Genomic DNA, 57,671 nt, shown 5'->3' with positions numbered 1-57,671 from the left:
ATCAAGAAGAAGGGAGCTCGTACGTTGACCGCGAACATTCGCTCGTAGTCCTCGAACTTGGTCTCTTCCAAGGTGGCGCGGACCGAGGTGGCCGCATTGTTGACCAGAATGTCGACCTGTGTGCCATCGGCAAAATCGGTGATGCTTTCGTCGACGGCGGACCAGAGCCGCTCCGGTCCGTCAGGCGCGGAGAAGTCGGCTTGCACGGCAAAGGCCGCGCCGCCCGCTGCCCTGATGTGGTCAACAACGTCGCTCGCCGCGCCGGCATCGGCTGTGTAGTGGACGGCGACCACGGCCCCTTGCTCCGCCAGCCGTTGGGCTGTCGCCCGGCCGATGCCCCGGCTGGCGCCCGTCACCACCGCGGTCTTCCCCTTGAGAGAAGTCATCGCGCATCTCCCTCGGCGGAGGTACGACCGCGTCCCAGGAACAGCCATACGAGAAGGGCCGAGACCAGTAGGAACGCGGACAGGACCAGGACTCCGGCGTGCAGGCCGCCGAGCATGGCGTCGGTCGGGGATTTTGTGGTCAGCGAGGCGGTCCGTGCCGAGATGACGGCACTGATGATGGGGATGCCCAGAGTGATGGCGATCTGCATGCTCATGGTGGTGAGACCGGTGGCCAGGCCCTGTTCGTCGTCCGGCAGCCCGGACGTAGCACTGACCATGTAGGAAACGAGGCTGTAGGCGTGTCCGAAGAAGCCCACAGCCAGTGCGATGAGAACGAGGATCACGCCCGTCGAAGAACTGTCGTTGAGCAGGAGCAGCACCCCGTACCCGATGCACTGGACCACCAGGGAGAGCGCCAGGACGGCCGGTGCTCCGATCTTGGCCAGCATGCGCGGGGCGATGGTGCCGCCCAGCACGGTCAACAGGCCGGGGAGTCCGATGACAACACCTGTCGTGAAGGCGGGGAAATCGAGCACCTTCTGCATGTACAGCGTCGTGGAGAAGGAGGTCGCCGTTGTCATGGCGATGGATGCGAACCCGCCGAAGTTGCCCCAGCGGACCGTACGCCGCTTCAACACCCTCACGGGCACCAGCGGGTTGGCACTTTTGAGCTCGATGAACCAGAACGTCACCAGGAGTGCTGCTGCCGCGGCCAACCAGACGTACACCTCCGAATGCCCCCAGCCCTGCTCACCGGCTGTCGTGATGCCGAAGACCAGAGCGAGCAGGCCGGCGGTGACCGTGGCGGCGCCGGGGACGTCCAGCCGGCTGCGGACGGCTGCCCGGCCTTCGGGGATGACGGCAAGCGTCCCGACCAACACGAGGACGGCCACCGGCACATTGATCAAGAAGGACCAGCGCCAGTTGAGGAGTTCGGTCAGCGCACCGCCCAGCAGTGCTCCCGCGCTGAATCCGCCGCCGAGCAGCGCACCGTTGAGGCCGAGCGCGCGTTGACGCAGCGGGCCTTCGGGAAAGGCGGTGGTCAACAGCGCAAGCGCGGACGGCACGGAGATGGCCGTGGCCACGCCCTGCGCCACCCGGGCGGCCAACAGGACGGCCGGGGACTGTGCCAGTCCGCCCACGAGCGACGCGGCGGCGAGCAGGGCGATGCCGATGAGGAACACCTTGCGGCGGCCCGATAGATCCGCGATGCGGCCGAACAGCAGAGTGAACCCCGCAGCCGGTAAGGCAAATCCCGTAGTGATCCACTGCAGCGTGTCCAGCGAGAAGCCGAGCGAGTCGCCGATGACCGGCAGGGAAACGGTCAAGATGGAGAAATCGGCGGCGAGCATGAACTGAGCGCCCAGCAGGACCGCCAGGGCCAGTTTCTGCTGGCCTGTCATGCGATCCGGTACGGCTGGAGCGCCGGCCCTGTCGCCGGTCATCTCCTCCAAGTCGGACATTTCGTCCCCTTCGTTTCGGTTGCCAGTCGCAGGTGGAACACCGTGCCCGCTCAGCCGGTTGCAGTGTGGGCAGCGAATTCGGTGGCAACATCCCGAGCGCTGCGAGGAGTTCTGGTGGCTAACGTCCCCGCCAGCCGTCATCGGCACGGCAGGCGATGGACCAGCGCGGCACCGAACGCGAAGGACAGCAGATGCGCATTCCGAAGAACACCGAGGGCCTGCGTCGGCGCAGTTTCCTGACGGCATCAGCCGGAGCGGGCACTGCTGCCTTGGCCTCAAGCCCTGCTTCCGCCATGTCACGCGAGGAGGGTGAAGCGGCGGCCGGCACGCCGCCGCTCGAGGTTGTCACGGCCTCGGACCACCGCTACGCCGATCTCGTGCGTGGCTGGAATCAGCGCTGGGTCGCCTCACCTGATGCCGTTCACCTCGTGCACACCCCTGCCCAGGCCCTCGAAGCCGTCCAGCAGGCGGTGCGCGCCAACCGGCGTCTGTCCGTGCGCAGCGGCGGCCACTGTTACGAGGATTTCGTCTTCCACCCGGCCACGGAGCTCGTGGTGGACTTGTCCGGCATGAGCCGTGTGTACTACGACTCCGGGCACCGGGCCTTTGCCGTCGAGTCAGGCGCGCGGCTGCTGGACGTGTACGAGACGCTCTACCTGAACTGGGGGGTCACTGTGCCTGCCGGGATCTGCTTCTCCGTAGGGGCCGGCGGACATGTCAGCGGCGGCGGCTGGGGCATGCTCTGCCGTCGGGACGGACTGGTAGTGGACCATTTGTACGGTGTGGAGATCGTGGTCGTCGACGCGTCCGGCACGGCGCGACTGGTCACCGCGACCCGGGAAGATGAGGGCGCCCTGCGCGACCTGTGGTGGGCCCACACCGGTGGGGGAGGCGGAAACTTCGGCGTGGTCACGCGTTACCTCTTCCGCAGTCCCGGAGCCTCCGGTGAGCCGGAACGTCTGCTGCCTGTGCCGCCGCGCAACGTTCTGCTCAGTGCGGTGTCCTGGTCCTGGGACGATCTCGACCGCCGTGACTTCGGCGCTCTGGTTGACAACTTCGGCCGCTGGCACGCGCAGCACCGCGCCCCCGCCGGCCCCTATGACGGGTTGTGCAGCTATCTCGTGCTGAGCCACCGCTCGGGGGGAACGGTCTCTTTGACAACTCAGATAGACGCCACGATCCCTGGTGCCGAGGCCCGCCTCGATGACTTCCTGGAGGCGATGGGGCGCGGAGTGCGGGCCCGTGCGACCGCTGCCGACAAACCTGCCGGCAAGCACCCGGCTTTGCCCGGCTTCGCCGCGCCCCGCCGCATCTCCTGGCTGCGCGCGACCCGCCTACTCGGCACGACCAACGCGTTGGTCAACGACCCCACCATGCACAGCGACTTCAAGTCTGCCTATCTGCGGGAGCCCTTCACCGAATCTCAGATCGAGGCGCTGTATCACCACTTGACGCAGGACAGCCGCGGCAATGCGACGGCGGGGCTCACCCTGAGTTCGTTCGGCGGGCAGGTCAACGCCGTGGCGCCCGATGCCACGGCGTCCGTACACCGCGACTCGGCGTTCAAAGCGCTGTGGGGGATCTTCTGGCCGGCTCCTGAGCAGGAGGCGGAGTGCCTTGCATGGATCCGTGCGTCCTACCGGGATGTCTTCGCCGAGACCGGTGGTGTGCCGGTCTCGGGCGGGTCCGCGGACGGCTGCTACGTCAACTATCCAGACGCCGATCTGAGCGACCCGCGCTGGAACACCTCGTCCGTGCCGTGGCACGAGCTCTACTACGGGGAAAACTATCCGCGGCTTCAGCGCATCAAGCAGACCTGGGACCCGGGCAACGTGTTCCGCCACAGCCAGTCGATTTCGCTGCCCGGCCGGTGAACGGCGCGCCCCCGCCGTCGGCCCGTGCAACCTTCTTCGAGACCATGGTGTTCTGAACTGTGATGGACGAGATGGCCGAGCAGCTGACCGAGCGCCTGGCAGTGGATTTGGACGACGGCTTCACGGAGCTGGTTCGCCTCCACGCCTCGGCGGTTCGCGCGTTCCTGTTCCGGGTCTGCGGATCCGCCGCAGAGGCGGACGACCTGGGACAGGACACATTCCTGCGCGCGTATACGGCGTTGCGGAGCTATCCACCGGATCGACGCCGGGCCCTGCGACCGCGGGCGTGGCTGATGACCATCGCCGCCAACGTGTGGCGTAACCACGTCCGCACCAGCGTGCGCCGTCCCGTGGGCGTCGCAGTCGTCGAAGACGCATGCCTGTCATGGCCAGACGAACGGCCGGGGCCGGAGGAACGTGCGTCGAACGCCGAGGACCGCGGACGCTTGGTCTCAGCGCTGACCCAGTTACCGGAGAACCCGAGAGTCGCTGTAGTCCTACGTCACGTGGTCGGTATGAGTTACGGAGAAATAGCCGAAGCCCAAGGGTGCCCGGTGGGAACCGTGAAGGCGCAGGTTTCGCGAGGCATCGGTAGCCTGCGCTTGCTACTGGAGACCAAGGATCCGCCCTCGAGGGAGGTGCTGAAGTGAGTGCGAACAACGAAGGCCTCCCGCCTTCGGAAGCCGAGGTGGAGAGCGCGCTGGCCGATCTCACGTCTCCCGCGCCGCTGGACTTCGGGCTGCGGGTACTACGGCACGTGGGCATCCCGGAGGACCGCTACGACAGTTACGTGCGGCTGAAGACAGACGCCGGCGGACTGTATGTCGCCTTCAGTCCGCATGCCGTCACCGGCGCCATGCTGGAGACGACGGTCGTGAGTACCGACATGTTCGAGGAGCTTCACTGGAGCCGGACCGGGCGAACGGCGATTCGCTGCACCGTGCCGTTCCCAGGACTGCGTACCGCCCTACGGACCGGACGAGCCAAGAATCTGGCGATCGATCTGGGTGCTCTGCCCGCCGAGCAGCGCGCAGTCCTGGAAGCGGTACGAAGCGTCCCCAGGGGACAGTTGCGCCCGACGAGCTGGATCATCAGGGAGGCCGACGTCGGCGATGACGTCGACGTGGTCGAGGCTCTGCGGCGCAACCCGGTGATGTTTCTCGTGCCCTGCCACCGGGTCACCCTTGAGGACGGTGCACCATGCGACGCCGCATACCTGCCCGGCACCGGTCGCGCACTGCGTTCCGCCGAGGGCATCGACATGGAACGACTCGCGGAATTCGGACGACGTGGAGCCGTACTGCTGGGCAGCGACACGACCCGTATCTATTGCCATCCCACCTGTGCTCACGCCCGCCGCATCACGCCGCCACATCAGCGCCCGTTCCACAGCGCGACCGAGGCCCATGAAGCGGGCTACCGGGCCTGCCGTGTCTGCCGCCCCGTCAGCGTGTGACGGCTGATGCGATGTCATACCGAGGAGTCCACGATGTCCACCACCGAGCAGGTCTCGCTCATCCGTCACCTCACGCCTGTGGGCGCGCTGACGCTCGCCGCGTCGGACGATGCCCTGCTCTACTGCGCGTTCGGCGAGCCTGATGAGGTGCGCCGACGCCTTGGCAGCGCCGCGGCCGGACCGGGAGACGAGGCCACCAGCACTCCGGGGTCTCAATCGCTCCTGGAAGAGGCCCGTGCCCAGCTCGACGCCTACCTCAGCGGCAGGCTGCGGACGTTTTCGCTGCCTGTCGACTGGCGGCTGGCCTCGCCTTTCGTCCGCCAGACCGTCACTGCCCTGGACAGCTTCGCGCCCTACGGCCGGACGGGCACCTACGGCGACCTCGCGTCACGGTTGAACCGGCCGGGAGCGGCCCGGGCAGTAGGACGTGCTCTGGGCGCGAACCCCGTTTGCGTGATCGCGCCCTGCCATCGGGTCATCGCTGCCTCCGGCAACCTCAGCGGGTATGCAGGCGGCGCCTCGGCCAAGCAGTTCCTCCTCGACCTGGAGACGCGCGGCCGCTCCTGAGAGCGGCTGCCCTCTGACGGACCGTGGGTTCAATTCCCCCGCGCCCTCGGTCCCCCTGCGGGCCGTCTGCTCCCGCCTCCCATGGCGGGAGCAGACGGCCCGCTCATCGGCTCTGCAACCGTTCGCCCCGCTCCGGTGTTCTGCTGAGTGCAGCATGATCCGGACAACGGACAAGGGAGCGAATAACGCCGTGCGCGACACTTCCGCTGACACCCCCGACTGGTGGGGATCCCCCCTCCTGGCCCGGCACCCCGCTTCTGCCCCTTGGGCACAGAGTGGCCGCACAGTGACATACGGGCAACTCCGCACGCAGACCGACGACTTAAGGCGGCTGTTCGTCTCCTACGGCATCCGTCCCGGATCCACCGTCGCTCTGCGCGGCGTGCCCAGTTTTTCTCAGTTGTGGTCCGTGTTCGCCTTGTGGTCGCTCGGAGCCCAGGTCCTGCTCATGAGTCCGGAGACACGCGGCCGTGAGCTCGCGGGGCTCCTCGACGGATGCCGCCCCCAGTTCTTCGTGTCCTTCGGCACCGTCGGTCCGGGCCTAAGTGTCTTCCACGACGAGTGCGAAATCTACGTCAGGCGCCTGCTCGGAGGGCGCCCCGCGACCACCGATCACTGCCTGATCCAATTCACATCCGGCAGCACGGGTTTCGCCAAGCCGGTGGGGCGTACTGCACAGTCGCTGCAGGCCGAGCTCGACGCCTTCCGCCGGATCGGCGGCATGCCTCAGCGCACTTCCCGCGTACTAGTCGTAGGACCGCTCACGCACTCCTTCAATCTCATCGGTGGCCTTCTCCACAACATGGATGTCGGGGCCACGACCGTCTTCCCGCGCAGCACCTCCCTGCCCGCCCTCTTGCGCGCCGCGATCCGCTCGAGGGCCGACACCATCTGGGGAGCGACTGGTCACTTCACCCGGCTGGCAAGGGGCGGCCGTCCCTTGCGGATCCCTGGCCTACGGCATGCCGTCGCAGGCGGTGCCCGGCTGGATGACCGTGTGTACACGGCGTTCGCGGAACGCTACGGGGTGCGAATAGGGCAGGCTTACGGCACCACAGAGACCGGGATCATCGCCGCAGATCCGACAGGCTGGTTCGGGCCGGGCACGGTGGGGATGATCGCGCCGGGCGTACAGGTCCGCCTGATGGGCGGGGAACTGCAGGTCCGTGTAGAAGGCAGCCCGTATGTGGATGCCGCAGCCACTACCGCGGGCTTCTTCCGCGAGAACCCCGGAGACGGGTCGGGCTGGCTGCGGACACGCGACCGTGCTTCGTTCGAGCCGGCCAACGGGGCGCTGCGCATTACCGGACGGATCGATCCACTGACCGATCGCGAGCCGCTGACCCAGGGCCTCGACCATGCCCTGCTGGCCGCTCGGACCGCGGGACGGACGCTCACCCGCAGCGGGAAGCCTTCGTCCTGACCAGGTGATGGCCGTGGCCCGCTGGGCAGGGGGCACTACCGCACCGTCAGCGTCGCGCCACCTGATTGACGCGGGTGCACCGAGGCCATGCCGAGCTCGGCGGAGTTGAGAAGGCGACGCTGCAGTTGTTGCACAGCAGCACTGGGTTCTATACCCAGCTCGGATACCAGATTCAGCCGCAGTCGGTTGAAAACCTCAAGGGCCCGCGCCCGGCCTCCTGATATCCCGAGGGCGCGCATGTATTGAAAATGCAGCCCTTCATGCAGCGGGTTCTCGACTACGGAAACCGACAGGTCCGAGATCGCTTCATGATATTGGCCGGCAGATATTCTTGCATCCGAAAGCGCTTCTATTACTCCAATGCGCGAATCATGCAGCTGACGTCTCTGGGCTTCCAATGCGGGCCCTGTCACAACGTCCACAAAAGCAGGTCCGCGCCAGACAGACAAGGCGCTCGAGAGCACATCGATACCGTGCGCCAATTCACCACTACGCAGGAATTTGCGCCCCTCTTCCGACAGGCTGGCATACCGCCGGTAGTCAAAACCGATCATGGTGTCGCTGATGGCATATCCGCCGGGGCGCGTAACCAGCAGCTCCTTTGCGACGGTTCGCCGGGGTAGGCCCGAAGCCTGGGCCAAAAACTGCCTGACCTGCAGAACGTAGGTATGGAGGTTCCGCAGAGCGCTGGTCGGCGGCGTCTCACCCCATACCTCTCGCACTAAGGAGGCGGCGGATATCAGCGCACCGGCATTTCCGCCGAGAACAGCAAGAACTGTCCTGGGTTTAGGAGCCAGATCGACATAGCCGAAGCGCCCATCTCCGGAAACAATCAAGGAACCCAGTACACAGATATCCATCAAATTCTCCCCGTGAGGTACAACAACCTTGAGCGGCATCCCGAGGTTCAAGACTCTCCAAAAAAACTTTACATCAACAGGAAACTAAAACGAACACCGATCAACAATTGGCTGAAAATCGACCACCCATCAAAAAACCGGTCAGCTGAATTTTTTTCGCCGTGCAACCGGGAGGCCATATCCGGTGTTTCCGGAGCGATGAGAAGAAATCCTCACTCCGAACGGAGTCGACTTCCCGAGGCGAACGCTGCGTGAACAGGGGCGTCTCAGGGTTCCGGTGGGCCGCTGCCCTCGGCAACGCTGACTGGTACATCACGGGGCCACTCATTGCCGCGCTGGTGACTGCCTGGCGGACGGATGTGGCCGCCGTCACCGCCGGCATCGCCTCCTACTCCCTCGGCTATGGCTGTGCACTACCAGCCTGGGGGATCGCAGCCGATCGCTACGGCCCCCACCGATGCCTCCGTCTGGGGCTGCTGCTCGCCACGGCCGCCTCCGCCAGTTCCGCCCTCTGCCCGGGGCCCGCATGGTGGGTCGGCCTACGCATGGCCACGGGCGCTGCCTTCGCCGCGGTCACCCCGTGTGTGTCTCTCTCCTGCGAGTCAGCCAGCTCGTCGCGGGAGCGGCACAGTGTCTTCGCCAGCGTGACGGCCGTTACCGCGGCAACCGCGGTGGCCACTCCCCTGGTAGCCGCACTCGTCATCCGTGCCGGGTCGTGGCGGTCGGCTTTCGTACTCGTCGCCTTGTTTGCGGGAGTCACGGCATGCCGACTGCGTACCATTCCCCGGGCTCGTCCCTCGGCCCCGCACCGAAGCCCGGGCCCCACGTACGGCGGAGAACCGGCTCGGGCCTACGCCACGGCGTACTGGATCGTGGTCGGCATCGGCGCCGCCGAGGGCACAGCACTGCTCACCCTTCCTGCTCTGCTGGCGCCGTCGCTCACCCTGTCCGGCGCGCGGACAGAGACCTTTCTCGCGCCGGCCCTTTACGCCGTCGGAGTGCTGGGGAGCATGGCCCTGCTCGACCGCCACTGCCGCATCTGGGCACCAAGGAGGCTCCTCGGCATCGGCGGTGCAACTGGGGCCACTGGCGCCGGTTTGGCCGCTACCTTGCCCGGCTCGCCCGCCCTGCTGTCCTGCGCCCTTCTGCTCGGCGCTGCGTGGGGCTATCTGCACACGACGTTGCAGACCTGGTTGCCTCGACTCCTGCCGCCGGCGGCGCGGGCGCGTGCCGCCTCGCTGTTCGCCGCCTCGGCGATGCTCACCAGCTCTCTGACGATCATGCTTGGCACGCACTTGCTCCAAGAAGGGCTCCGTACAGCAGTATTCAGCGGGGGTGCCCTCGCATGCGCCGGCCTGACCTGCCTGACGAGGACTGTGGGTCGCCAGTGGACATGACGCCCTCACTCACTCGTCGTACCTGCGGACCAGAAAATTGGAGAAGACCGTGACACTTCGTCATTACATGCTCTCTGAGCAGGAACAGCGCACCTGGCAGGCATACCTGTCAGCCACCACTCTCCTCCAGGGGCATCTGGACCGGCGGCTTCAGCAGGGCGCGAAGATACGGCCTGTCCACTATCGGCTGCTTGCACAGCTCGCTGAGGCGCCACGTCAGCGACTGCGGATGACCGAGCTGGCGGAGAGGATCCGGGTCAGCCCTTCACGGCTCTCACATGCGATCGCCCGTCTGGAAAGCTGCGGCTGGGTACACCGCAAGGTGTGTGCTTCAGACCGCCGCGGTCAGCTGGCGGTACTGACCGACGAAGGCCACGAAGTTCTCACCCGTGCAACGCCCGTCCACTCTGCCGCAGTACGACAGGCCCTCTTCGGCTGGCTCTCGCCCGAGCAGCAACATGCTCTGGAGGAAATTATGACGGCCGTCGCTGACGGCCTGCAGAGCGTGGAGACCGATGCGGTCCCGCGGGAGCACGCTTCAGGGGTCCTTGCAGAATGATCTTCTTGTGGCATCGTGGAGAGGTATGTGATCCCGTGCTGCCTGGGGGTGACCATGGCGCGGCGGAAGCCGTGGGGAGGTCAGTGAAGAGCTGTGGGCGGTGATCGAGCCGCTGCCGCCGAAGCATGAACGACGGTTCCGGCACCCGGGGCGCAAGCGGATCGATGACCGCAAGACGCTGCAGGGTGTGCTGTTCGTTTTCTACACCGGAATCCAATGGGAGTACCTGCCGCAGGAGTTGGGGTTCGGTTCCCTGGTGCCCGTCGGCTACGCGGACGGCATTCCGCGGCGCGAAGTCTCGATGCCCTTGCGGGCGATGCGATGCCGGATACCTCGGCTCGATAACCATCGCCGCAGGTGGGAGTAGTCGTAGCCGTTGTCGGTATGGAGCTTGCCCGGCCTGCGTCGTCGGCGTCCGCGGCGGGAGCGGATGGGCGCTGATCACTTCCAAACGCCAAGCCCTCTCACTCCTCAATCCCCTGTTCCAGCGCCGCCACCCAGACGGCCAGATTCGAGGCGGTGGTCAAAGTGTCGGGGTGGTCCTCACCCAGCACCCGCCGCCGCCGCGCCAACGTGTCCTCGGCCAGGACACGCGCCTCCTCCCGTTGCCCCAGCGCCGCCACCCAGACGGCCAGATTCGAGGCGGTGGTCAAAGTGTCGGGGTGATCTTCACCCAGCACCCGCCGCTGCCGCGCCAGCAAGTCCTCACCCAAAGCCCGGGCCTCCTCCACCCGACCCAATGCGTCAAGATCGAAGGCCAGGTTCGTGGCGGTATACAGGGTGTCGGGGTGGTCCCCACCCAGTACCCTGCGCTGCCGCGCCAACGTGTCCTCGCCCAGAGCCCGGGCCTCCTCCACCTGCCCCAGATCCGCCCGTTTTGCGGCCAAGCTGACGGCCACACGGAGGGTGTCGGGATGATCCTCACCCATCACTCGGCGCATCTTGGCTAGCGTGTTTTCACTTAGCGTGAGGGCCTCCGCATGCAGCCCGAGCGCTGACAGCGGGCGGCTCAAGTTGTGCGCGACGGTCAAGGTGTCGGGGTGGTCGTCGCCCAGGAGACGGCGCCGGCGGCGGAGAGTGTCCTCACCCAGAGTGCGAGACCGTTCGTAGTCCTTGGTGTCGTGGTAAGCGTTGATCAGAGCATTGGCCGTTTCCAGGATGTCGTCGTGGTCGGGGTCCAAGTGCCGGACCCAGGTGTCGTACAGCTGTATGAGGCGGTCTCGGGCGGGGAAAGGCTGGTCCCGCTCCAGCAGGTAGCGGCAGGCGCCGCGGACCACCTTTCGTCCTGCGCTGGTGGTGATGTGGGCAGGGTTGACCGTAAGGGCGTGCGGCAGGAGCGCGCGCCAGGCTGGCCAAAGCGAGGGATCGCGGGTGCTTCCGGGGTCGGCGGCGGTCACGAGGGCTTCCACATCGTGCCTGGCCTGCTGAAGTTGGTCGTTGGTGAGCTGGTTGGCCAGGACGCTCTGGGTGAGACGGTGCAGTTGAAGCGTGCCGGTCTGGGCGCGGGCCAGGCTGTGCCGGGCGATGGCCTGCAGAGTTGTTGTGGCGGTCAGGCGGCTGGCCAAGGCCTCCGCGAGGAGTTCGGAGGCCTGCTCGGGCAGGCGGCCGACGCAGGTGGCAACGGGGAAGGGTTCGGGAGCCAGCAGGGCCAGCGCGGCCAGCAAGGCGGCGGCGCCTGGGTGATCGACTTCCAGACGGGTGGCGGTCAGACGGACCTGCGCGGCCAGCGAGATCGGGTAGTCGGCGGGGTGGCCCTCGGCCATTACAGCAGCCGTGCTTCGGGCCAGCTCCGCAGTCAGGTCGGCTGCGGGCAGACCGCCAGTGAGGAGGGCCGCAGCTTGGGCGAGTGCAAGCGGCAGGTTGTCCAAGGCCCCAGCAAGGCGGTGGCCGTCGGTATGGTCCAGGGCCGCGCCGTGCGCTTGGAGCAGTGCGAGCGACTCACCGTGGGTGAGGATACTGACGTCGACCGGGGTGGCATGGGTGTGCCAGTTCGGGTTGCGAGAGGTGATCAGCACATGGCCGCCACCGCCCGGCAGGTAGGGGGCGAGGGCGGCGGGGTCTTCGGCGTTGTCGAACACCAGAAGCCAGCGGGAGCGAGTGCGCAGTTCGGCGAGCAGCTCGTCGGTGGAGGGTGTGCCGGGGGGTGCGGCGCCGATCCGGGCGGCGAGCTGGGCGAGCTGGTCGGGTATGAGGGCGGGGTCCTCGGCAGCGATCCACCAGACGAGTTCGTACTCGCCGGCGAAGCGGTGCGCGTACTCGATCGCGAGCTGCGTCTTACCGACGCCGCCCCTGCCGTGCAGCGCCTGCACCGCCACCCGACTGTTGGCGGCCAGCGTCTGACGCAGCCGGACAAGGAGACTGTCGCGGCCGGTGAAAGACGGGTTGCGGGCGGGCAGGTTCCACACCCGCGGCAGCGATCCCGGCAGGCGTGGTCCGCTTCCACCCAACTGCCTGAGCGCCCCGGCCCCGGGGAATGCCGGCGGCGTGGTGGGGCGGGAGGGGCCGTTGACGGCCTGAAGTAGAACTTGGCGGGCGGCCTCCTCGCCCCGGTCGAACAGGTCGCGGGTGATGAGGGGCTGCAGGATCGCTGGCTGCACGGTGTCGGCGACACGGACGGGAGTGATCTGCTCCTGCATGGCCATGATCGCGGTCCACTCCGGGGTGGTGAACCGCTCGGGTTCGAAATAGGCCGGAGAGAACAACGCCAGAAACCGGCCCCGTTGCAGAGCGGCGTTCATCTTCAGGATGAAGTTGTCACCCGCACCCCAGTCCCAGAAGTCCAACTCGACCTGGAAACCGGCGTCGAGGAGCTGCCAGGCCACCCACTCCGCCCACGCCCGATCCGCCCCCGCATGACTGATGAACCACGCATCGCCAGACGTCCCCGCACCGTCCATGCCGTCCCCCGCAACCAGCCATACCCCCAATTCACACAGCGTAGAACCCCACACCCCGGCCGGCTCCTGGTTCGCGGAGACTCGCGGTCAGGCCATCACGACGGTGGAACCGGGTGGAGCTTCGCCGTCAGCGGGGATGGCACCCGCGTGGCCGTCGGGAACCAGACCATGGTCCAGGTCTTCTCCATGCGTGAGGGCGTGGCACCGATGGCCGGACGTCTCACGGGTGTGCCGGGGGCGCGGCTGCTCGCGCTGGACAACGGGGGCCGACGTCTCGTCACCGCCACAGGACAACGCCTCGCCGTATGGGACCTCGGGCGCCGGGGGCGCATCGTCCGCTCTCTCGCGCGGCTGCCGGGACCGGACGATCCGTCGTTCGCGAGCAGCGGTGTGGCAGGCGCATCCACCTCGCGTCCCTTCCTCTGGACCGACCGGGGCACCAGTACGACCGTTGCGCCAAACGCCGGAAGGCAGGAACTGACCGGCAGCCAACCGGTTTTCACCGATCACGCACGGCGCGTCGTCACCCACGTCTACACGGACGACACAGCGGCGCTGCTCGTGTGGGCCTGGAACGACGACCATTACCAGCAGAGTGCGCGGATCGCCCTGCCCTCGCGTGAGACCACGGTCCTGTCCTTCGCGAGCGGCGACAGGGAGGTGCTGGCGTTGGCACAAGCCAATCCTGGCTCACCCGCATCCGGTTGCGGGACGGCGAGGTGCTCAGGAGGATACGGGTGCCCGGGCTGACGCCGGACTCCATGTTGGCGGTCAGCGGCAATGGGAAGTACGGCCTGCGGGCACGACAACGGTTCCGTCACCCTGGCGAGGGTCGAAGATGGCGACTCGCTCACGCTCTTGCGCAGGGACCGTCGCGCGGTGGGGGCAGGGATCGCCGACATCGATATGGACCACCGAGGGCTGACCGTCAGCCTGGTGCTGATGGATGGCCAGGTCGTGGTGTGGGACGTGGCCTCGCGGCGCCCGGTCCGGGAGCTGCAGGCTGGGCGGTTCGTCAAGGTGGTCACCCTGCCCGCCGCGAACGTCATCACCGGGGTGCGCATAGACGGGACCGTCGAGTTGTGGGAGTTCGACTCGGGCCGCAGGCTCGGCTCTTTGAACGTGCCGGTGGCCGACCAGTTGGGGTGGCGTGAACCCGGCGTGTACCTGTCCGTGACCGAGGTCCCCGGCGCCCGCCGGATGCTGCTTTTCGCGGCGGCACGCATCGAGCTGCTTGCCGTCGGCCTGCGGGAGGGTGCTTGGCGGGACGCGGCGTGCCGGCTGGCGGGACGTCGGCTGGGGGACTCGGAACTCGAGGATCTCATTGGCGTACGGCCGGCGGAACGTGTCAGGTCGAGGACGTTGCCCTGCGTCATCTAGCCCGCCCTCCGCTAACCGTGGGCGCCGTGGCTCGGCTTGCGCTGCGGACCCGGCTCAGCTGCGCAATGCCGACGCCACTGTCAGGACCAGGGTGGCGCTAGGTGCGCAGCGTATGCGGCCATCCTTGGTCGCTCGTACGGCCTCGGCCAGCGGTACGTGGTGGACCCGCAGATCCGCCTCGCCCGGTTCGAGAGCCGCCGGCCCGGGGGCGAGGTGCTCGGCGCGCCACAGGTGGACCCGTGCCGGAGTCGTGCCGGGAAGAGGAAAGAGGTGGCCCTGGCTGGTCCAGAAGCCGTTCCGGTACCCTGTCTCTTCCGCCAGCTCACGTCGCGCCGCCGCCTGCCCGTTCCGGTCATCCGGATCGACGGCCCCGCCCGGGAGTTGCCACAGTCGGCCCACGAGGTAGTGGTACTGCTCGACGACCAATAGGCAGCCGTCGACCACGGCCGCGATGCGCACCTGGTCCGGCATCTCCACCCAGTCATAGCGGCCTCGTGCGCCGTCGGGACGCGTCACTTCGTCGCGGCGCACCCCGAAGTGCACGGTGGAGAGGAGCCACTCCTCACAGTGACGTGTCCATGGTCCGCGCTGTTCCATGGCGGAACCGTACGGCATCGCCGTCTCGGCGCTACTCCCGCGCCCGGGGCACCATGGGTGAGTTGTGGGTGGCGGGCCCGGGTGCCGCTGCGCCGAGCATGGTGGCCGCGTCCCGGACACCCGCCAGACGGGCGAACGCCAGTACGTATTCCCGTGAGTGGGTTTGTACCTCGCGCAGGTCCGTACGGCATTCCGCGGCCTGGGGCCACTCCGACTCCGGCTGGTCGGGGTAGGTGTCCTCGAAGGCACGCAGGCGAGGGTGCCACTTGGAAAGGAACGGACGGAGCTCGGCGTTGAGGAAGTTGACTGCCAGGGCCTCCACCGTCAGGCCCACGCTCACCTGCGTCGAGGGACGGCTCACCTTCAGCGTCTCCCGGGTGGTCGCGAACAATCCGTACAGCGACGTCATGGCCTCCCTGAGCAGCCCCTCGTCGTCGTCGAGCCGCTGCACCGACACGCGCGTCACCGACTCGATGAAGAGCTGCCAGGCGACCTGCCGCGCATCGTTGTTCACGACGAAGGTCAGCTCACTCAGCTGCGGCACGGTGACACGTACCTCGGTCAGCCGTGCCGAGCGCCGGTAGACGTCGAGACCGACGGCTACGAGCGTGCCGGCCAGCCCTCCGGTGATGGCGAACAGGTAGGTGCCTCCGGTACGGCTGATTGCGTAGACGCAGACACCGACCACAGCACCGGTGACCATCGCGAGGCCGACGCGGAACGCCTGCCCGGCAGCAATTCCCCGCACCGGTTCCTCCCGAACGGCCTTCCCGGCACTCATCCGACCGGCGCGGGACCGCAACAACGGCACACGGTGATCTGACGGCCAATCAGCCCATGTGACTGCCAACACGACTGTAGTAACTGTAACTTGCTGAGTGCCCAGTGTGGATGCCCCCGCATGGCATCGCTGATCACTCCCCTGAGCCGGAGTCTTCCCGCTCCTCATCGAACTGCTTGAGGAACCGGGCGGTGAACAGGGTGTCGGGGTGGTCCTCTCCCAGCACCCGCCGCAGCGTTCCAGCGTGTCCACGCCCAGGACACAGGCTTCCTCTACCTGCCCCAGCGCCCCCAGATCGACAGCCAGATTGGACGCGGTGATCAGGGTGTGGGAGTGATCCTCGCCCAGCACCCGTCGCTGGCGTGCCAAGGTGTCCTCGCCCAGAGCGCGGGCCTCCTCATGCTGTCCCAGCTCCGTCCGCTGGCTGGCCAGGTTCGTAGCGGTGATCAGGGTGTTGGGGTGATCTTCGCCGAACGCGTCGATGGCCGGCACATTGGCGCCGAGCTCGGGGTTGGCGCTGATCGCGACGATCGTGCGGTCCAGACCGTGTGAGTGGGACGCGGCGGGGGCTGCCAGCGCAGGCCGAGCTTTGACACGACCAGCGTGAAAGGGACGAACCGCTGTCGCGTAATGACACGATCGTGGGTGGTACCGGCTTTCGCGTGGTCTGTTGTATGGGGCTTTCGCCCGCGTCGCTGCGTTACGCCTGTCACGATGGCCGCATGGTCTCTCTGGTACCCCGAGCGGTTGCCCCCGGGAAGATGGCGGGTATGCATCAACCCGTGCTCTATGCCGGTGATTTGGCGATCAGGCCTTGGGACGAATCCGACGCAGCCGATGTGGTGAAGGCGTTCGGAGACCCCGCAATCCGGCACTGGCACATTTTCTCGGTGGAAACCGAGCATGAGGCTAGGGAGTGGATCGCGGCACGGCAACGCAACTGGCGTTCGGAGGCGGGGGCGAACTGGGCCGTCACGGATCGGCGTGACGCGGCGGTGATCGGCCGGGTAGGTCTGCGGACCGCGAACCTGCGTACGGGAGAAGCCGAAGTGACCTACTGGGTGCTGCCAGAGGCCCGGGGTAAGGGCGTTGCCAGCATGGCACTGCGAGAGTTGGCCCGATGGGCGTTCGAGGACATTGGTCTGCACCGCTTGGCTCTCGCGCATTCCACGGCCAACGAAGCGTCCTGCCGGGTAGCGCAGAAGTCCGGCTTCCACTTCGAGGGCACAATGCGCAGCAAGGTCCTACATAGCGACGGCTGGCACGACATGCATGCGCACGCACGCATCAGCGGTGATACCGACTAACGAAGCCAGCGGAGGGGGCGCGGGTGCGACTCAGAGTGTTCCTCAGTTTCGAGCACGCCGAGAAAGGCCGGGCTGCGTGGTTCGCGGAAGAAGTCAGTCGCACAGGCATGACCGTGATCATGGAAGACGACTTCGGGGCAGCGTCCCCACGTGTGGAGATGACCAAGGCCGTCCAAGCCTGCGACGTCGTGGTGGCCCTGATCACCGATGCCTATGCCAGAAGCCGGGCGACCCAGCGGGAACTGGATCTGGCTGAGGCGTTCGGCAAGAAGGTAGTCGCTGTCTTCACCAGTCTGCCGTCGCGCAGCGCGCGTGCCGAGCCGTACTCGGCTTACCGACGCGTCGAGGTGGACAACTGGCAGGGTGGAGAGGACCAGTGGAAAGAGGCTCTGCGCCTAACCCTGAGGCTGCTGCTGCGTGAGGATCAGGAATTACAAGCCGCGCACACCGCAGCACTGGCCGGCGCGGTCCCGCCTGACGGACATGCGGTGCTCCTGTACGACATCGAAGACCGGTCGCTTGCCGAGCGGCTCCTCCTGGTCATGCCCCACTGGCGGCGGAAGACAGAACTCGACGACGCGTCTGGTAATGCTCTGCCCCGTGTCCTGCTGTGGACACGCGCAGCGGCAGAGCCCTACAGCCTCACCAAGCGTGAACTGTTCGACGTCCCATCCGACTGCATCGTCTTCCTCGCTGTCGCGGATGACAGCCCGATCCCGGAGATCGAAGCACCGTCGTTTTCAGTGAGTGGACTGCTCGCGGATGCACGTCATACGGAGCGGACGTACCACGCTGGGGACATCGCCTCCCAGACCCGCGTGGAGCAGCTGATCGACGAGGTCGTCAGGGCCAACGAGGGAACGCCGATCAGCGTCTTCGTCGAACGATTCTGCTGTACGCCGGACGTCGCGGTGCTGGCCTCAGAGGCGTACGACATCGCGGTCCGGGAACTGAACGCCGGTGATCCGTTGCGGCTTGCGGCCGTCCACCACCACGCTCTGTCCTTGAGGTTTCGTGGTGAGTGGCGTAAGGCCGTTGAGATGATCAGTGACGAGCTGTTAGCCACGCCTCAGGAGGTCGAACCGCGGTCCGAGTGCCTGCGCCTGCATCTGCGGCTCGAACTCGCCTCACTGCAGTACGAGTTGGGAGACCGAAGGTCGGCGGGGATCGAAAAGGACATCAAGGAACTGCAACTGCGTCTGCAGAGCGCCGGTGACCTGCCTGGATACGTGCAGGCCGGGCGGGTCCTGGGCAACGTGCTGCGGGAGCGTGGCGACTTCGACCCCGCCGAACTGGTGATTCAGCACACTATCGGGCTGGCGGAGTATCTTGCGGACTCCAGGGACGGCGACGGCAACGGGCACCTGGTCCTTGCTGACTGTCTGCGAGAACTCGCTCAACTCCACGTGGCGCGCATGGACTATGCCCGGGCGCGTGCCTGTCTCCGCGACGCCGCGCAACGCCTCGACTGCCACCACGGCGGTCAGAGTGCCGTGCGCTACCTTTCAGCGATCCTCACCTACGTGGACGCAACTATCGACGAGCGGGACGGCCAGCAGTCTCACGCCGACTCCCCGACGGAACGGGCCAGGGGCGCCCTCGAAGCCCTGTCGGAGTTCGAAAATCCGATCCGGCTGGCCGCGATCTACGACTGGCTGGGGCGTGCGTGGACCCGCCACGTTCCCAGTCGCCGCGAGGATCTTCTGCGGGCCGAGGAATACCTCCGCAAGGCGTTGAGGATTCGCAAGGACCATGGCCACAGCTACACCATGGGGCTCTCCCACCTGTCTCTGGGGGGCCTGTACGAAGTCCTCGGGCACATGGATCAGGCCCTCCAAAGCTATGAACTGGGACGACAGATCTTCAACCAGCGCGGACTGCGGCCGGCCCTCGCCCGCGCGCACGCTGCCCTGGCAAGGGGATACTTCGGATCTTCTCACCAACTCGACGACAGGAGCGTGCGGCTCTACCAGAGTCATCTGGAACAGGCAGACCGGATCTACCACGAGATCCACCTGGACAACGAGGGAATGGAGCTGCGATTCGAACTGGAGCACAGGGGCCGCAGACCGTTCTCCGTCGTGCCGGACGAGACGCCCCTGATCGCCGTCGGTGAGTACCACCTGCACAAGTGGATCCGGGACTACGTCGCAGTCCACGGCTCGGCCATCGACAGCAGTTTCACCCTGACCGTTGGCATCGGCGACGACGCGGCCGTCATCTCCTCCGAGGGAATGCCCGAGGGTTGCGGCCTGGTGTACACGACGGACTCGGCCCCCGGCTCGCTCGCAGAGACAGGCCGGTCACCGGAATACGTGGGCCGCTTCAGCGTGGTTCAGTCCCTTTCCGACTTGCTATCGATGGGCGCCACCCCTGTCGGCGTCATGCTCAACCTCTTTCTGAAGCGGTCCGCGACGGTCGGGTACGTCCGTCGTCTGGTGGAGGCGGTCGTCCAGGAGGCCGCACGTTACGGGGTGGCGGTCATCGGCGGTGATGTCAAGGAACGCCCGGAGCAGTCCGTTGGCTGTGTAGGCATCGGGTACGTCGACAGGTCGCGGATCCTCACCCGGGATGCTGCCCGCCAGGGGCATGCCCTTGGCATCACGCTGGCCTCAGATCCGAGCGGCGGCCACCGGCGCATCGGCACGCGCTGGGCGCAAGAACTCGTGGAGTACTTCCGCATGGACCGGGCGGACACCGTGCGAGATTTCCCAGGTCTGCGTGCGGTCATCCGGACCGAGGCCAAGTACGACCTGCTCTATCTCCCTGACAAGGTGATGAGCAGCGCGACGGGGACAGGGAAGCTCAAAGCCGCCATCGACACCAGTGACGGCGTGCTGGCCTGCTTGGAGATCATGGGCCGCGAGAGCAGCGTGGGGTTCGTCCTAGAAGAATCAGCGATCAATGCGACCATATCGGCGGAAGCGGTCGCATTGGCCGACATACTCAATGTGCCGCAGGCCCTATTCCTGTTCAACGCAGGCCATGACTGGGAGACCGTCTTCACCTGTAAGCAGGAGGACTTCACCGAGGTAGCTGCACAGGTGGAACGGGATCTGCAGGGCAATGGAACGGTAGTTCGCATTGGGTCAGTGGTCGCACGGCAACAGATGGATGACCGGGGAGTGCTGATGAGACAGCAGGATGGGGTTCAGCGACTGGTGCCATATTATACGGATGAGAAATTCGTACCGCGCCGGTATCAGGACAGGCCCTCTCAGTGGCTCACCTTCGCCAAGCGATTCTCGCCACAACATGATGAACCGTGAGGGCGCCCTGCTTTCCGCACGACATGGCCCCTCTCGGCTGCTATGCAGCCTGGTAGTCACACCAAAGGAAATCGGTTCTTCATGAGTACCCTCCCCGCCCTGCGCGTGACTGTGGTCGGGTGTGGCCGTAGATTCGACAGTGCGATACTCCCGGTATTGCAGGAATGTGGAGCCCAGCTTGTAGGTGTGGTGGACCCTGACAGCGAAAATCGCAAGAGAGCTGTGCAAAATGCCGGACTGGACACCGTCACGGTTTCGTCCGACGTGTTGACGGTCGCATTGTTGCGACACGCCGTACCGGATATTGTGGTCATATCATCTCCGAGTGGATTGCATTTTCAGCAGGCCAGGATGTGCTTGGAGGAAGGCTTGCCGACTTTCCTGGAGAAACCGCTGGCGTGCCGAGCCGATGAGGCCTTGTTGCTGCAGAGCCTCAGTGGAGCCAGGCTTGCGGCGTCGGAACAGCGTGTGCACCGTACGGACCTGCTGACCGTCCGGGACGTCATCAGGTCCGGACAACTGGGTCGGCTCCTGGCCATCGACTACCAGGACCGGGTTGCGCCGGCTCCGGCCTTCCGCAGCAGCTGGCGCAATCGCCCATCCCTGGCCGGTGGCGGTGTATTACTGGATCTGGGGTACCACACGATCAACACGCTGCAATGGCTGCTGGACAGCAATTTCGCCGACCTCGTGCCGTCCGCGGTCCGCTTCCGCTACGACTCCTACGCGGTCGAGAGCCGGGCCTGGATTCGGTGCACCACGGCGGGTATCGACCTGCATCTGAACGTCGGCCTGGATATGACTCATCCGAGGGAGGAGTTGCGCATCTCCGGGACACGGGGACAGTTGCACGTACATAGAAGACGTGGCAACAATGAAGCGTCAACCGTTGAGCTAACCGGCGTACAAGGCGAGACTGCAAAGACAGTGCATCGCCTTGGCAGGGAACACGACACTCGCTCGCTCAAAGAATTCATGAGCGGCAAGGAATCCGTCGCATCACTCGAGCGCCATGTCGCGACCGTTGCGACGTTAGAGAAGTTGTATCGCGAGGGGAATGGAATGGAACGACTCCGGTGAATATCACCGAACTACAAGAGAAGAATTTCATCCAACGAATCCTGGGCCCCATGGCCAGTACGGCAAAGGCCGAAAATTTCGAGGACGCCGTAATCATCGACCTGGCCGAAGTGACCGGGCAACCTGACGCGCCGTATCTGGTGTACTCGATGGACCAGCCGTATTTCATCCACCACGCCGACACATCCTTGGACCCGTATCGCTTCTACGGGCGCTGGATCGCCGGAACGACCTGCAACGACGTGATTGCCATGGGTGGCAGATGCCGGGGATTCTCTTTGGCTCTCGCCGCGCCTCCCGACACGGACACCGCGGATGTGGAAGCCATCGGCCACGGCATCAACGACGTACTTCATCGCATCGGATCGGTCTACGAAGGGGGCAACTTTCACAACGGAGACCTAGCAACCGTCGGATGTGCCTGGGGCACGGTCCCCCGGCACGGCATCGTCCGCAGGTCGGGGGCCCGAGCCGGCGACCAGATCGTCGTGACCGGGGAACTGGGATTCGGCTGGCTCGAGTACCTGCTCCGTCGACACGACCTGACGGACTTGATCGACCACACGGACAAGGAAAGTTTCCGTACCTACAAGTCGATGCCGGTCGGAGCAGCGGCTGCCGTTGCGGCCGTAGCAGAGCGGGGACACTTCACCTCTGGCATGGATCTCAGCGACGGTCTGGTGGAATTCCTGTTCACGGTCGCGACCCGTAACGATACCGGCTGCATGATCAATGCGGACATGTTGCCTGTCTCTCCGGCTACCCGACGCAATAGCTCCCTGCTCGGCCGAGTGGACCCCTCTCTCAAGCAGCTTTGCGCGCACCCGTTCCTCCTCGCGCTCGACCCCGGCTACGACTCGCCCATGAGGCACGCATTCACCATTCGCCCGGAGAACGTGGCGCGGGCGCAAGCGGAGTTCGAAGGGCACGGCGCCAAACTGCACGTGATCGGAGAGGTCACTACGAGTCCCGGGGTTCGACTGCGGACCCAACGGGACATTCTCGATATCCCGCCGTTCTGGGATGACAACCTCCGTCAGGGGACCACGCTCACGGCATGGATCCAATTCCTCAAGGACCTGGACGTCAGGGGATGAGGCATGACATATGAGCCGCTGGCTCTGCATGGCGGAGCGCCAGCTGTAACGGACCAATGGCAACAGGACTGGCCGTTTGTGGGTCCCGAGGAGATCGCGGCGGTCACGCGCCTCCTGGAAAGACGGGTTCTGTCGATCTACGACCGCTCCGGGATCGTCGCCGAGTTCGAGGACGCGTTCGCCTCTTACCACTCCGTGAACGGAAAGACACCGCTAGCGCTTTCGCACAGCTCAGGCACGTCGTCGCTGCACGCGGCATACTTCGGTCTCGGCCTTGGCCCCGGCGACGAGGTCATCGTGCCCACGTATACCTTCCTCGCGACCGTGACGCCTCTGCTCCAAGTGGGCGCCACACCAGTGTTCGCCGACCTCGATCCCGCCAACCTCACAGTGGACCTGGGCTCCGTCGAATCCCGCATCACCTCGCGAACGCGCGCGATCGTGGTGACGCATATGTGGGGACACCCCGCAGACATGGCATCCCTGACAGCCCTGGCCAGACGCTTTCAACTCCACCTGGTCGAGGACTGTTCGCACGCCCACGGCGCAACCGTGGATGGCCGGAAGGTCGGTACCTTCGGCACTGTCGGTTGCTTCAGCCTCGAAGGACACAAGGCGCTCGCTGCCGGAGAGGGGGGAATCCTCATCACCCGGTCCCGCGAAGTTTACGAACGAGCGCTCATGCTGGGGCACTTCGGACGACGGGCAAAAGATGAAGTGCTCGACGATTCCCTGCGCCGATTCGTGGAAACAGGATTCGGGCACAAATACCGGATGCATCCCCTTGCCGCTGCCATCGCTCTGGAGCAATTGAAGCGCCTCGACGATCGAAATGAGCGCCGACGAGTGAACCTCGAGGCACTGGGAAAGGTTCTGGCACCGGTCCCTGGAGTCCATCCTCCCCGAACTGCCGCCCGCATGACCCGCGGCGGCTGGTACGGCTACAAGCCACGCTACGCCGCAGACGAACTCGGCGGACTCCCGCTCGCACGGTTCTTGACCGCGCTGCGCGCGGAGGGTGTGAAGGTCAAAGAGCCTGGTTCCCCGCCTCTCCACAGGCTCCCCGTCTTCCGATTGACCAAGAGCACGGCTCGCGACCTGGCACTGCCCTGGGCGGAAACCCTCCCCGTGTCTGAGCCACCTCTATGGGAGTGTCCCATCGCCGATGAGGTATACCCGCAGCTCATGAGCCTGCCCACATTCTCCGGCGACTGCTCAGAGGTGATTGCTCAGTATGGGAGAGCCTTCGCCAAGGTCGCCTCCCAGTGGCGAGAACTGCTATGACCAGGCGGTCCGGTTCGACCGAAGTGAACCGTTCCGGGTTTGATCGAGACTCTCGGTCGTGACTGTGACCTGGGGTTTCGCGGTTACGCGGTAGTACTTGGTCTCGTATTCGGCAGGTGGGATGTGCCCTGTCTCACCGTGGAGCCGACGGTGGCAGTACCAGTCGACCCATTCGGCGGTGGCGAGTTCGACCTGGGAAAGCGTCTTCCGGGCGGATGAGGCTTGATCAGCTCGGTCTTGAACAAGCCGATCGTGGACTCCATGAGGGCATTGTCGTAGGCGTCGCCGACCGATCCGATCGACGCGGCGATGCCCGTCCCGTCGAGGTGCTCGGCGGGCGCGAACGACGTGTACTGCGAGCCGGCATCGGAGTGATGTACCAACTCGCCTTTCTCGTACGGGAATTGGTCTCGATCACGCTGCCGCAGTGCCATTTCGAGGGCGTCCAGGACGAGAACGACGCGGCAGGAGCGCTGTGCCCCCGGCGAGCCTGGGTCGAACTCTGAAGCGCCATGCCTCGACGGTATGGCGCTTCAGCATCACGACGCACCTAAAGATCACAAAGGATCGACAAGAGGTAGTTGCGGAGCGGAGTCAGTGCGCACCAAGTTCCGGAATTGTGGTGCGCATCTCGTACCTGCATTGCGCACTGACCCGCGGATCCTACGCTTCGGGATCAGACCAGCGGGGCCGGGTAGGTCGGGTACTCCACCCCGGAGACGTGCTGGACGACTCGGATGACCTGGCAGGAGTAGCCGAACTCGTTGTCGTACCAGAGGTAGAGGATCGCGTTGTTGCCCTCCACCTTGGTGGCGCCGGCGTCGACGATCGACGCGTGGCGGGAGCCGATGAAGTCGCTGGAGACCGCGTCGGGGGCGGTGGTGAAGTCGATCTGGCGTTTGAGCGGCGAGGTCAGGGACACGTCGCGGAGGTGGTCGAGAACCTCGTCGCGGGTGGTCTCGCGAGCGAGCTGGAGGTTGAGGATCGCGATCGAGACGTCCGGCACCGGAACGCGGATCGAGCTGCCGGTGATCGGCGCCTTGAGCTCGGGCAGCGCCTTGGCGACGGCGGAGGCGGCACCGGTCTCGGTGATGACCATGTTGAGCGGCGCCGAGCGGCCTCGGCGGTCGGCACTGTGGTAGTTGTCCAGCAGGTTCTGGTCGTTGGTGAACGAGTGGACGGTCTCCACGTGGCCGCGCAGGACGCCGTACTCGTCCGCCATCGCCTTCAGCGGCGGGACGATCGCGTTGGTGGTGCAGGAGGCGCAGGACAGGATCTGATCGTCCGGCTTGATCGTGTCGTGGTTGACGCCGTGCACGATGTTGGGGACGTCGCCCTTGCCCGGCGCGGTCAGGACGACCTTGTCGACTCCGGGGCGCAGGTGCTGTGACAGGCCCTCACGGTCACGCCACTTGCCGGTGTTGTCGATGAGGATGGCGTCCTTGATGCCGTATGCCGTGTAGTCGACCTCCGACGGGTCGTTGGCGTAGATCACCTTGATCTCGTTGCCGTTGGCGATGATCGCGCTGTTCGCCTCGTCGACGGTGATCGTGCCCTGGAACTGGCCGTGGATGGAGTCGCGGCGCAGCAGCGAGGCGCGCTTGACGAGATCCTCGGCGGCCCCGCCGCCGCGGACGACGATGGCGCGCAGTCGCAGGCCGTTGCCGGAGCCCGACTTCTCGATGAGCAGCCGGGCGACGAGGCGGCCGATGCGGCCGAAGCCGTACAGGACGACGTCGCGTCCCTCACGACGCTCGATCTTGTTCGCACCCGTGGCACCGGCGACGGCCTCGGCGGTGAAGGCCGCCACCGACAGGCCGCGGTCGTCGCTGCGGTACGTCGCGGCGAGCATGCCTATGTCGATCTGGGACGGGCCGAGATCGAGCGTGGTGAGGGCCTGGAGGAACGGCAGGGTCTCGGTGACCGACAGTTCCTCTCCGGCGATCTGCCGGGCGAACCGGTGGGTCTTGAGAATGCTGACCACTGACTTGTTCACCAGGGAACGGCTGTGGAGCAGCACGGTCACGTCGCGCTCCCGGTGCAGCCTCCCGATGATCGGGATCATCGACTCCGCGATCTCCTCGCGGTTCTTCCAGTTGGTGAACGAGTCCTCGTTGACAGTCACAGTTTTCTCTTTCGAGCTAGGTGGCGCTCATATGCTAGTACCTCTCTGTTTCGGTCACTGTGGCGGGGTTCCGGTGGTACGCCATGGTCATCGTGTCGGGTTTGACGGTGACCACGGCCTGCGGGCGCGGGGAGCGGGAGGTGAGTTCGAGGCCGGGCCAGGTCCTGAGGACGGTGGCCAGGATGATCTGGAGTTCGGCCCAGGCGAAGTTCTCCCCGATGCACTTGCGGCGGCCGTCGCCGAACGCGAGGAAGGAGCCTCGGCTGCCCGCGGCGCGGTCCGGCTCCCAGCGGTCCGGGGCGAAGGTCTCGGGGTCGGGGAAGTGAGCGGGGTCGTGCTGGTGGAGATAGGGGCTCCAGACGACGTCCGCGCCCTCGGGGATCCGGTGGCCTCCGAGGTCGATGTCCCGGGTGGCGGTACGGGTGACCATCCAGGCGGGGCCGTACTTGCGGATGGTCTCCTGCAACACCTGTCGCGCGTACGGGAGCCGGTCGACGTCCTCGTACCGCAGGGGGCGGTCCCCGCACACCGTGTCGAGTTCCTCGCGCAGCCGCTGCTCCACCCCGGGGTTCCGGGTGATCTCGTACAGGGTCCAGGCCAGCGTGGTGCCGGTCGTCTCGATCGCTCCCGTCAGCAACGTGATGGCCTCGTCCTGCAACTGCTGGCGGCTGAGCGGTTCCTCGGCGGTCAGCAGGGTCTTGAACAGGCCTTTCCGCTCGGCTAGTTGGGCCGCGGCATGCGGGCAGGTGGCGGGTGGCGCGGTGTCCGTCACGTCGGCGTGGTGGTCGATGGCCTGGTCGATGAGGGCGCGCAGGCGTGCGACGCGCTGCGCGTGGGCGCGGTTGGCGGGCAGCGGAAGGGCGGTGATCCAGGAAGGGAGGATCGTCTGCCGGATGGCGCCCTTCATGATGGCCGGCATCAGGGCGGTGAACTCGCCCTCCAGGTGCTCGGGCAGGTCGGCGCCGAACAGGGCGACCAGGAACGCGGCGAGCGTGATGTCGTTCATGTCCGCGTACACGTCGCGGACCTCACCGTCCGCCCAGGCACCGACCATCGCCCGCACCTGGTCGATCATCGCGTCGCCGCGCTCGGCGATGTGGGCCTTGTTGAACATGGGCTGCATCAGATGGCGGTTGCGCAGGTGGGTGTCGCCATCGGCGACGGTGGCGAGCCCGTCCCCGAAGAAGACCCTCAGCGCGTCGATGATCTTGCCGCCCTTGGCGAAGTGCGCGGCGTCGGTGACCAGGACCCGACGGGTCAGGGCGGGGTCGGTGACCACGTAGGCGGGTGTCGGTCCGATGCGTATCCGCACCACGCTGCCGTGTTCTCGCAGCGAGGTGAAGAACGGCAGCGGGTCACGGGCGAGCCGGTGGGCGTGGCCGATCAGCGGCCAGGCGCCGGGGGCGGTGGGGGCGGGGGTGGCGGCGGGCGACGTGGCGGAGGTGTTCATCGGGGTGCATCACTCCTCGTGGGCCGTCAAAACCCCCGAATGCATGCCCGAGATCACGGCGCGCGATGCGAGCCGAGCGTGATCGGAACGTCACCTTCACGGATGTTTCGCAGGCGGCGTGCGCCGGCCGAGGGTGCGCAGTGCCTCACCGAGTGCCGCCACTCCGTCGGCTATGGCACCGGGCGGGGTGGCCGCGTAGCCGAGGACGAGGCCGGGGCGGCCGGGGAGCTGGCGATGCCAGGACAGGGGCTGGCACTTCACACCGCGGGCGAGGGCGGCGGCCGCCAACTCGGTGTCGGGTACCCGCGGCGTGTACGTGACGGTCAGGTGCAGGCCGGCCGCGGCGCCGTGCACGGTCGCGCCCGGCAGATGTGCGGCGATGGCGTCGATCATCGCGTCACGACGGCGGCGGTGCCGTCCGCGCAGCAGTCGCAGGTGCCGTTCCAGGTCGCCGGAGTCCATGAGCCGGGCGAGCACCAGCTGCGGCAGGACGGCGTTGCCCAGGTCCGTGAAGCGTTTCGCCGCGGTCAGCGCGTCGCGATAGCGGGGCGGCGGTACCAGCCAGCCGGTCCGCAGGGCGGGTGCGAGGAGTTTGGAGACGCTGCCCGCGTAGCAGACGTGGTCGGCGAGCAGGGTGCGCAGTGCGGGGACCGGCGGCCGGTCGTAGCGGTGTTCCGCGTCGTAGTCGTCCTCGATGATCAGGCCGTCCTCCTCCGCCCAGCGCAGCAGTTCGCGGCGGCGTTCGCCGCTCATGACCACGCCGGTGGGGAACTGGTGGGCGGGGGTGAGCAGCACCGCGCGGGCGCCGGTGGCGCGTAGTGCGTCCACGCGGACCCCGTCGTCGTCGACCGGTACCGGAGGGGTGGCGAGGGCTCCGTTCACAAGATGCTGGCGGGTGCCGAGCGAGCCCGGGTCCTCGACCGCGACGCTGTCGATGCCTGCCGCCCGCAGCACGGGGTGCAGCAGGGTGAGCGCCTGCGCGGTGCCGGCGACGATCAGTACCTCGTCGGGCTCCACCCGGATGCCCCGGCTGCGCGCCAGCCACCGGGCGACGGCCTGGCGCAGCTGCGGGGCGCCGCGGGGGTCGCCGTAGCCGAGGTGTTCGGCGGACAGGTCGGTGAGTACGGCCCGTTCCGCGCGCAGCCAGGCCGTGCGGGGGAAGGCCGCGAGATCGGGCTGGCCGGGGGTGAAGTCGACGCGCGCACGGACGGCGCGCAGGGCGTCGAAGACCTCGGCGCCGGGTTCGTCGACGAACAGCGCGCCCGGTACGGCGTCGTCGACGGCGCCCGCGTGGCCCGTGGGAGACGCCGACGGTGGCACGGCGGGGGCCGCGACCACCACCGTCCCGCCACGTCGGCGTCCCTCGACATGGCCGTCCTCGGTGAGCCGCCGGTATGCCTCGGTGACCACCCCCCGGGAGACGCGCAGCTCGCCGGCGAGCACCCGGGTGGGCGGCAGCCTGCTGCCCACCGCCAGCCGTCCGTCGGCGATCGCCTGACGCAGCCGCGCGGCCAGCCAGTCCGCCTTCCCCGCCCCTGAGGCGTCCCCGGCGTCGAGCTGGAGGAAGTCGGAGCCGTAGGCCGGCGAGCCCCCGTGCGGTCGGGGAGCCGTGCCGGAGCCGTGCGCCACGGAACCGTCGTCCGGGGGCAGGGCGGGGACGGGGCGGCCGAGGGACGCAGAGCCGCCGTCGCCGGACGGGGCCTTCTCGGAGCCGTGCGACGCAGAACCACCGCCCGGGCGCGCGGCGGGAACGGGGTGGCCCAGGGGCCCAGAACCGCCGTCGCCGGACGGGGCCTTCTCGGAGCCGTGCCACGCAGAACCACCGCCCAGGCGCGCGGCGGGAACAGGGGGGCCCAGGGGCCCAGAACCCCCGCCGCCCGACCGGGCCGCCTCAGAGCCGTGCGACGCAGAACCACCGCCCGGGCGCGCGGCGGGAACAGGGGGGCCCAGGGGCCCAGAACCCCCGCCGCCCGACCGGGCCGCCTCAGGGCCGTGCCACGCAGAACCACCGCCCAGGCGCGCGGCGGGAACAGGAGGGCCCAGGGGCCCAGAACCGCCGCCGCCCGACCGGGCCGCCTCAGAGCCGTGCGACGCAGCTCCCGCTCCGTCCCGGGACGGAGCGGGAGCGCTGTCCGGGGACGCGGGACGGCCCTCGCCCAACGGGGCCTTACCGGAGCCGTAGGGCTTGGGACCTCGGTCTGCGTTCCCGGATTCGGCGGTGCCGTTCGACCGCATCCAGTGAGCCGTCGGCGACCGGGCGGCTGTCTCAGCGCCGTGCCTCGGGTCCTCGTCGATCGCCGACCGGGCGGTGCCCGAGTTGTGGGGCGGGGCGGCGCCGTTCCCCGGTGTGGGGTCGGCGGCGGCGCTGCGTGTGTGCGATGTCCGTTCCCCCTCGTTCATCGGGCCCATGGTGTCACGCACCCCTCTGTGACTCGGGCGGGATCAGTCGTCGAAGCCGAACTCCGGCGCGGCGCGGGTGAGGACGGCTGACGCGGTGGTCGTCGGCCAGTGCGCGGTCAGTTCCTCGGCGGCGGTCTTCAGCAGCTCGGGGACGAGTTCCGCGCCGCCCTCGTGCATCGCTTCCGTCACGACGAGGATGCGGCTGGTGTGCTCGCCGACCGCCGAGTGGCCGCTTTGGCGGTTGGTCCAGCGGCGGGCGTGTGCCCGGCCGGCGGAGTCGGCGAAGGTCACCTCGCCGGGCGCGGGGTGCTCGGTGCCGCCGCCGAAGGTCGTGTAGTGCTCGTCGCCGCGGGCTTGGCGCACCTCGAGCAGGGGGCCGCAGATGCGATCGACGTCGAGGACCGCGACCGGTACGCCGTACGCGACCGAGAGCGCGTTGCACAGGTCGACCACCGGGTGGATGCGGGGCAGTTCGCCCTCCTTGCGCAGTCGCCGCAGCAGCGATTCCGAGGCGCACCGGTATTGCGTCGGCCTGAGCCCCATCCGGGAGAAGGCCCGCCGCCAGGCCAGCACCTCGGGGAAGGCGCTCTCGGAGGCGCCGGCCAATCTGGTCATGGCCCGGGATGTGTACTCGGCGACGCGCGGGGCGACGTCGGCGGTGGCGTCGATGCCGGTGGCGTAGAGCGCGCCGGCGGAGAGTTCGGGGTAGTCGGCCCAGAGGGCGTCCGCGTGTCGGAAGCGCATGCTCACGCCACCGCCAGTCGCGCGCTCAGGGCGACGAAGGAGACGGCGAACACCCGGCGGATGCCGGTCATCACCTGGGGGCGGGCCAGCACGCGGTGCCGTAGGGCGGCGGCGCACATGCCGTAGGCGGCGAAGACGACGAAGGTGAGGGCCATGAAGACGGCGCTGAGCCGGAGCATCGCGCCGAGGGAGCCGGGCTCGCCGGCGGGGACGAACTGCGGCAGGAACGCCACGAAGAACATCGTGAGCTTCGGGTTGAGCAGGTTGAGCAGTACGCCGGAGGCGATCACGCGGGCCGCCGGCCGTGGTTCGGATGCCGTCTCGACGGTCAGCGCGTCCTTGTCGCGCAGCGTCGCCCACGCCATGTACAGCAGGTATCCGACGCCGAGGCACTTCACCGTCTCGTAGGCGACGGCGCTGGTGTGCAGCAGTGCGGCGAGGCCGGTGACCGTCGCGATCAGGTGCGGCACGATGCCGACGGTGCAGCCGAAGGCGGCGATGACGCTCGCGCGGCGGCCGTGGGACAGTCCGGCGGCGAGGGTGTAGACCACGCCGGTGCCGGGGGTGACCACCACGACGAGGCTGGTCAGCAGGAACGCGATGCTCAAGGAGGGCCTCCGCAGGATTGGTTGTCCTGCCACCCTGTCGCGGTCATGGTCCGACGGACAGAGCCAAAGTGGGCGAGGTTCAGTGGTCCATAAGTGAGGGCGCCGTTGGAGTGGTGCATCACCGGCCACGGTCGTAGCGTCGATACGGACACGGGGGCGGACGGCCGGGAGCGGACATGCGCAGACTCGCGGTGACCAAGGCGGCGACTCTGTGTGCCGCGACGGCGTTCGTGGCGGCCATGGGTCCGGCCTCCGCCTCCCCCGCGGCGGCGCCGACCTCGCCGGTGCGGGACGCGGCGCAGCAGGTCAGGCCCACCGTCCTCGTCGACTGCCTCTCGAAACCGCAGGTGCGTCCCGTCGACTTCGTCCTGGCGTGCGGTGACGGCAACAGTCGCCTGGCCTCGCTGCGGTGGGCGCGCTGGGACGCCGCTTCGGCAAAGGCGAAGGGCGTCAACTGGGTGAACGACTGTAAGCCGTACTGTGCGGCGGGGGCGTTCCACGCGTACCGCGTCGTCGTCCGGCTCGACCAGCCGCAGAGCTGGAAGAAGGATCCGCAGCACAAGCGCTATGCCCGGATGACGCTCACCTTCACCGGCGACCGGCCGGAGCGGCTGGCGCGCACGGTGACGTACTCGCTGTGGAACTGAGTGACGCCCTGGCCGGACGGTTTGCCGGCCCCTGCCGTCACCCGGCCTCGTCCGGCTCCGGCTCCGGCTCTCCCACTCGCTCTCGATCTCGCCGCAGCAGGTCGGTGAGCAACTGTTCGCTGGTCACGGTGTTGTCGTCCTTGTGGGCGCTCCACTGCTCGAAGGTGTCCGCCGCGGCGTCGGCGAAGGAGCCCGGCAGGCCGCTCCCTCGCCAGGCGTCGGCGATCTCCCTCATCTCCGGCTCCCAGCGCCAGGATTTTGGGCCCGCCCCGGCCAGTTGGTCCGGCCGGGCCAGTGGGGTGCCGGGCAGCAGGTGCGCGGCCACGTCGAGAAGGGCGTCCAGAACGCCGTGGTCCTTCGCCAGGGCGCAGGCCTCGGCGGCGAGGGCGTACGAGATCTTGTTGTAGGCGGCGAAGGACAGCTTGAGCGCCGACGCCCGGCCGACCGGGCCGGCCAGGGCGACCGGGGCCAGCAGGGTCCCGTCGAACAACTCCCGGACCCCCGCCACGATCGTGTCGTCGCCCGACAGGTACAGCCGGGTGGTGTCGGCGGCGCGAGGGGGCGGTCCGGTGATGCCCCCGTCGACCAGGCTCGCCCCGGTGCCGTCCAGCACCTCGGCGATCTGCTCCATGCGCCGGGGGCTGACCGCGTTCGCATCGACGTAGACCCCGCCGAAGCCGGCTGTCGCCACCTGACGGGCCACGTCGAGGGCGGCGGCCGGAGGGCACACGCTGAGGAGCAGGGTGCACCGGCCGGCCAGCTCCGCCATGCCCGCCGCCGGCCTCAGCCCCAACTCGGCGGCACGCTGCCCGGTCGCGGCCGACCGGCCCCGCGGCAGCCACCAGACCGTGCTCCCCGCCGCCCTCGCCTGTGCCGCCACCTGCGCACCCATGGCACCGGGGTGCACGATCCCCACGTCGCTGTGAACCATGAACGGGACCCTATCGCCGTCGCCAAGACCCTCTCGGCACCGGCGGCTTCACATTTCACGCACATTTCCGTCACGTCATGTTCATGAGGGAGGTAAGCTCCTGCCGCTCCATCCGCACCACTGGGGGGATTCCTCATGCGTACACGCCATGTCCTGGCGATGGCCCTCGCCGTCGGCTCGATAGCCGCCGTGACGGCCGCACCGGCTCAGGCCGCCGAATACACGTCCGCCCTGAAGCTCAAGGGTGTTCAGTACGACGCGCCCGGCTCGGACTCCAACAGCTGCTCCACCGGCAACACGAAGGACGAGTACCTGACGATCAAGAACTACTCGTCCTCGGCGACCGTCAACCTCAAGGGCTACGTCGTCAAGGACGCGGTCGGCAACACGTTCACCTTCACCGCCAACCACTCCCTCCAGCCCGGCGACTACGTGAAGCTGCGCGGCGGCAAGGGCACCGACTCCGACGCGAAGAACGTCGTCTACCGCCAGAACTGCAACTTCATCTGGAACAACGACAAGGACACCATCTACCTGCACAAGCCGTCCGGAAGCCGGGCGGACGTGCACGCGTACACCAAGAGCGGTTCCGACCCCGACCGCAACGGTTACATCACCTTCCACGGCTGACGAACCGTCACGGCCGGTCCGGTCACCGGCGGGTGCGCCACTTGCTCAGCAGGCGCTTCGCCTGGGCGCGGCGGCGCGGGTCGGACGCGGTGCGTCGCGCCTGCTCCATGGTGCGACGCCCCTGAGGACTCCTGGTGAACTGCTTGATGCGCTGGATGACGCTCGACACGGTCGTCCCTCCTCGGGTCGGCGGGTTTCGTTCCCTCGTCGCTGCGTCTACCCGGTGCCGGAGGGTTCAGGCCGCTCGATGCCGGCGACCGCTGTGTGCCGGGGGGCTTGCCCGACGCGGTCGGACAGGCCCCCCGCGTTCGTGCGCCTCAGCGGCCTCCACGCAGCAACGCGCAGACGAAGTCCTCCTGGATTGAACGCAGTTGGCGCACCTTCGCGGGTGTCTGGGTGCGGTTGATCTGGGTGGTGACGGAGAAGGTCAGCGAGCGGCTGCCGTCCGGGGTGGCGGCGATCAGCTGCGTGTACCCGGGGAAGTTGCCGGTGTGCCCGAGCACGACACCGCAGCGCGTCGTGTAGCGGAAGATCGCGAGGCCCGCCTTGTTGCGTCCCGGTCCCGCGGGCTGGGACTCGCCGGCGATCCAGCGCCGCTGTTCGCGTACGACGCCCTTGCCGTACAGCGCTCCCCCGGCGTAGCCGCGGATGAAGCGGGTCATGTCGGCGGGGGTGGAGACGATCCCTCCGGAGGCCCATACGCCCGAGGCGCTGAGGATCTCGCTGACGTCCTCGGGGGGCCCGGGCGGCGTCACGTCGTATCCGTGCAGGTAGGGCTCGGGGAGCCGGTAGCCCTGCGGAAGGCTGGTGTCACGCAGGCCCAGCGGCTCGTAGACCAGCTCGCGCAGCAGTCGTTCGTACCGCGTGCCGGTGACCGCTTCCGCCATCAGGGCCACGGCGATGTTGTCGGAGTTGGAGTAGTGGTACCGGCTGCCCGGCCGGAAGCGCAGGGGTTCGTCGGCGACGTAGTCGAGGAGGCGACGGGAGTCGAAGCGGTGCCGCGGGTCGGCGAGCAGCTCCTCCAGGAAGGCGGGGTCTTCCGTGTAGTCCGGCAGGCCGCTGGTGTGGTTCAGGAGTTGCCGCAGGGTCACCGAGCCCCAGGCGTCGGGCAGCCGGGGCAGGCGTTCGCGAAGGGTGTCGTCCAGGCGCAGGGCGTGGCGGTCGACCAGGGACAGTGCCACCGCTCCGCTGAAGGCCTTGGCCGTGCTCGCGATGCGCATGTGGTCGTGCGGGCCGGGCGGCCTGCCCGTGGCGAGGTCGGCGACGCCGGCCCGGAGGATCTGCCTGTCGTGGCCGCGGCGGAGGACGGCGATGATGCCGGGCGGGCCGCCGGGACTGCGTACGAACTGGTCGAGCCGGCGCTGCAGCGTACGGTCGTCCGACGGTCGCGGTCCGGCGTCGGCGGCGGTGCTGACGGCGGCCGGGACCAGGCCCGCGAGGCAGACGGCGATGACGGACGCCGCCCGAAGCCGAGGGCGACGGATGAGGGTGCGGCGGGGTGGGGCGGGGCGTGGAGGCATGGCGGCTCCTGAGGGTGAGGTTCGCTGCGGATCCAGCCTCACCGGGTGCGCGGGGTGCCTGCTTCTCGTGCTGCTGCATACGGCCCAAGGAACGGCGACCGGGCGGCCGCCGTTCCCTCGGCTCCGGAGCACTTCGATGTGGTGTGGGTCAGTCGGTCAGTGGTGCGCAGTGCACGTTGTCCGCTCCGCCGCTCTGGCCGGAGATCCGCCCCCAGTAGCTCACGCAGTGGCCCGGGTGGCCGATGTAGGCCGGACCGGCGTAGGTCGTGTAGAGGCCGTCGTCGAACTCGGGGTCGACGTCCTGGGCGTCCGTGAGCGCGGCCAGCATGGACACGGCGGTGCCGGGACGCGCGCGCACGGTGACCACGCAGTCCAGTCCGGTCGCCGGGTTGTATGTCAGGTAGACCGTGCCCGCCGTGCCGACCGGTGCCGAGTGGACCACGGTGTAGCCCGCCCCGCAGACGCCGTTGTACTTCGCCGGTGGCGTCGTCGCCGCCCCTGCCTGCGGTGCGACGGCGCCCAGGGCGCCGACCACTGCGGCAGTGACCGCTCCGACCGCCGCGGCACGCTGAATGATGTTCACGTGTATCCCCCGTTTCGTCGACTGCTCCAACAGCTTGTCGACGTCGCGGGGTTTGACCGCCGTCACCCGAACAGCGTTGTAGGCCACCGGCACCGGTTACGGAACCCGGACACGGAGTGAACGGGTCCGTGGCCGTGTCTCCTCAGTCGCGGGGACTCACGAACCAGTCGAGCGCCGCGGTGAGTTCCGCGGGCTTCTCCACCGGCAGTTCGTGGCCGGCGTCCAGGATGCGGACGACGGCGTCCGGGTAGGCCGTCGCCATGCGCAGCATCTGGGCGACGGGCAGCTGGACGTCGTGGTAGCCGTGCACCAGCAGGGTGGGGATGCTGATCTCCGCGACCCGGTCGAGGACGTCGAAGGCCCGCATGGCGCCGTAGAGCGTCATCACCACCTCGCGCGGGGTGGCCGCCGAGGCGCCGATGTAGGCGCGGATCTCCTCGCGCGGGTAGCCGGGGGCGAAGGCGCGCTGGATGTTGGCGGCGACGAACAGCTTGAACGGGACCAGGGTGGAGGCCGCCATCAGCAGCCCTCTGCCCCGGCTGTAGGCCATTTTGCTGATGGAGTTCACCAGCACCATGCGGGCGACCCGGTCGGGATGGGCGAGGGCGATGGTCTGCGCGATCATGCCGCCCATGGAGTGGCCGACGGGGATGAACCGGTCGACCTTCAGGTGGTCGAGGAGGGCCATGACGTCACCGGCCAGGTCGTCGATCGTGCGAGCGCCCGACCCGGTGCTCTCGCCGTGTCCGCGCAGGTCGAGGCGGATCACCCGCCGCTTCGTGGCGAAGTGGGCCAGCTGGTGGTCCCAGCGGTGCCGGTTGGCCGTCCAGCCGTGGATGAACACCAGCGGGGTGGCGTCACCGTCGCGGGGGCCCTCGTCGTCGTACGTCAGTGAGGCACCGTCGAGGGCGAGCTGTGGCATGGGGCCTGGCCTCCTGCGGGATCGATGGGGTTACTGCCGAGTACGGTAATGGGCGGGCGGGCCGCCGTCACCGTCGACGCCCGAGGAAATCCAGGATGTGACCGAACACGTCGAGGGCGGCGCCCCGGCCCAGGAACGTGTCGAGGTGGCCGTAGCCGGGGATCTCGGTGTAGGTGACGTCCAGTTGGGGCTGCCGGTGGGCGAGGACGTCGTGGCAGAGCTTCTGGGAGTCCTGCCACAGGCCGTTCTCGCTGCCGGACAGCAGCAGGACGGGGGTGTCGATGCGGGCCGCCGCGTCCAGGGCGTTCTGCGGCAGGGTCCCGTAGCGCAGGTCGGTGTCGTGCCAGCGGACGACCGTGCGGGCCAGCTCGATGCGGCGCAGGTGCGGCAGGATCCACAGGGGCGCCGGGCCGAGGAGTTCGGCGAGGCGGTCATGGGTCGTCTCGGTGAGGTGCTCGTGAACGAAGAGCGAGGCGCCCGTGCCCCAGGCCGAGTTGTGCAGGATCTGGCAGGTCGGGTCGGGGCAGCTCGCCTTGCGGGAGGCCAGCGCGAACAAAGGGGTGTACTTCGACCACAGGCCGACCTTGCGGATGTCGACGGGGATGTGGTCGATGCGGGACTTCAGCAGCTCTCCCGCCAGGGTCATGCGCAGGGAGGTGCGGCCGGCGAGCTTCGGCGTGAGGAACACGCCCTGCGAGACGACACCGGCCAGGCCCGGCACCAGGCCGGCCGTCATGCTCAGCGAGAGGGTGAGCGAGCCGATGCAGTGGGCGACGACGAACAGGGGCCGGTCGCCGATGCGGGCGCGGATGTGGGCGACGGCTTCGGGGATGTCGTACAGGGCGACGTCGTCGTAGGTGTACTTCTGGCCGGTCTCGTTGTACGGCAGTCGACAGCTGCCGCGCCAGTCCAGCAGCCACGGCTCGTAGCCGTCGTCGAGGAGGACGTCGACGAGGTTGCGGGTCTCGGGCAGCAGGAACATGTCGGCGGAGGCGGTGTGGCCGTGCAGGAGCAGGACGGCGGGACGGTCGGCCTCGCCGCTGTCGACGCGGGTCAGGCCGAGGCGGACGCCGTCGCCCGCGTGGAAGGGGATCTCCTCGACCGAGGCCGGGTCGAGGCGGTGACGGAGCGGACGCAGGGCGGTGGTGGTGCGGACCTTGCGGAGCGCGGGCCTGGTCCTGGTGTTCGGGGTCCTGAACATCATCGGTTGTGCTCCGTGGGGGTCTGGGTGCGGCGCAGGTCGAACAGGTCGGCGGCGGCCCGGGCGAAGGGGCCGAGCAGGCCGCGGCCCATCTCCAGGCCGAACCAGGCCAGCCAGGTCAGCTTGGCGGCCCGCTTCTCCTGGCTGGTCAGGCGGGGGTCGACCTTGATGCCGTCGATCTGGTCACGTACGTAACTGTCGGCGGGGACGACGATCTCGCCCGCCAGGTGGGCGGCCTCGCCGTCGCGGCCGATCTCCACGCTCAGCGCGCGGGTCTGCCGCCACACGTCGCGGCGGGCGCGGGCGTACTTGCGGCCCTCCAGCCACCACAGTCCGCCGTCCGCGTCCCGCAACCGGAGCCGGTAGCACAGGAGTTGGTGGCGCAGGCCGTGCTGGTGCGGGATGCCCTCCTCGGGGCGGATCCAGACGTCGCCGTGTTCCACGACGAGCGGGTCGCGGTGCAGGGCGGTGCAATGCAACTCGCCGCGTACGTCCACGCGGCGCTCGGTGACCAGTTGGTGCATGCTCGCGATGGAGAGGGTGAGCTCCGTCGAGCAGGCGGTGGCGGGTGCCGAGCTGCCGATCGGGCGTACGGCGCCCTCGGCGGCCTCAGCGAACCACAGGTAGGGCTGGTCGTCCTGGTGCGGCAGCCGGGCCAGACCGTCGGCGGCGAGCCGCTCGAACGTCTTCAGCTGGGCCCGTGCGTCGTAGCGGACGGCGGGTGCGAGGCCGAGCGCCTCGACGAGAGCGGCGGTGCGGTCCATGGTGGCGGCCGGGCCCGTGAGGGTCGCCTCGCACAGTTTGAGGGCGGTGGGGCTCTGCAACACCCGGGACAGGAAGGTCAGTTCGGGCACCGGGTCGGCCTGAAGGCGGGCGAGCGTGTCCGTGCGCCACTCGTTCCAGTCCTGGACGCGTACGTGCATGCCGCCGAGAGCCATGTCCCGTACGACGTCGTCGAGGGTGTTGGGTACGCCGGTCAGGTTGTAGTCGTAGCCCCAGGCGTCGGGTTCGCAGATCGCGGCGACCGCGGCCCTGCTCACCCAGTCCACGGGGGCGGCGTTCAGATGCCGGAACGCCGGAACGGTCCGGAAGCGGGCGAAGGCCGAGAACAGGCCGCTGCTGAGGTCCTGCGGGTTGTAGGCGCCGGTCTTGGTGTGACCGCCGATGCCGCCGGGGCGCAGGGCGGTGACGACCAGGCCGTGATCGCGAGCGCGGCGCAGGGCGACCTCGGCGGCCCACTTCGTCTGGTCGTAGCCCGCGATGAGGCGGTCCACGTGAGCGAGCGGATCATCTTCCCCCATGGCGGTGATGCCGACCTCGTTGAAGACGGCGATGGAGGAGATGTGGTGCAGCGGCTTGGGGCGGCCGGCCGCGGCGAGTTCGGCCAGGGTCAGGGTGCCCAGGACGTTGCTCTGCCGCAGTGACGGGTAGCCGCGCAGGAAGTCCACTGCGGCGGCGACGCCCACGACGCTGTCCAGTTCGTGGGCGAGGGTGTTCCAGAGGTCGTCGGACAGGCCCAGGTGCGGGCGGCGGATGTCGCCGGGCAGCACGGTGATCCGGCGCCGCACCTCCGAGGACCAGGGCAGGTGGTAGCTCCCGAGCGCCTCACCGAGCCGGGCGAGGGCCGCGTCCTCGTCGGCCGCGCGGACCAGGCAGTAGACGTGCGCGTCGCTGTGCCGCAGCAGGTCCAGCAGCATGTGACTGCCGAGGAAGCCGGTCGCACCGGTCAGCAGGATCCGGCGTGGCGGTAGCGGCTCGGGAGAGCCGATGAAGGGCAGGCGGTCGGCGAGGGCGAGGTCGGCGAGGATCTGGTCGAGGTCCTCGCGGCGGGCTGTGGAGTGGGGCGCGGCGGTGTGGGGGGCGAGCGCGGCGGGCGACGTGGCCGGGGCGGGAGCGCAGGCCGGGATAGGCGCCGTGCCGGGCGTGGTGATGGTGGTCGGCGGTGCCGGTGCGGCGGCGGCGATGGCGGTCGACGGCGCGGGGGTGGACGCGGGTGTGCGGGGTGCCTCTGCGGTCGCACGCATCCCGAGCCCGGCCGCGGGGGCCGCCTCGAGCCAGCGCCGGGCGAGGCTGCGCGGACGGGCGTCCGCGAACACCTCGTCCAGGTCGATCTCCAGGCCCAACCGGTCCTCCAGCTCCGCGACGAGTTCCACGGCGTTCACGGAACTGCCGCCGGCGTCGAAGAAGTCGGCGTCGGGAGAGAGGTGCCCGCTGGGGAGGTGACGGCCGGCGGCGGTGGCTATGAGGTTGGCGAGGGAGTCCGGATCCGGAGGCGGGGCGGTGGCGGGCGCGCGGCCGGAGGCGGAGGTGAGCGGCGGTTGGGTGGCGGGGGCGGGCAGCTGTTCAGCGGCGGGCGCGCGGTCGGGCGCCGCGACGACCAACGGCTCGACGACGGGCGCAGAGGTCGGCTCAGCAGCCGGCGCCCCGTCGAAGGCGAGCGCGCGATCCGCCCCGGAGGCGAGCAAGGGCTCGACAACAGACCCAGACGTCGACTCAGCAGCCCGCGCCCCGCCGAAGGCGAGCGCGCGATCCGACCCCGAGGCGAGCAACGGCCCGCCGACAGACGCAGACGTCGACCCAGCGCCCGGCGCCTCGCCCGGCGTGGGATCCATGCCCGGCACCGGCTCGGTCCCGAACGCAGACGTCTCGCGCGGCACAGACCTGGTACCGGCCTCGGACTCGGCGTCGAGCCCTTCGGTCTCACCCGGCACGGGCTCGGCGGCGGGCGCCGGTCCAGCGCCGGGCCCGGGTCGCGTCCCGGCACGCGGTCCCCCCGAGTCGGCCGCCCGGGCCTCCTCTGCCGGCCGTGGCACCTCGGCTGCTCGAACCTCCTCGGTCCGCCGTGGCACCTCGGCTGCTCGAACCTCCTCGGTCCGCCGCGCCACCTTCGCCAGCAGTTCGCTCACGCCGAGTCCCGTCCCGCCCCGTTCGATCGCCTCGGCGGTGGCTCGCTGCGCGGCGTGTGCCGACGCGGCCTCGTTCACCTCACGCATGAGTGCCCTTCATGATGTGCGCTGTCGTTTTCCACACTGCTGCCGGTTCGGTCACCGTTGCCGCCACGACCGGAACCCTCGGAGGTGTTCCGGCGTGACCACGATCTCCAGTCGCTCGTCGTCCTGGTCGCCGTCGCCGAGCGCGGCCAGCAGACGCCTGGCCGGTACGTTGCGCGCGGTCCGCTCCGCCGTCAGCCGGATCCTTGTGCAGCCCAACTGTTCGGCGCGGTCGGCCAGCCACTGCAGCAGGCGTTCCTCGACGCCCCGGCCGAGGGCACGGCAGCTCATCAGCCAGGCCAGTACGTCGAGTCGGTCGCCGTCGGCCCGCAGGGCGAGGAGGCCGATCTGGCCGTAGTCGCCGAACCGGTCACGCGCGGCGGCCGTCCAGACCTCGCCGTGCTGCCGCCACCGGGCGAGGTCGCCACCGTCGGCCGAGCGGGCGCGCAGGGTGAACTGGTTGGTGCGGCGCACGAGTTGCTCGGCCCGCTGGACATCCGCCTCGGACAGCGCCCGGATGTCGACGGCCAGCTCCAGTCGCGAGAGGAACTCCTCGAAACCGGCCTGTTCGCGTACCGCGTCACGCTCCCGTTCCTGTTCGTAGAACCGGGCGCGCAGGCTGTCCTCGGCGGTCGCCGCGGCGGGGACGAGCGGCCACAGCCGGCCGAGGAACTCCTCCAGTCGGTCCGTCGGCGGGCAGGTGACCGACAGCACCTGCGGCAGCGCGGAGCGCACCGCGGCGATCTCCACGGGGTTGTCGTCGAGGAACAGGAAGCTGTCGAGGCCGAGGCCCAGGGTGCGTGCCGCGTCGGCCAGGCGGCCCGGCTTGGGTCCCCAGGTGGCGGAGAGCACGCTGAAGTGCTCGGCTTTCAGGAGGCTGTCGGGGCGGTCCAGCACGGCCCGGACGGTGTCCTCGTCGTTGTTGCTGACCAGCGCCAGCAGCGCGCCCGCCTCCCGCCATCGCAGCAGCCTGCGGGCCAGCAGGGCGCGCGGCCCGGTCAGGTCGACCGCCTCGGGGCCGATCTCGCCGGCCACGCCGCCCCACAGTGTCTCGTCGCCGTCGACCGCGATCACCTTCGGCGCGGGGCGGCGGACCGCCCGTACGGCTTCGGCGAGGCGCAGCGCCATCGCCGCCTGGAAGTGCGGGGTGAACGGCAGGTGGGCCAGCCGTTCGGTGCGCTCGTCGAAGCGTTCGTCGACCTCGTGGTACCGGGTCCAGTCGTCGGGGCCGAGCACCGCGATGCCGGGCGAGTCGTCGAGTTCGGCGGCGACTTCGTGTTCCCAGCGGGTGAAGCGGTCCGTTGTGCGCGCGGACGGCGGGAAGCCGACGACGAGTGGCGTGCGGGTGCGTTCCGCGAGGGCCCGCAGCGCGGCGGGGTAGGCGGTGCGGAGTTCGGCGAGCAGTTCGTCGCCGACCGGCCCGAACCGTTCGAAGTCCACCGCCCGCAGCAGCACCGCGCCCACCGCCGTGGCGGGGTCGGCGAACACGCCGGCCGGGTCCTGGAGGCCGGCGAGGACCTGGTGGTACGGGGCTTCCGCGACCGTCGGTCCGCCGCCCTGCGCGCCCTCGTCGCCTTCATCGACCGCTGCCTCGTACAGCAGCGGCAGGTTGCCGAGGGCGAAGGTGGCGGCGAGGGCGAGTCGGTCGTGCGCGATCACGGGCGCAGTCGCCCGCACCGGTGCCGTCGGCTCGTCGGCCGTCTCCGCCAGCAGCCGCACCAGCTCCTGCCCCAGCTCGTCCGCGCTCGCCGCGTCCAGGATGTCGAGGTTGTGGTCGAGCCGGATGCGGCCGGCGTCGGGGGTCATGGTGATCATCAGGTCGAGGTCGGAGTAGCCGGTCCCGGCCGGCAGGACCTCCAGGCGGGTGAGGGGGGCAGCGGCGGAGCGCACGTAGTTGAAGTACACCTCCACCAAAGGCGCGTTCGGCCGGTGCAGCCCCTGCTTGGCCAGCGTCGCCAGGACGTCCGAGAACATCGCGCCCTTAGCGAGGATCTTCTCCAGGCGGCCGTCTGTGCGGCGCAGTACGTCCTCGATCCGTTCGTCCGCCCCGGCCTCGGCCGGGAACGGTACCGGGACGCCGTAGAAGCCCACCGCGCCGAACGCGTCTGCGTGGATGCGGGTGTCCACGGGCACGGCGAGGACGAAACGTTCCCGCTCGCGCAGTCTGGCCAGCAGGACGGTCAAGGTGCCCAGGCAGAACGCGGCGGGCGTGACGGCGAGTCGGCTCGCGGTCGCGGACACGCGTGCCATGAGCCCGTCGGGGATCGTCACGGTCACGCTGCCGGCGCGGTACGACCGCGTCTGCGGGCGGGGATGCGCGAGCGTCAGGTCGAGCCGGGCGCTGCCCTGGAACGCCGCGCGCCACTCAGCCGTGCCGGCGCCAAGCTCGCCGGTCCGCTGGGCCTCGATCAGCAGGTCGATGTCGCGGTTGGTGACGGTGTCGCCCAGCTCGGTCCCGGACAGCTCGGCGTCGATCTCCCCGGCCACCAGCAGCAGCGACTGCAGGTCGCTCACGGCGTGGTGCGCGCCGAACACCAGCGTCTGGCCCTGCGCACCGGCGTCGAGCAGCTCGAACCGCCACAGCGGCGGGGCTGTCAGATCGAACGGCGGTTCCAGCAGCCGGCGCAGCCGGTCGGCGGCGTCCGGGGCCCCGTCGGTGACGGTCGTCCAGCGCAGCGCGGGTTGCCCCAACTCGCGCCGGACCAGCAGCTGTCGTCCGCCCTCCGCGCCCGTGACGATGGCGGTACGCAGTGCCGCGTGCCGTGCGACGAGCCGGTCGATGATGCCGGTGAGGGCCTCTCGGCCGGTCGGTGTGGTGAGCCGTACCGCGAGCCCGACCGCGTGTGCCGCCTCCGGCATGCCGGGCCGGGCGCTGCGCAGGAGTCGTACGACGTCACGGGTGGCGGGGCGCAGGGCGGATTCGGGTACCTCGGGCACGGCCTCGGCCCGGTGCTCCTCGCGGTCGCCGTCGGGCAGCGCGCCGGCCAGGGCGCGGGACAGGCCGCGGATGTCGGTCGCCGAGAACACGGCGGCGGCCGGGAGTTCGGCGCCGAGTTCGCGGGCGAAGGCGTTGCGCAGGCGGACGAGCATGAGGGAGTCCAGGCCCAGTTCCTTCAGGGCCGTGGTGGCGGACACGTCCGCGGCTCCCCCGGCGACCTGGCCGACCCTGGCCCGTACGTACGCTTCGAGCCGTTCGGCGCGTTCCCTGTCCGTGGTCGCCGCGAACACGCTCTTCACGAGGTTGTCGGAGTCGGCCGTGGGCGCCGGGGTGCCGACCAGGTCGGCGAGGATCGGGCGGGTGCGTGCCGCGTCCGGGTCCAGGGCCAGCAGCTCCCGGTCCAGGGCGAGGGGGGCGAGCTGGCGGCGCCCGGTGGCGAGCACGCGGTCGAACAGCTCGCCGCCCTCCTGCGGGGAGAAGGCGACCAGGCCCGACCGGCCGGTCTCGGCGGTCCGGGTGCCGGACGCGGCGACCATGCCGACGTCCGCCCAGGCGCCCCAGTCCAGGCTGAGCGCCCGGCGGCCGGTGCGGGAGAGGTGGTGGGCCCAGGCGTCGAGGAAGGCGTTGGCCGCCGAGTAGGAGCTCTGTCCGGGCGAGCCGAGGAGACCGGCGGCCGAGGCGAACAGGACGAGGCTGTCGGCCTCCGGGACCAGTTCGGTGAGCAGGGCGGTGCCGAGCACCTTGGGGGCGAGGACGCGCAGGACGCTGTCGTCGGTCAGGTTGGCGACGGTGGCGTCGTCGAGCACACCGGCCGCGTGGACGATTCCGGCGATGGGGCCGGCAACGCGTCGTACGGCGTCCAGGGCGGCGGCCAGGCCGTCGCGGTCGGCGACGTCGGCGCGGGCGAGGTGCACGGTGACCCCACGCTCCTCCAGTTCGCCGATCCACCTCGCGGCCTCCTCGGTGGGCGTGCCGCGGCTCAGCAGGGCCAGCCGGCGGGCGCCCCGGCCCGCGAGTCGTTCGGCGACGACCCGGCCGAGTCCGCCCAGGCCGCCGGTGATCAGGTACACGCCGTCCGGGGTGATCCCGCCGTGTCCCGCGTCGTCGGGGCGGGTGCGGGTCAGGCGCGGGACCAGACGGTCGTCGCCGCGCAGGGCCATGAGGCGTTCGTCGTCGGCGTGGCGCAGTTGGGTCCACAGGGCGTCGACGCCGTCCGTGGGCGGCAGGTCGATCAGTGTGGCCGCCAGCTCCGGATGTTCCTGGGCCACGGCGAGGCCGAAGCCCCACGCGAGTGCCTGCTCGGGGTGGGCGACCCGCGTGCTGTCACCGGCGGTCTGGCTGCCCCGTACGACGACGAACAGGCGGGGTGCCCCGCTCTGGGCGTCGGCGAAGGTGCGTACCAGGTGCAGGGTGTTCAGGCAGCACAGCTGGGCCGCCTCCTCGGCCGTGTCCGCGTCCGTGATCGGCGGGGCGTCGAGCGCCGACAGCTGGACCACGCGCTCGGGCGGCGCGTCCACGAAGGCCTCGTCGAGGAGCCGGGTCAGGTGCCGCGGATCCGCCGGGTCGATGACGTAGCGGCCCGGGGCCTGCCTGCCGTACGCCGGTCCCCTGCGGGCGATCACATGCGGCACGGCGGCGGAGCGCAGGCGCTCGGCGAGCGCGTCGGCCACGCCGGTCTCGTCCGCCAGGATCAGCCAACTGCCTTGATTCGGTTGCTCCTTGGCGGCCGGGCGCGGCTGCCAACGTGTCTCGAACAGGGCGCCGTCCAAGGGGGAGAGGACGGCCAGCGCGAACCCTTCGGCGGTCAGCAGGAGTTGTTCGTCCTCGTCGTACAGGCGCAGGTCGACTGTCGCGGTGTCGCCGTCCAGGGAGCGCAGGGTGCAGGCCGCCCAGGCGGGGGCGGTGCCGCGGCCGGTGAGGCGGAGGCGGCCGACCCCGGCGGGGACGAACGCCCGCCCCTGCGGTGCCGCGCCGGGCAGGGCGGCGGTGTGGAAGGCGGCGTCGAGGACGGCGGGGTGCAGCAGGTGGCCGTCGGCGGGCCTGCGGGTCAGCCGGCCGAGTGCCGCGTCGGCCGTACGGCGGCCCTCCTCCAGGCCGCGGAAGGCGGGCCCGTAGTCGATGCCGAGGGCGGTGAGACCGGCGTAGACGGCCGGGAGGTCGGCGAGTTCGTGGCACCGCTCGCGCCACGCGGCGAGGTCCTCGCCCCCGTCCTCGGCGGGTGCGGCGACCGCCACCCGCCCGGCGACGTGCCGCTCCCACGATGTGCCCGTGGCCGCCGAGGCGATGGTGAAGTCCCGGAAGCCGTCCGCGGCCGGGTGCAGGACGAGCTGCAGCCGTACGGGCGTTTCCGCGTCCAGACGCAGCGGCTGCACGAACCTGACATCGGCCAGGTGGACTTCGCCGCCGTCCTGCACGGCGGTGGCGGCTTCCAGCGCCATGTCGAGGAAGGCCGCGCCGGGAAGCCAGACCTCGCCGGTGACCCGGTGGTCGGCCAGGTAGGCGAAGCGGGGGTCGCGCAGGTCGACGTCGGTCTGGAAGAGGTGCCGGCCGGGTTCGTCGCTGGTCTCGACGTGGGTGCCGGTCAGCGGCGAACCGCTGCTCGTCGGGGTGGCGGGTGCGAGCCAGTGGCGTTCGCGGGTGAAGGCGTACGTCGGCAGGTCGACACGGCGCCCGGCCGGGAACAGCGCCGACCAGTCGGGAGTGTGCCCGGCGGTGTACAGCTCCCCCAGATTGCGCAGGAGGGCGTCCTGTCCGCCGTCCCCCCGGCGCAGTGAGGCGACGCCGACCGCGTCGACGCCGGCCTCGGCCGCCACCGCCTCGATCGACGCGCCGAGGGAGGGGTGCGGGCTGAGCTCGACGAAGTAGCGGTGACCGTCGGCCAGCATCCGCCGGACGGTGTCCGCGAAGCGGACCGGCTCGCTGAGGTTCGCGAACCAGTAGCCGCCGTCCAGCCGTTGTCCGGGCACCGGCTCGGCCAGGACCGTCGAGTACAGCGGGGTGGGCGTCGAGGTCCCCCGGACGGTGGCGAGACGGTCGAGGAGTTCCTCGCGCAGCGGGTTCATCAAGGGGGTGTGTGAGGCGAACGCGGTCGACAGCCTGCGGGCGGGTACGCGCCGCTCCTCCAGGTGACGGGCCAGGTCGGCCAGTGCTTCGGCGTCGCCGGAGACGGCGGTGGAGTGGGCGCTGTTGACCGCCGCGACGAACAGCCGGCCCGCGTAGGGCGTGAGCAGTTCCTCCGCCTGCGGGCGGGACAGCTCCAGGGCCAGCATGCCGCCCCGGCCGGCCAGGGGTACGACGGCCTGGGCGCGCCCGGTCACCACGGTCACGGCGTCGTCCAGGGTGAGCGCGCCCGCGCTGTACGCGGCGGCGATCTCGCCGAGGCTGTGCCCGATCACCGCGTCCGGGGTGACGCCGAGGGAGCGCCAGGCGGCGGCCAGTGCCGCGTTGACGGCGAACAGCACCGGCTGGAGGATGTCTGTCCGGTCGAGGCGAGTGGTGTCCGCGGTGTCGCGCAGGACATCGAGCACGGACCAGCCGGCCTGCCGGGCCACCGCTTCGTCGATCCGGGTCAGCTCGTCGCGGAACACCTCGGACTCGGCGAGCAACTGCTCCCCCATGCCGGGCCATTGACCGCCGTGACCCGAGAAGACGAAGGCGACCTTGCCGGTCGGTTCCTCGCGAACCGGCGCGAGGGGCGTCCGTCCGTCCGCCAACGCGTCGAGTCCGGTGCGCAGTTGGGTCAGGTCACCGGCGACGAGTGCCGCGCGCCGCTCGAAGTGACTGCGGTGCAGGGCCAGGGTGTGGGCGACCGCGGGCAGGTCGGCGTCCTCCTCGGCGAGGTGCCCGGCCAGACGGGCGGCCTGCTGCCGTACGGCGGTTTCGTCGCGCCCGGACAGTACGAACAGCCGCTCGGCCGGGCTGGGTTGCGCCGTGGCGGACTCCACCTCGGCGTTGGGGGCCTCCTCCACGATCACGTGCGCGTTGGTTCCGCTGATCCCGAAGGCGCTGATGCCGGCCCGCCGGGGCCGCTCGGCCGACGACGGCCAGGGCGTCTGCTCCTGGAGGAGACGCAGCCCGCTGTCGTCCCAGTCCACGTGACGGCTGGGCGTACCGGCGTGCAAGGTGCGCGGCAGTGTCCCGTGCCGCAGCGACTGCACCACCTTGATGAGCCCGGCGACGCCCGAAGCGGCCTGCGCGTGCCCGATGTTGGACTTCAGTGAGCCCAGGTACAGCGGGCGGTCCTGGGGGCGGGCGGCGCCGAAGACCTCGGCGAGGGCGTTCGCCTCGATCGGGTCGCCGAGGGTGGTGCCGGTGCCGTGGGCCTCGACGTAGTCGAGGTCGGCGGGCTCCAGCGCGGACAGCTCCAGGGCCCGCCGGATCACCTGCTCCTGTGCGGGGCCGTTGGGCGCGGACAGGCCCTGGCTGCGGCCGTCCTGGTTGACGGCGGTGCCGCGCAGCACGGCCAGCACCTCGTCGCCGTCCCGGCGGGCGTCAGCGAGCCGCTTGAGGACGACCATGCCCGCGCCCTCGGCCCAGACGGCGCCGTCGGCCGCGTCGGAGAAGGAGCGGCAGCGGCCGGTCGGGGACAGTCCGCGCAGGCGGCTGAACTCGACGAAGGTCTGCGGTGTCACCATCAGCGTCACCCCGCCGGCGAGCGCGAGGTCGCACTCGCCGACGCGCAGCGCCTGGGCCGCCAGGTGGACGGCCACCAGGGACGACGAGCAGGCGGTGTCGACGGTCAGCGCGGGGCCGTTGAGGCCGAGTGTGTAGGCGAGCCGGCCGGAGGCGACACTGAGGGCGGTGCCGGTGCCGACGTATCCGTCGAGCTGGTCGAGCCGGGAGCCGGACAGGTAGTCGCTGCCGAACATGCCGACGTAGACGCCGGTGCTGCTGCCCGCGAGCCGGGCGGGCACGGTTCCGGCGCGTTCCAGCGCCTCCCACGTCGTCTCCAGCAGGAGTCGCTGCTGGGGGTCCATGGCGGCGGCCTCCTTCGGGGTGATGCCGAAGAAGCCGGCGTCGAAGGACTCGATGTCGTCGAGGAACCCGCCTTCACGGGCGTAGGACTTGCCCCTCGCCTCCGGGTCGGGGTCGTACAGCGACTCCACGTCCCAGCGCCCGGCCGGGAAGGGACCGACGGCGTCACGGCCCTGGGCGACGAGGTCCCACAGGCCCTCCGGGTCGCTCACACCGCCGGGCAGGCGGCAGGCCATGGCGATCAGGGCGACGGGCTCGTCGGCCGCCGGCGCCGTGGGGCGGACGGCCGGCCGGGCGGGGGCGGCCCGGCGGGCTGTCGCCAGGGCGGTGGCCAGGAGGTGGTCGGCGAGCCGGGCCGGTGTGGGGTGGTCGAAGAGCAGGGTGGCGGGGAGCCGGGTGCCGAGACGGGTGCTGATGCGACCGCGCAGCTCGACCGCCGTCACCGAGTCCATGCCGAGCTCGCGCAGCGGCTGGTCGGGGCGCACGGCCTCCGCCGAGCGCAGGCCGAGCGCGAGGGCGGCCTCCTCACGGACCAGGGCGAGGACGCGGGAAGACCGTTCGGCCTCGGGCAGTCGGGCGAGACGGTCCGCGAGGCCCTGTCCGGCGTCGCCGCGGGTGCGGGGCGCGGGCAGCAGCGAGCGCCAGAGGGCGGCACCCGGTCCGTCCGCGACGGCCGCGTTGTCCCGCAGGCGCGGCAGGTCCAGGGCCCAGGCGACCAGATGCGGGCGGTTCCGGTGCAGGGCGAGGTCGACGAGGTCGCGGCCCTGGTCGGCGGTGAGGGCGCGCTGGCCGAGGCGGGCCATCCGGCCCAGGTCGGCGTGGGCGGCGGCCAGCCCCTCGCCCGCCCAGGCGCCGAACGAGACCGAGACGCCGGGTAGGCCCAGGGCCCTGCGGTGGTGGGCCAGTTGGTCGAGGAAGACGTTGGCGGCCGCGTAGTTGGCCTGGCCCGCGTTGCCGAGGACGCCGGCGGCCGAGGAGACCAGCAGGAAGAGGCCGAGCGGCAGGCCGGCGGTGAGGCGGTGCAGGTGGGCGGCGCCGTCGACCTTGGGGCGCAGGACCTGGGTGAGGCGCTCGGCGGCCAGTTCGGCGACGATCCCGTCGGCCAGGACGCCCGCGCAGTGCACGACGCCACGCAGGGGCGACTCGTCTCCCACGCGGGTGAGCAGCTCGGCCACCGCTTCCGCGTCCGCGACGTCGCACGCCGCCACCTCGACCTGCGCGCCGAGCGCGGTCAGTTCGGCGGTGACGTCGGCGGTGCGGGGATCCTCGGCGCCCTGACGGGACGTGAGCAGCAGGCGCGGGACACCGCGTTCGGCGAGCAGGCGGGCGATGTGACGGCCTACGGCGCCCAGGCCGCCGGTGATCAGTACGGTGCCGTCGGTGGGGACCTCGGCCGGGATCCTCGCCGCGTCGGTCGGCCGGGCCCGCACCAGCCGGGGTGCGAGCAACACGCCCTCCCGGGCGACGAGTTCGGGCTCGCCGGTGTGCGCGACGGCGGCCGTCAGTGCGACGGCGGGGTTCGAGTCGTCGAGGTCGAGCAGGGTCAGTCCGAGGTCGGGGTGCTCGGTGCGGGCGCTGCGGGCCAGACCCCAGAGCACCGACTGGACCAGGCCGGGCACGGTGTCGTCGTCGCCGGCCGCGACCGCGCCCCGGGTCACCCACACGATGCGGGCGGGTGCCTCCTCGGCCGGCAGGGCGATCAGCGCCTGCAGCTCGGCGAGGGCGGTGGCCGCCAACCCCTGTGCCGCGGCGGCCGTCTCGTCGTCCGGGGCCGGGTGCGGCCAGAACCGTACGAGAACGTCGGCGCCCGTCCCGCTCAGCTGGATCCCGGCCGCGTCGAGAGCACTCAAAGCTTCGGCGACCTGCGGATCCTGCCGGTCGCCGACGACGCTCCAGGACGTGCCGGGTGCCTCGGCCGACGGTGCCTCGACGGCCGTCCACGCCACCTCGTACAGGTGCCGCCCGTTCTCCGAACCGCCGCGCAGGTCCGCGGGGCTCGCCGCACGCAGGCGTACGGACTCCAGACGGCCGGCGGGGAAACCGTCGGCGTCCCACAGCGTCACGTCCAGGGTGAGGTCGGTCGCCGAGCCTCCGGTGCGCCGCACGGACGCGGTCAGTTCGGTGGCACCACCGGGCGGCAGGACGCAGCGGCCCACCGCAATCGGGAGCAGGACCCGGTCCTCGGACGCGTCGAACGCGGCGGCGACGTGCAGCGCCGCGTCCAGGAGTGCCGGGTGGACCGGATACGGGTCGTCGGCGTCACGCGCCACCGGGGGCAGGGACAGCAGGGCCAGCAGTTCGTCGCCGGTGGTGACGGCCTGCCGTACGCCCCGGAAGGCGGGGCCGTAGCCGAGACCGAGGCCGGCCAGGCGTGCGTACGTCTGCTCGCTCCAGGCCTCGTCGGCGGTCTCCGGCCACGCCGGCGGTTGCCCGGCCGTCGCGTCGGCCGGCTCGGCGGCCGACGCCGTCGCGTGCAGCGTCCACCCTGCCGGCTCGTCGCCGCGTGGGCGACTGTGCACGGTGATCTCCGGCACCGGGCCGGCGGTGGTCACCTCGACGGACACCTCGACCGTGCCGGAGGCGGGCAGCGTGAGGGGCGCGAGGAGGAGCAGGTCGGTGACGTCTCCCGGGCGGGCGGCGGCGAGCGCCGCGCGGCACAGTTCCATCAGGGTGGTGCCCGACACCACGGTGCGGCCGAAGACGGTGTGGTCCGGCAGCCAGTCCGCGCTCGCCGTCGACCATTCGTTGCGGAACGTCCAGCGGGTCTCGTCCGGGGACCGGAGTTGGATGCCGAGCAGCGGGTGGGCGGCGCGGTCGAGGAAGCCGGGGCTCCCGGTGGCGGTCGCGGGCTCGATCCAGTGGCGCTGCTGGTCCCAGGCGTACGTGGGCAGGTCGGCCGGGTCGGTGTCCGGCACCAGGCGGCGCCAGTCGAGGTGCCGTCCTTGGACGTGGAGTTCGGCGGCGGCCCGGTCCAGGCAGGCGGGGCCGCTCTCGTCGCGGCGCAGCGAGCCGATGGCCACGAGGTCGTGGTCCGTGTCCTCGCCGATGGTGCGCAGGGCGGTCAACAGGGCCGGGTGCGGGCTGAGTTCGACGAAGTGGCGGTAGCCGTCGGCGGCCATGCGTTCGACGGTGGGGGCGAAGCGGACGGGCTCGCGCAGGTTGGTGTACCAGTAGTCGGCTTCGAGTTCCCCGGTGACCGGTTCGCCGGTGACCGTGGAGTACCAGGCGACGGAGGTCGGGTAGGTGGTGACGCCGTCGAGTTCGTCGAGGATCGCCGTGCGGACCGGCTCGACCCGGTCGGTGTGGGAGGCGTAGTCGACGTCGAGGCGGCGGGCGAACACCTGGTGCCGGTCGAGGTCGGTGAGCAGGGTCTCCACGGAGTCCACGTCACCGGCGATCACGGTCGAGCGGCCGCTGTTGACGGCGGCGACGGAGATACGGCCGTCATGCTCGGCGAGGCGGGCGCTCACCTCGGTGTGCGGCAGGGCGACCACGGCCATGGTGCCGGTGCCGGACAGCTCGGTCAGGGCCTGACTGCGCAGGGCGACCACGGCCGCGGCGTCGTTGAGGCTGAGCGCCCCGGCGACGCAGGCGGCGGCGACCTCGCCCTGGCTGTGCCCGATCACGGCGTCGGGCCGTACGCCGCGGGCCCGCCACACGGCGGCGAGGGACACCATCACCGCGAACAGGACCGGCTGGACCACGTCGACACGGTCCGCGGACGGGGCGTTCGTGTCGCCCCGCAGGACGGCCGCGACCGACCAGGTGGTGAAGGGGCGCAGGGCGGCGTCGCAGCGGTCGAGTTCGTCGGCGAACACCGGGTCGCTGTCCAGCAGGTCACGGGCCATGCCGGTCCACTGGGATCCCTGGCCGGGGAAGACGAACGCCACCTTGCCGTGTGGCCTGGCCCGTTCCGGGCCGACGACCCACTGCGGGTCCGGCTCCCCCTCGGCCAGCCGGCGCAGAGCGGTCAGCAGCGCGTCCCGATCGCCCGCCTGGACGACGGCCCGCTGCTCGAAGTGTGTGCGGTGGTGGGCCAACGCGGCGGCCACGGACGGCAGCGCCATGTGCGGCGCGGCGGCGAGGGCCGCGTGGAGGCGGTCGGCCTGCCTCTGAAGGGCGGGCAGGGTGCGGGCGGACAGCGGGAAAAGGTTCGGCGCGGGGCGGTCCGCACCGGTCGTGTGCGCCTGGTCCTGCGGACCCTCGTCGGTCAGGTCGGGGTTCCGCGGTGTTCCTTCACCCGGCCGACCCTGTCTTCGCGGTGCCCCGTCGCTCGGGCGGTCCGTGTTCTGCTCCGGCTCCCCACCTGGGCGTGCCACCCCCGGCAAGGTCGCCGGGCCCGGTCGCCCCTGGTCCTGCTTGCTCTCCTCGTGCGGCCGAGCCGACTCCGGCAGCACACCGTCACTTGCGGGGACCGGGCCCCGCCCCGCCAGATCCCGCGGTGCCTCCTCCAGCACCACGTGCGCGTTCGTGCCGCTGATGCCGAACGCGCTGATCCCGGCCCGTCGTACGCGCTTCTCGTCGCGGGGCCAGGGGCGGGTGGCGGTGAGGACGGTCAGGGCTCCGGCCGTCCAGTCGACGTGCTCGGTGAGGGTGTCGGCGTGCAGGGACGCGGGCAGTTGTCCGTGGCCGAGGGAGAGCACCGTCTTGATGACGCCGGCGATGCCCGCGGCGGCCTGGGTGTGGCCGATGTTGGACTTCAGGGAGCCGATGGCGAGCGGCCGGTCGGCGGGGCGGCCCGGTCCGAACACCGCGGCCAGTGCCCGGCCTTCGATGGGGTCGCCGAGCGGGGTTCCGGTGCCGTGGGTCTCGACGTGGTCCACGTCGTCGGGCCGGAGGCCGGCCGCGTCCAGTGCGGCGCGCACCACCCGTGTCTGGGCGGGCCCGTTGGGGGCGCTCAGGCCCTGGCTGCGGCCGTCCTGGTTGATCGCCGAGCCCTTGACGACCGCGAGGACCCGGTCCCCGTCCCGGCGGGCGTCGGCCAGCCGTTTGAGCAGGACCAGGCCGCAGCCCTCGGCCCACACAACGCCGTCCGCACCGGCCCCGAAGGGACTGCACCGCCCGGACGGCGACAGCCCGCGCAGTCGGCTGAACTCGACGTGCCCGCGCGGAGTCACCAGTAGTGAGGCCCCACCGGCCAGCGCCAGGTCGCACTCACCGCCCGCCAGCGCCCGCGCCGCCAGGTGCAGGGCGACGAGGGAGGAGGAGCAGGCGGTGTCGACGGTGACCGTGGGGCCCTGGAGACCGAGGGTGTAGGCGATGCGCCCGGAGGCCACGCTGCCGGCCGAGCCGGTACCGACGTGCCCGTCGAGTTGGCCCAGCGGGGCCGAGGCCAGGTAGCCGCTGTCGTACAGGCCGACGTAGACACCCGTGGAGCTGCCGTTCAGCGTCTCGGGGACGATGCCGGCGCGCTCGATGGTCTCCCAGGCGGTCTGCAACAGGAGCCGCTGCTGGGGGTCCATGGCGTCGGCCTCACGCGGTGAGATGCCGAAGAAGGCAGCGTCGAAGCGGTCGATGCCGTCGAGGTAGCCGCCGTGCAGCGAGTAGGCCGTACCGGTGGCCTCCGGGTCGGCGTCGTACAGGCCCCGCGTGTTCCAGCGGCCCGGCGGCACCTCGGTGACGGCGTCCGTACCGGCGGACAGCAGCCGCCACAGCGCCTCGGGGTCGTCGGCGCCACCCGGGAAGCGGCAGGCCATGGAGATGATCGCGACGTCGTCGTCCCCGCGCCCGGAAGCCGTGGACGGAACCTGGGGTGCGGGAACGGGAGCGTCGGCGAACACGGCTTCGGCGAGTGCCGCGACGGTCGGGTGGTCGAAGACGAGGGAGGGATCGAGGGGCCGGCCCGTCCGCTCCGAGAGTTCCGCGGCCAGGGTCACCAACCGGCGTGATCCCAGACCGAATTCGGCGATGGGCCGGTGCGGGTCGACGGTCAGCGGGTCCAGCCCGGACGCCTCGGCCACGGCGGACACCAGCCAGGCCCGCACGCCCTCGGGTGTGGCGACGGACTGCTTCGGGGACTCGTTCGCAGGCATCTGGTCAGGTGTCCTCGTGAAGTCGGGTCGGGCTGATTCCCGTACGAGCGGGGGATGCGGCCGGCATGGCGGCCGTACGACTGGACGCGCGGCCGGTGTACGGCCGCCGGGCCGCTGTCGGCGCGGACGGGTCGCTCCGACGGCGGGCGAGGTTCAGCGGGTGGCGGGCGCGGTGACCTGGGCGAGGGTGCCGCCCAGGTGGGCCGCCCGGGAGGCGCGGCGCTGGATCTTGCCGCTGGACGTCTTGGGGATCGTGCCGGGGTGGACCAGGACGACGTCGCGCACGGACACACCGTGGGCCTCGCCGATCGCGCTGCGGATCAGGTCCGTGATCTTCTCGGCCTCGCCCGCGGCCTCCGGGGCGGCCTCGGCCACGAGGACGACCTGCTCTCCATCCACTCCGGCGTCGACGGAGAAGGCGGCGGTGCAGCCGGGGCGCAGGGCGGGGTGGGCCATCTCGGCGGACAGTTCGAGGTCCTGCGGGTAGTGGTTGCGGCCGTCGATGACGATGAGGTCCTTGATGCGGCCGGTGACGAAGAGTTCGCCGTCGCGCAGGAATCCGAGGTCGCCGGTGCGCAGGAAGCGGCCCTCGCGGCCGGCGAGGGTGGCGCGGAAGGTCTCGCGGGTGGCGAGGGTGTTGCGCCAGTAGCCCTTGGCGACGCTCGCGCCGGCGACCCAGATCTCGCCGACCTCGCCCTCGGCGAGTTCCTCGTGGCGTTCGGGGTCGGCGATCACCAGGGTCACGCCCGGGCCGGGCCGGCCACAGCCGACCGCCGCCGCGTCCGCCTCGCCCGCGTGCGGTCCGGTGTCCGCGGCGGCCAGCAGCGTGGGCGGGGTGTCCACCGTGCCGCCGGTGACCATCACGGTGGACTCGGCCAGGCCGTAGCAGGGGTAGAAGGCCTCGCGGCGGAAACCGGCCGGGGCGAAGGTCTCGGTGAACCGCCGCAGGGTGGCCGGGCGTACCGGTTCGGCGCCGTTGAAGGCGACCTTCCAGGACGTCAGGTCGAGCCCGTCGACGAGTTCGGGCGTGGCGTGCTTCAGGGACAGCTCGTAGGCGAAGTTGGGGCCGCCGCTGGTGTGCGGGCGGTAGTGGCTGACGGCCTGCAGCCAGCGGTCGGGCCGCTGGAGGAAGTGCAGCGGGGAGAAGAGGGTGGTGGTGAGGCCGAGGTAGACCGTGTTGAGGACCGGGCCGACGAGGCCCATGTCGTGGTAGACGGGCAGCCAGCTGACGATCAGTTCGCGGCCGTACGCCTCGATGGTGTCCGGGGTGTGGCCCATCCGTTCGGTGATGACCCGTTCGTTGTCGAGCAGGTTGCCGTGGGTGACGACCACGCCCTTGGGGGCGGAGGTGGAGCCGGAGGTGTACTGGAGGAAGGCGACCGAGTCGGCGGTGAGGTCGGGTTCACGCCAGGCGGCGGCCAGCTCGTCGGGGATGTCCTCGGTGGCCACACAGGTGAGGTCGGCCAGCTCGGGCAGGTGTTCCGCCATGCCGGTCAGGGCGGCGATCACGTCGCGGCCGCCGAGGATCACCTTGGCGTCCGCGTCGGCTATCAGGCGCTTCGTGCGGATCAACGCGCGGTGGTTGTGCGCCCGGCCCTGTGGGGGTACGCCCGGCACCGCGACGACCCCGGCGGAGAGGCAGCCCAGGTATCCGCTGATGAACTCCAGGCCGGGCGGGTACAGCAGCATGGCCCGGGATCCGGTCAGGCCGCGCTCCTGGAGCCAGGCGGCGATCGCGCGGGCCCGGCAGGCCAGTCGCCCGTAGGAGATGTCCTGGATCTCCCCGTCCCGGTCGCCCGTGACGAGGAAGCGGTACGCGGTTCGGTCGGGCTGGTCCGAGGCGTGCGTGGTCAGCAGGTCGACCAGGGAACGGGCCATGTGTTCGAATCTCACCTGTCCGGATAGGCGGGAGAAACGTGCCGGCCCACCGACCCCCCGTGATCACTTCCGCAGCTTGCTACCGGCGGGTAACACGTTAGCAAGTCCCGCGGGCACGTCGGCCGCCACAGTGTAAACCCTGTGTGACAAGCGGAACTTGAGCACTCAACGACTCGGCACGCCAAAGGCCCGGACGCCGGTCTGCCTTGGCGTCCGGGCCTCGCGATCAGAGTGTCAGCCCCGTCGATCAGGGCTCAGCTTCCGTCGCTCAGGGCGTCAGCTTCCGTCGAGCCGGGCACGCAGCAGCCCCTTGCCCAGTTCGGCGCCCTTGCGGCTGTCCGCCTGCGCCTTGCGGAACAGGTCGGCGACCTCGGTGTCCTTCTCGCGCTCCGCGTCCTGGATGTAGCTCTCCAGACGCAGCGCGTTGTTCAGGCACGCCTCTACATACCAGATCAGGTTGTAGTCCTTGTCCGGCGTACCGGTCACGCCGCCGGTCTCAGTGCTGCTGGTCATTCGGACCTCCTCCAGCGGTAGTCCTTGCGGGATCGCCCGAGTACCCCCCCTCCACCAGGGCACACCGCCCAGCGATTCCGACAGTTGCCACGGAAGCGATGGAGCTCGGCCACTTTCGAAGCGATGCGTCCAACGACAGTGCGAGACCGGTCGATGACGGTGTGTACTGTGCTGCGGATGCCTCGCGTGAGGGCTTCGCGCTCCGCGCTGCCCGGCCTCCCCGCCCGCTTCGGACCTGTCCCGACTTTCCCTTGGAACCGATTCGATGATCGAACTACCGGACCTGATGGCCGGTGGTCTGGCCGCCGGAACACTGTCCGCGCTCGCCCTCGGCGGCGGGCTGCTGCGATCGCGGCGCCGACAGGCCCTGCGGCGCACGGAGATCGCCGCGCCGCCCACCCAACTCGACAGCACGGCCCGGGCGTTCACGGCCGGGGTGGAACATCTGACGGCGCAGCGCGTTCCCCCCGCCGCCCGCCGACTGGCTCATCCGCACGTGGTTGTCCCAGGCCCCTTGCAGCCACAGATCTCCGGCACGCCGCCGGGCCTGGCGCTGGAGCACGCGCTCAGAGAACCGCGGGCCGAGCTGACCGCACAGCGCACCCGGATCGAGGCGGCCGCGCAGGCCGGCGTGCGCGGGGCGACCCGTGAGATCCAGAGCGGCGCCGTACCTGCTCCAGGACGCCCCGCGTGGGCTGCAACAGAACTACGACGACCCGGAGTTGAAGCAGACACTGTTCCACCTGCCCTGGACGCGACGCGGCCGAGCGCAGTCACGGATACGGGACCGAGCCGGGTGAGGACACCTCCGTCGCCGGATCGGGGCGTCAGACATCGCCGGGCGGTCTGCCGCAGCGGCGGCGCCGGACCCGGGCCGGCGCTGCGGACCCGCCCGCGCCACAGCGGCC

38 protein-coding genes and 4 pseudogenes (1 of these 42 running past the window's edge) are annotated in these 57,671 nt (G+C 70.0%); 19 read left to right on the top strand and 23 right to left on the bottom strand.

Annotated features, from left to right (window positions below):
- Both ACWBNA_RS31365 and ACWBNA_RS31360 read right to left on the bottom strand, forming a co-directional pair.
- A protein-coding gene (locus ACWBNA_RS31365) for an SDR family NAD(P)-dependent oxidoreductase (RefSeq protein ID WP_482707884.1) crosses the window boundary here: on the bottom strand, positions 1 to 386 show its 5' portion. 382 nt of this gene lie to the left of the window's left edge; only the first 386 of its 768 coding nucleotides appear in the window; the start codon lies at positions 384 to 386; the stop codon falls past the left edge of the window.
- Positions 383 to 1,849 carry an MFS transporter gene (locus ACWBNA_RS31360; RefSeq protein WP_482707947.1) on the bottom strand — a complete coding sequence of 489 codons (1,467 nt, stop codon included), beginning with the start codon at positions 1,847 to 1,849 and terminating at the stop codon, positions 383 to 385. The genes ACWBNA_RS31365 and ACWBNA_RS31360 overlap by 4 nt, the downstream gene beginning before the upstream one ends.
- Before the next feature lie 191 nt (positions 1,850 to 2,040).
- On the opposite strand from ACWBNA_RS31360, the gene ACWBNA_RS31355 reads away from it, so the two are divergent.
- The 5 genes from ACWBNA_RS31355 to ACWBNA_RS31335 all read left to right on the top strand — a co-directional run bounded on the left by ACWBNA_RS31355 (position 2,041) and on the right by ACWBNA_RS31335 (position 7,169).
- Complete coding sequence (locus tag ACWBNA_RS31355; RefSeq protein ID WP_482707883.1) at positions 2,041 to 3,723, top strand: FAD-binding oxidoreductase; 1,683 nt, start codon at positions 2,041 to 2,043, stop codon at positions 3,721 to 3,723.
- Between the two features lie 62 nt (positions 3,724 to 3,785).
- Positions 3,786 to 4,373, top strand: coding sequence for an RNA polymerase sigma factor (locus tag ACWBNA_RS31350; protein WP_482707882.1), 588 nt, complete (start codon positions 3,786 to 3,788; stop codon positions 4,371 to 4,373).
- A complete protein-coding gene (locus tag ACWBNA_RS31345) occupies positions 4,370 to 5,179 on the top strand; it encodes an Ada metal-binding domain-containing protein (protein ID WP_482707881.1) in 810 nt (269 codons plus the stop codon). Before ACWBNA_RS31350 ends, ACWBNA_RS31345 begins: the two co-directional genes overlap by 4 nt.
- Before the next feature lie 33 nt (positions 5,180 to 5,212).
- Positions 5,213 to 5,746, top strand: a complete 534-nt coding sequence (locus ACWBNA_RS31340) for a methylated-DNA--[protein]-cysteine S-methyltransferase (RefSeq protein ID WP_482707880.1) — start codon at positions 5,213 to 5,215, stop codon at positions 5,744 to 5,746.
- Between the two features lie 190 nt (positions 5,747 to 5,936).
- A complete protein-coding gene (locus ACWBNA_RS31335) occupies positions 5,937 to 7,169 on the top strand; it encodes a class I adenylate-forming enzyme family protein (RefSeq protein WP_482707879.1) in 1,233 nt (410 codons plus the stop codon).
- A gap of 35 nt (positions 7,170 to 7,204) precedes the next feature.
- Here the strand turns inward: ACWBNA_RS31335 and ACWBNA_RS31330 are convergent, their stop codons facing one another.
- Complete coding sequence (locus ACWBNA_RS31330) at positions 7,205 to 8,080, bottom strand: AfsR/SARP family transcriptional regulator (protein WP_482707878.1); 876 nt, start codon at positions 8,078 to 8,080, stop codon at positions 7,205 to 7,207.
- 110 nt (positions 8,081 to 8,190) lie between these two features.
- Here ACWBNA_RS31330 and ACWBNA_RS31325 point away from each other — a divergent pair, with 110 nt between their 5' ends.
- The 3 genes and pseudogenes from ACWBNA_RS31325 to ACWBNA_RS31315 all read left to right on the top strand — a co-directional run.
- Entirely contained in the window at positions 8,191 to 9,426 is a 1,236-nt protein-coding gene (locus tag ACWBNA_RS31325; RefSeq protein ID WP_482707877.1) for an MFS transporter, read from the top strand.
- A 67-nt stretch (positions 9,427 to 9,493) separates the two neighbouring features.
- Positions 9,494 to 9,985 carry a MarR family winged helix-turn-helix transcriptional regulator gene (locus tag ACWBNA_RS31320; RefSeq protein WP_482707946.1) on the top strand — a complete coding sequence of 164 codons (492 nt, stop codon included), beginning with the start codon at positions 9,494 to 9,496 and terminating at the stop codon, positions 9,983 to 9,985.
- A gap of 54 nt (positions 9,986 to 10,039) precedes the next feature.
- Positions 10,040 to 10,238: pseudogene (locus ACWBNA_RS31315) on the top strand (transposase); the annotation flags it as partial.
- Between the two features lie 32 nt (positions 10,239 to 10,270).
- On the opposite strand, the pseudogene ACWBNA_RS31310 reads toward ACWBNA_RS31315, so the two are convergent.
- Together ACWBNA_RS31310 and fxsT are read right to left on the bottom strand one after the other, a co-directional pair.
- A pseudogene (locus ACWBNA_RS31310) lies at positions 10,271 to 10,420 on the bottom strand (IS5/IS1182 family transposase); the annotation flags it as partial.
- 29 nt (positions 10,421 to 10,449) lie between these two features.
- Complete coding sequence (gene fxsT / locus ACWBNA_RS31305) at positions 10,450 to 12,882, bottom strand: FxSxx-COOH system tetratricopeptide repeat protein (protein WP_482707945.1); 2,433 nt, start codon at positions 12,880 to 12,882, stop codon at positions 10,450 to 10,452.
- Positions 12,883 to 13,029: 147 nt separating this feature from the next.
- On the opposite strand from fxsT, the gene ACWBNA_RS31300 reads away from it, so the two are divergent.
- Both ACWBNA_RS31300 and ACWBNA_RS31295 read left to right on the top strand, forming a co-directional pair.
- Positions 13,030 to 13,632, top strand: coding sequence for a hypothetical protein (locus ACWBNA_RS31300; RefSeq protein WP_482707876.1), 603 nt, complete (start codon positions 13,030 to 13,032; stop codon positions 13,630 to 13,632).
- Positions 13,633 to 13,761: 129 nt separating this feature from the next.
- Positions 13,762 to 14,262, top strand: coding sequence for a hypothetical protein (locus ACWBNA_RS31295; RefSeq protein WP_482707875.1), 501 nt, complete (start codon positions 13,762 to 13,764; stop codon positions 14,260 to 14,262).
- Positions 14,263 to 14,316: 54 nt separating this feature from the next.
- Here ACWBNA_RS31295 and ACWBNA_RS31290 read toward each other — a convergent pair whose 3' ends face one another.
- The 3 genes and pseudogenes from ACWBNA_RS31290 to ACWBNA_RS31280 all read right to left on the bottom strand — a co-directional run.
- Positions 14,317 to 14,859 (bottom strand): NUDIX domain-containing protein, encoded by a 543-nt coding sequence (locus ACWBNA_RS31290; protein ID WP_482707874.1) that lies wholly within the window; start codon positions 14,857 to 14,859, stop codon positions 14,317 to 14,319.
- Between the two features lie 31 nt (positions 14,860 to 14,890).
- Positions 14,891 to 15,607 (bottom strand): hypothetical protein, encoded by a 717-nt coding sequence (locus tag ACWBNA_RS31285; protein ID WP_482707944.1) that lies wholly within the window; start codon positions 15,605 to 15,607, stop codon positions 14,891 to 14,893.
- A 357-nt stretch (positions 15,608 to 15,964) separates the two neighbouring features.
- Positions 15,965 to 16,132: pseudogene (locus ACWBNA_RS31280) on the bottom strand (tetratricopeptide repeat protein); the annotation flags it as partial.
- 278 nt (positions 16,133 to 16,410) lie between these two features.
- Here ACWBNA_RS31280 and ACWBNA_RS31275 point away from each other — a divergent pair.
- The 6 genes from ACWBNA_RS31275 (at position 16,411) to ACWBNA_RS31250 (ending at position 24,183) form a co-directional block, all read left to right on the top strand.
- Positions 16,411 to 16,947, top strand: a complete 537-nt coding sequence (locus ACWBNA_RS31275; RefSeq protein WP_482707873.1) for a GNAT family N-acetyltransferase — start codon at positions 16,411 to 16,413, stop codon at positions 16,945 to 16,947.
- Positions 16,948 to 16,970: 23 nt separating this feature from the next.
- Positions 16,971 to 20,216, top strand: coding sequence for an AIR synthase related protein (locus ACWBNA_RS31270; protein WP_482707872.1), 3,246 nt, complete (start codon positions 16,971 to 16,973; stop codon positions 20,214 to 20,216).
- 81 nt (positions 20,217 to 20,297) lie between these two features.
- Complete coding sequence (locus ACWBNA_RS31265; RefSeq protein WP_482707871.1) at positions 20,298 to 21,296, top strand: Gfo/Idh/MocA family protein; 999 nt, start codon at positions 20,298 to 20,300, stop codon at positions 21,294 to 21,296.
- The gene (locus ACWBNA_RS31260) at positions 21,293 to 22,393 is read left to right on the top strand and encodes a thiamine-phosphate kinase (RefSeq protein WP_482707870.1); all 1,101 of its coding nucleotides are present in this window, start codon (positions 21,293 to 21,295) and stop codon (positions 22,391 to 22,393) included. Before ACWBNA_RS31265 ends, ACWBNA_RS31260 begins: the two co-directional genes overlap by 4 nt.
- 3 nt (positions 22,394 to 22,396) lie before the next feature.
- Positions 22,397 to 23,677: a DegT/DnrJ/EryC1/StrS family aminotransferase gene (locus ACWBNA_RS31255; RefSeq protein WP_482707869.1), complete on the top strand. Its 1,281-nt coding sequence runs from the start codon at positions 22,397 to 22,399 to the stop codon at positions 23,675 to 23,677.
- Positions 23,678 to 24,051: 374 nt separating this feature from the next.
- Positions 24,052 to 24,183 carry a hypothetical protein gene (locus tag ACWBNA_RS31250; protein ID WP_482707868.1) on the top strand — a complete coding sequence of 44 codons (132 nt, stop codon included), beginning with the start codon at positions 24,052 to 24,054 and terminating at the stop codon, positions 24,181 to 24,183.
- A 170-nt stretch (positions 24,184 to 24,353) separates the two neighbouring features.
- Here ACWBNA_RS31250 and ACWBNA_RS31245 read toward each other — a convergent pair whose 3' ends face one another.
- The 5 genes from ACWBNA_RS31245 to ACWBNA_RS31225 all read right to left on the bottom strand — a co-directional run bounded on the left by ACWBNA_RS31245 (position 24,354) and on the right by ACWBNA_RS31225 (position 31,004).
- On the bottom strand, positions 24,354 to 25,802 hold the full coding sequence (locus ACWBNA_RS31245; protein ID WP_482707867.1) for a glyceraldehyde-3-phosphate dehydrogenase: 1,449 nt from the start codon (positions 25,800 to 25,802) through the stop codon (positions 24,354 to 24,356).
- Between the two features lie 34 nt (positions 25,803 to 25,836).
- Complete coding sequence (locus ACWBNA_RS31240; protein WP_482707866.1) at positions 25,837 to 27,252, bottom strand: cytochrome P450; 1,416 nt, start codon at positions 27,250 to 27,252, stop codon at positions 25,837 to 25,839.
- Positions 27,253 to 27,348: 96 nt separating this feature from the next.
- Positions 27,349 to 28,881, bottom strand: a complete 1,533-nt coding sequence (gene pdxR, locus ACWBNA_RS31235; protein ID WP_482707865.1) for a MocR-like pyridoxine biosynthesis transcription factor PdxR — start codon at positions 28,879 to 28,881, stop codon at positions 27,349 to 27,351.
- Between the two features lie 813 nt (positions 28,882 to 29,694).
- Positions 29,695 to 30,396: a B3/B4 domain-containing protein gene (locus ACWBNA_RS31230; protein WP_482707864.1), complete on the bottom strand. Its 702-nt coding sequence runs from the start codon at positions 30,394 to 30,396 to the stop codon at positions 29,695 to 29,697.
- A 2-nt stretch (positions 30,397 to 30,398) separates the two neighbouring features.
- Entirely contained in the window at positions 30,399 to 31,004 is a 606-nt protein-coding gene (locus ACWBNA_RS31225) for a LysE family translocator (protein ID WP_482707863.1), read from the bottom strand.
- A gap of 176 nt (positions 31,005 to 31,180) precedes the next feature.
- Between ACWBNA_RS31225 and ACWBNA_RS31220 the strand changes: the two genes are divergently transcribed.
- Positions 31,181 to 31,651: a hypothetical protein gene (locus tag ACWBNA_RS31220; protein WP_482707862.1), complete on the top strand. Its 471-nt coding sequence runs from the start codon at positions 31,181 to 31,183 to the stop codon at positions 31,649 to 31,651.
- Positions 31,652 to 31,688: 37 nt separating this feature from the next.
- Here the strand turns inward: ACWBNA_RS31220 and ACWBNA_RS31215 are convergent, their stop codons facing one another.
- Entirely contained in the window at positions 31,689 to 32,582 is an 894-nt protein-coding gene (locus ACWBNA_RS31215) for an NAD(P)-dependent oxidoreductase (protein WP_482707861.1), read from the bottom strand.
- A gap of 135 nt (positions 32,583 to 32,717) precedes the next feature.
- Here ACWBNA_RS31215 and ACWBNA_RS31210 point away from each other — a divergent pair, with 135 nt between their 5' ends.
- The gene (locus ACWBNA_RS31210) at positions 32,718 to 33,212 is read left to right on the top strand and encodes a lamin tail domain-containing protein (RefSeq protein WP_482707860.1); all 495 of its coding nucleotides are present in this window, start codon (positions 32,718 to 32,720) and stop codon (positions 33,210 to 33,212) included.
- Positions 33,213 to 33,234: 22 nt separating this feature from the next.
- On the opposite strand, the gene ACWBNA_RS31205 is transcribed toward ACWBNA_RS31210, so the two are convergent.
- The 9 genes from ACWBNA_RS31205 to ACWBNA_RS31165 form a co-directional block, all read right to left on the bottom strand.
- On the bottom strand, positions 33,235 to 33,381 hold the full coding sequence (locus ACWBNA_RS31205) for a hypothetical protein (protein WP_482707859.1): 147 nt from the start codon (positions 33,379 to 33,381) through the stop codon (positions 33,235 to 33,237).
- A 148-nt stretch (positions 33,382 to 33,529) separates the two neighbouring features.
- A complete protein-coding gene (locus ACWBNA_RS31200; RefSeq protein ID WP_482707858.1) occupies positions 33,530 to 34,732 on the bottom strand; it encodes a serine hydrolase domain-containing protein in 1,203 nt (400 codons plus the stop codon).
- A 148-nt stretch (positions 34,733 to 34,880) separates the two neighbouring features.
- The gene (locus tag ACWBNA_RS31195; protein WP_482707857.1) at positions 34,881 to 35,381 is read right to left on the bottom strand and encodes a spore-associated protein; all 501 of its coding nucleotides are present in this window, start codon (positions 35,379 to 35,381) and stop codon (positions 34,881 to 34,883) included.
- A 76-nt stretch (positions 35,382 to 35,457) separates the two neighbouring features.
- A complete protein-coding gene (locus tag ACWBNA_RS31190; protein ID WP_482707856.1) occupies positions 35,458 to 36,237 on the bottom strand; it encodes an alpha/beta fold hydrolase in 780 nt (259 codons plus the stop codon).
- Positions 36,238 to 36,304: 67 nt separating this feature from the next.
- Complete coding sequence (locus tag ACWBNA_RS31185; protein WP_482707855.1) at positions 36,305 to 37,441, bottom strand: alpha/beta hydrolase; 1,137 nt, start codon at positions 37,439 to 37,441, stop codon at positions 36,305 to 36,307.
- On the bottom strand, positions 37,438 to 40,431 hold the full coding sequence (locus ACWBNA_RS31180) for a thioester reductase domain-containing protein (protein ID WP_482707854.1): 2,994 nt from the start codon (positions 40,429 to 40,431) through the stop codon (positions 37,438 to 37,440). The genes ACWBNA_RS31185 and ACWBNA_RS31180 overlap by 4 nt, the downstream gene beginning before the upstream one ends.
- Positions 40,432 to 40,482: 51 nt before the next feature.
- Positions 40,483 to 54,372, bottom strand: coding sequence for an SDR family NAD(P)-dependent oxidoreductase (locus ACWBNA_RS31175; RefSeq protein WP_482707853.1), 13,890 nt, complete (start codon positions 54,370 to 54,372; stop codon positions 40,483 to 40,485).
- A gap of 153 nt (positions 54,373 to 54,525) precedes the next feature.
- Positions 54,526 to 56,250 (bottom strand): fatty acyl-AMP ligase, encoded by a 1,725-nt coding sequence (locus ACWBNA_RS31170; RefSeq protein WP_482707852.1) that lies wholly within the window; start codon positions 56,248 to 56,250, stop codon positions 54,526 to 54,528.
- A gap of 276 nt (positions 56,251 to 56,526) precedes the next feature.
- Positions 56,527 to 56,763, bottom strand: coding sequence for a hypothetical protein (locus tag ACWBNA_RS31165; RefSeq protein ID WP_217236250.1), 237 nt, complete (start codon positions 56,761 to 56,763; stop codon positions 56,527 to 56,529).
- A 265-nt stretch (positions 56,764 to 57,028) separates the two neighbouring features.
- Between ACWBNA_RS31165 and ACWBNA_RS31160 the strand changes: the two are divergent.
- Positions 57,029 to 57,671 (top strand): annotated as a pseudogene (locus ACWBNA_RS31160) (hypothetical protein); the annotation flags it as partial.

It is taken from the genome of Streptomyces sp. Q2, from assembly GCF_056820935.1.
The sequence above is the reverse complement of the archived record's forward strand: the minus strand, read 5'-3'. Positions and strand labels throughout refer to the sequence as shown.

What these genes read in the sequence shown, in the direction of transcription:
- ACWBNA_RS31360 (WP_482707947.1), bottom strand. Translation starts at nt 1,849, where the DNA reads ATGTCCGACTTGGAGGAGATGACCGGCGACAGGGCCGGCGCTCCAGCC.
- ACWBNA_RS31355 (WP_482707883.1), top strand. Translation starts at nt 2,041, where the DNA reads ATGCGCATTCCGAAGAACACCGAGGGCCTGCGTCGGCGCAGTTTCCTG.
- ACWBNA_RS31350 (WP_482707882.1), top strand. Translation starts at nt 3,786, where the DNA reads ATGGACGAGATGGCCGAGCAGCTGACCGAGCGCCTGGCAGTGGATTTG.
- ACWBNA_RS31340 (WP_482707880.1), top strand. Translation starts at nt 5,213, where the DNA reads ATGTCCACCACCGAGCAGGTCTCGCTCATCCGTCACCTCACGCCTGTG.
- ACWBNA_RS31320 (WP_482707946.1), top strand. Translation starts at nt 9,494, where the DNA reads ATGCTCTCTGAGCAGGAACAGCGCACCTGGCAGGCATACCTGTCAGCC.
- fxsT (WP_482707945.1), bottom strand. Translation starts at nt 12,882, where the DNA reads ATGGACGGTGCGGGGACGTCTGGCGATGCGTGGTTCATCAGTCATGCG.
- ACWBNA_RS31290 (WP_482707874.1), bottom strand. Translation starts at nt 14,859, where the DNA reads ATGGAACAGCGCGGACCATGGACACGTCACTGTGAGGAGTGGCTCCTC.
- ACWBNA_RS31275 (WP_482707873.1), top strand. Translation starts at nt 16,411, where the DNA reads ATGCATCAACCCGTGCTCTATGCCGGTGATTTGGCGATCAGGCCTTGG.
- ACWBNA_RS31265 (WP_482707871.1), top strand. Translation starts at nt 20,298, where the DNA reads ATGAGTACCCTCCCCGCCCTGCGCGTGACTGTGGTCGGGTGTGGCCGT.
- ACWBNA_RS31255 (WP_482707869.1), top strand. Translation starts at nt 22,397, where the DNA reads ATGACATATGAGCCGCTGGCTCTGCATGGCGGAGCGCCAGCTGTAACG.
- ACWBNA_RS31250 (WP_482707868.1), top strand. Translation starts at nt 24,052, where the DNA reads ATGTACCAACTCGCCTTTCTCGTACGGGAATTGGTCTCGATCACGCTG.
- ACWBNA_RS31240 (WP_482707866.1), bottom strand. Translation starts at nt 27,252, where the DNA reads ATGAACACCTCCGCCACGTCGCCCGCCGCCACCCCCGCCCCCACCGCC.
- ACWBNA_RS31230 (WP_482707864.1), bottom strand. Translation starts at nt 30,396, where the DNA reads ATGCGCTTCCGACACGCGGACGCCCTCTGGGCCGACTACCCCGAACTC.
- ACWBNA_RS31220 (WP_482707862.1), top strand. Translation starts at nt 31,181, where the DNA reads ATGCGCAGACTCGCGGTGACCAAGGCGGCGACTCTGTGTGCCGCGACG.
- ACWBNA_RS31215 (WP_482707861.1), bottom strand. Translation starts at nt 32,582, where the DNA reads ATGGTTCACAGCGACGTGGGGATCGTGCACCCCGGTGCCATGGGTGCG.
- ACWBNA_RS31210 (WP_482707860.1), top strand. Translation starts at nt 32,718, where the DNA reads ATGCGTACACGCCATGTCCTGGCGATGGCCCTCGCCGTCGGCTCGATA.
- ACWBNA_RS31200 (WP_482707858.1), bottom strand. Translation starts at nt 34,732, where the DNA reads ATGCCTCCACGCCCCGCCCCACCCCGCCGCACCCTCATCCGTCGCCCT.
- ACWBNA_RS31190 (WP_482707856.1), bottom strand. Translation starts at nt 36,237, where the DNA reads ATGCCACAGCTCGCCCTCGACGGTGCCTCACTGACGTACGACGACGAG.
- ACWBNA_RS31185 (WP_482707855.1), bottom strand. Translation starts at nt 37,441, where the DNA reads ATGATGTTCAGGACCCCGAACACCAGGACCAGGCCCGCGCTCCGCAAG.
- ACWBNA_RS31180 (WP_482707854.1), bottom strand. Translation starts at nt 40,431, where the DNA reads ATGCGTGAGGTGAACGAGGCCGCGTCGGCACACGCCGCGCAGCGAGCC.
- ACWBNA_RS31175 (WP_482707853.1), bottom strand. Translation starts at nt 54,372, where the DNA reads ATGCCTGCGAACGAGTCCCCGAAGCAGTCCGTCGCCACACCCGAGGGC.
- ACWBNA_RS31170 (WP_482707852.1), bottom strand. Translation starts at nt 56,250, where the DNA reads ATGGCCCGTTCCCTGGTCGACCTGCTGACCACGCACGCCTCGGACCAG.
- ACWBNA_RS31165 (WP_217236250.1), bottom strand. Translation starts at nt 56,763, where the DNA reads ATGACCAGCAGCACTGAGACCGGCGGCGTGACCGGTACGCCGGACAAG.